Origin of the sequence: Bacterioplanoides sp. (genome assembly GCF_965219715.1) — a bacterium.
In the GTDB taxonomy this organism is placed as follows: Bacteria; Pseudomonadota; Gammaproteobacteria; order Pseudomonadales; family Oceanobacteraceae; genus Bacterioplanoides.
This window is the reverse complement of record NZ_OZ244785.1, coordinates 3,362,501-3,420,171: the sequence shown is the minus strand read 5'-3', so window position 1 is coordinate 3,420,171 and position 57,671 is coordinate 3,362,501. Positions and strand designations below refer to the sequence as shown.

Here is a 57,671-nt window from a genome sequence, read left to right as displayed (position 1 = left end):
CGCCTGTTTTGACGCCGATAAAATTCAGCAGATTCTGATTAACCTGTTGGAAAACGCTGCTGCGTTTGTCGATAAAGACGCAAGCCAAAATCAAGAATCAGGCAAAACAGCAAACGCCAAAGCCGATATTTTACTGGTGGTGAAATACCAGCAGGACGATAAAAAACTGATGCTGGCGGTACATAACCAAGGTCCGGCCATTCCCGAAGACGTGCTGCCCCATTTATTCGAACCTTTTATTACCAAACGCAGCGGTGGCACCGGTCTCGGTTTGTCCATTGTTCGCCGTATTGTGGATGCCCATAACGGCTGGATCGAGCACCGCGACGATCTTGGCTGGCCGGTGTCTTTTATTATCACCCTGCCTATTCCCTGCAGCTGTCCGCCCCACGGAGAATCATAATGAGCGCACGTATTTTATTAATTGATGACGAACGTGCTTTTTGTGAGCTGTGCAGTTTATGGCTGAACCAGAGTGGTTATGAAGTGGTTAGCTGTGGCGATGCTGAATCTGGCCTGACGGCGTTTAACCAAGCCAAACAGGATCAGCCGTTTGATCTGGTGATTCACGATCTGGCGCTACCGCCGAGCTTTCATCCACAAGATGGTCTGCAATCGATTCAGCATTATCAGGATGTGCCATTACTGGTGTTAACTGGACATGATGATCGCTCGCTGGCGGTGCAAGCGATTGAGCTCGGCGCCTGGGATTTTATCGCCAAGCCGGTTGATCCGGATATGTTAAAAATCATTATTGCCCGGGCGCTGGATAAACACAGTTTATTAAAACAGGTTTCTAACCTGGAGCAGCAGTTACAACAACGTCAGCCGGACACACCGGACTTTGGCTTAATCGGTAACAGTGCTTCGGTACAGACCACCCGGGAATTAATTCAGCGTATTTCTGCCACCCAGGTGCCGGTCTTTATTCAGGGCCCCAGCGGTACCGGTAAAGAAATTATTGCCAATGCAATTCACCAGGGCAGCAGCCGCAAAGACAAAGCCTTTATCTCAGTTCATTGTGGCGCTATTCCTGCCGAACTGCTGGAAAGTGAATTATTCGGCTATAAAAAAGGTGCTTTTACCGGCGCCGATAAAGATCGTAAAGGCCTGTTAGCAACTGCCGACGGCGGCACCTTATTCCTCGATGAAATTGGTGAAATGCCACTGGCGATGCAGGTAAAATTACTGCGGGTATTACAGGAAGGCAGTTATTATCCGGTGGGCAGCCGCGAGCTGGAACAGATTGATATTCGCCTAGTCAGCGCCACCAACCGTGATGTACCCAGCGAAGTACAACAAGGGAATTTCCGCGAAGACCTATATTACCGCATCAAGGGTTTAACCATTACCACCACCGGACTGGAACAACGCAAAGAAGATATTACGCCACTGGTGAATCACTTTATTGCTTTGTATAACCAGCAACACAACACCTCCCTCAGTGTTGATAACGATGCCTGTCGCTGGTTTTTATCCACACCCTGGCCGGGTAATGTGCGAGAACTAAAAAACACACTGGAAAGTGCTGCAGCCATTTCGCTGAATAACAGCATCAGCATGCAGGAGATTCAGTTAATTCGTGGTGATTCCGCTGCTGCGGTTACTACAAGCTCCGGACAACACAGCGAAGTAGCATCGGATGCTTCACTGGAAGAACAGGTTTCTGCGCTGGAAATTAAACTGATCCAGCAGGCGCTTGATGCAAATCAGGGGAATAAAACTCACAGCGCCCAAGCGCTGGGAATTACGCGCCAGGGGCTGATTAATAAGATTAAACGGTATGGGTTGTAGGGGTGATACAACTTCGCGTTCATGTGGTGGACGTATAAACAGTCATTGCCAAAAATGCTCGAAACTGAGCTTCTATTACTTATACTTCCATGACAACACAAGTGGTTTCTTATTAGCAGGAGCCCGAAACTTTTTCTTAAAGTGGTCATTGAACAAGTCAACCATCAAATCAAACTTCTTCTCGTCAGGGTTAACCAGCTTATCCTTATCAATATTAAGAACTATTCTTCCGTCAAATTTTTCATTAATACGGCTTCGCCAATCTTCATCCATATTCCCCCAGTGATTATAGGAATATTTCTGAGCAACTAATTTAATTTCAATTTGACCAAATCGAAGAACGTCACCTAGTTCTTCGTATGAAACGTTTATTTCATAGTATTCAGCTTCCCCATCTTCAATTGTTTTATGGCTAACAAAGCCCTTATCTTCAACAACAATTGAATAAGGCACATCTTCTTTTAACTCATCCGCAGATATAATTAACAATCCACCGTAGGCTGTGAACCTCTCTACACCTCCACCACTATCAAGACCCATATAGATGTAATTACCCCTCACAATTGGGTAGGAAGCTGTGCTGATAGTAAATCCAGAGGGAATCTTCAAATCCTGAATGGTTTCACCCGTAGCTTCATTCATTATCCGGAGAGTATCATGCTGAATACGGAGAAATAAGAGTTCACCATTCCCCCACAATCCACCGATTTCATTGAAGCCGTCAGGATTCGTATACTCAACCTGCCCTTCAAGAAGCAGGCTTCCATCAACTGCACTAAGAACTACCCACTGATGGCCTTTTTTACTAGATAAATAGACTCTATTACCAATCAAGTTGCAATTATCGATATAGAAACCAACATCTTTGACCCATTGAGTATCGCCACTCTTCTTGTCCAGCGATACGATCTGTCCATCAATATTTTTTTCTTCCAAGCTCCCTAACCTAATAATGACAGAGTCGTTATAATCAAACAAAGACTCCATCACTAGAACAGAGTCTTTATTGTCGAATTTCCTCGCCCATAAAACTGACATATCAGAATTGATACAAGCTGTTTTATTATCAACATATTTATCATATGTAAAAAGACATTCATTTGATAGGAATGATTCAGATATAACAAAATCCTTAATTACCTGATCTGGGTTTTCATTAAGATCAGAATAAACTTCGACACTTCCTTCACAACCTCTAGATTCAGAACTAACCAAAGCCTTATTCTCAAAAGTGACAATGCCACTGGTATAGTATTCACTAGCTCCTAAAAATTTATATTTTTTTCCACTTAAAGAATAGAAAACTACTTTATTATCGTCAGTCGGAGTCAACCCCTGGTTCCCATCAAAAACTCCCACAAGATCGCCATCAATTTCATTCCATCTACTAAAATACCTATCGGGACAATAGTTTCCATAATCATAAGAAAAAAATTCATCATCAATTATAAGGCAATAAGTATGTCCACCGTATACCAACTTTCCTTGAGGCTCTCCCCTTTCATCACGCCAGTCAGATATGTGTATTACCTTCATTAAATCTCACTTACCTTGAATATATAATTGTTGAAGAGAAGCAGAAACCAACCCTAACACTTTCTCATTAATTAACAATTACAAAGTTATCATCGATTCTTAAAACCATACTGTTTTCGGAGTAACAACTCGTCAAACTTTATGAGGAAAGCTGCACAGCAGTATTGGCTTCAGTCAGGAATCGACTTCGAAGAAGAACGAGCAGGAGAACCCTGGCGCGAGAATTACGTGCCAGGGGCTGATTAATAAAATTAAGCGGTATGGGTTGTAAGACGGCTAACTACCAAACAGCATCCAAACTATTCAACTCAGCCAACATAGTTGCCTGGTGCCCCGCCGTTCTTGGCAGAATCCGTTGCAGATAGAAGTTCGCCAGCTGGATTTTCTGCTGCAGGAATTCAGCGCTGAACTCTGAATCGTCTGCCTTTAATAGCTCGCAGGCTTCAGCAGCAGATTTCAAATGGAAATACCCCAACGTCACATAACCGGAATACATCAGGAAATCGAAACTGGCCGCTCCGGCTTCATCGTGATTCTGCATCGCTTTCATGCCGATCTTCATGCTCAGGTCCGGCCATTCTTTGGCAAAGCCATGTAATTGTTGAGCAAGCTTCGCCAATTTTGGATGCTCCAGATTCTCTTTGCATAACAGATGAATTTTTTTAGTAAATAACCGCAGGCTGGCGCCCTGATTTCCCAGCACTTTACGCCCCAATAAATCCAGCGCCTGAATGCCGGTAGTGCCTTCATACAAGGTAGCAATACGGCCATCGCGATACAGTTGTTCAACGCCATTTTCAGAGATAAAACCATGGCCACCGTATACCTGAATGGCATGGCTGGCACTTTCCAAGCCAGCTTCGGTACAAAAGCCTTTGGCAATTGGCGTTAATAATTCGAGCAATAGTTTTGCGTCTTTATTTTGAGGGTCTTCTGCCAGTTGATCGAGCAACTGCGCGCAATAATTTGCCAGCGCCCTGCCACCATCAGCAAAAGCCTTTTGTGTTAATAACATACGGCGCACATCCGGATGTTCGACAATGGCATCGGCTTCGCCTGCCGGATTTTTCACGCCGGATAAGCTGCGCATCTGTAACCGTTCTTTAGCGTACTCCAGACTTCTCTGATAGCTGTGCTCACTCAGGCCAACACCTTGTAAACAGGTGCCCAACCGCATTTCGTTCATCATGGTGAACATGGCTTTAATACCGCCATTTTCTTCACCGACTAAATAACCGAGCGAGTTTTCGAAACTGATGGAGCAGGTTGGGCTGGCATGAATGCCCATTTTTTCTTCGATGCCGGTACAGACAACAGCATTATCCTGCTGCCATACCTGAAAACCGTCCTGAATTTTTTCCGGAACAAGAAACAGAGATAAACCTTTAATGCCCGCCGGAGCCTGCGGTAAACGGGCTAGCACCAGATGAATAATATTGTCGCTGGCGTTATGACTGCCGTAAGAAATAAAAATCTTACTGCCGGTAATGCGGAAGCCTTCACCATCCGGCAGTGCTTTACTCCGCACCAGTCCCAAATCACTGCCACAATGTGCTTCCGTCATACACATGGTGGCGCTCCAGCGCCCGGCAATAATCGGCGGCAGGTAGGTATCGCGAAGTTCATCGCTGCCGTGGGAAATAATGGCGCGACAAGCCGACATGGTCAGTGCTGGCAACATGGATAACGCATGGTTGGAGGACGTCAGCATTTCACCAACAAAGGAGCCTAATACTTCGCTTTGCTGCTGGCCGCCCCAGCGTTCCGGCATGGCTAACCCCATCCAGCCCGCATCGGCATAGTTTCGGAACGCGGCCCTGATCGGCTCCGCCAGCTGCACTTTACCGTTTTCGAGCACACAGCCTTGCTGGTCACCGCTGCGATTACAGGGCAGCCATTGTTGTTGTGCCAGCTTGGCCGCTTCTTCAAGGATCATACTCGCCTGCTCGCGGCTGTCGCTGCCTTCAGGGCTGGCGTTGCTGCCACTACTCTGCTGCTGACTGCGCGCCAGAAAGGCCATGTCCTGCAGCGGAACCTGATAACTCATCGTGTCGATCTCCATCATTTGTTGTTATGGCAGCTATGCTTGCTGCTTTGCTATTCAGTATGAGCAGGCTCGATTTTGGCTTCCTTAACAAATGATAAGGCGCGCCGGAATCAAAGCTGCAATACTGCTGCTAACTGGCCGCAGAGCCTTATGATGAGAAGAGATAAAAAACGATGACCACACAAGCTGCTAATCCGCATTACCCTAAGCTGTTAGAACCACTGGATTTAGGTTTCACCACGCTGAAGAACCGCGTGTTAATGGGCTCCATGCACACCGGCCTGGAAGAAGAGAAAAACGGCCTGGAACGTATGGCTGCCTTCTTTGCAGAGCGTGCCCGTGGTGGTGTCAGCCTGATCGTTACCGGTGGCTTTGGTCCAAGCGCTCACGCGGCGACCCACCCACAAACCAACATCATCAAAAGCGACGAGCAAGCGAAAGAGCACCGCGTCATTACAGATGCGGTACACGCCGAAGACGGCAAGATCTGTATGCAGATTCTGCACACCGGCCGCTATGCCTTTAACCCTCAGTCGGTTGCACCGTCGGCAGTACAGGCACCGATCAACCCGTTTAAGCCACGCGAGCTGGCAGAAAACGAAATCGACAACGAAATTAACGACATCGTACAGCTGGCCAAATTCGCGCAGGTCGGTGGTTACGACGGTGTCGAGATCATGGGCTCCGAAGGGTATTTTATTAACCAGTTCCTGGCTCAGCGTACCAACCAGCGTGACGACGAATGGGGCGGTGAATACGAAAACCGTATGCGTCTGGCGGTTGAAGTGGTGCGTCGTACCCGTGAAGCGGTGGGCGAAAACTTTATTATTATTTACCGCTTATCCATGCTCGATCTGGTCGAAGGCGGCAGCACTTACGAAGAAGCGCTGGCGTTAGGTAAAGCCATCGAACAGGCCGGTGCCACCATTATTAACACCGGTATCGGCTGGCACGAAGCGCGTATTCCAACCATCGCGACCAAGGTACCCCGTGCGGCATTCACCTGGGTAACGGCGAAATTCCGCGATCACCTGAATATTCCGGTAATCACTTCTAACCGTATTAACACGCCGGAAGTGGCAGAAGAAGTACTCCAGCGTGGTGATGCCGATATGGTATCGATGGCGCGTCCATTCCTGGCCGATCCGTTTTTTGTGCAAAAAGCAGAACAAGGCCGAGGTGATGAAATTAATACCTGTATTGGCTGTAACCAGGCGTGTCTCGACCACGTATTCAGCGGCAAGTTAACCTCTTGTCTGGTGAACCCACGTGCCTGTCATGAAACCGAAATGATCATGACCGATGCCCCGGTGAAGAAAAAGATCGCAGTGATTGGTGCTGGCCCGGCGGGTTTGGGTTTCTCCACCACCGCCGCAGAACGTGGTCACGACGTTACTCTGTTTGATGCTGCCAGCGAAATTGGTGGTCAGTTTAATGTAGCGAAACAGGTTCCGGGCAAAGAAGAATTTTACGAAACCCTGCGTTACTTCAAAAAACAAATTGAATTAACCGGCGTAAAACTGGAATTAAACAGCCCGATCTCGGTTGAACAATTAAATGCCAGCGACTTTGATGAAGTGATTCTGGCCACCGGTATTAACCCACGTACGCCAGAGATCGAAGGCATCGAACACGATAAAGTACTGAGCTACCTGGATGTATTACGCGATAAAAAACCTGTCGGTAAAAACGTCGCTGTAATTGGTGCTGGCGGTATTGGTTTTGATGTTTCTGAATACCTGGCCCACAAAGGTGAAGCCACTTCCCAGAACATCCCGGCCTTTATGAAGGAATGGGGTGTTGATATGAAGCTGGAGGCTCGTGGTGGTATTGAAGGTATCGAAGCTCAGCCAGGTACCGGCGAGCGCAATATCTTCCTGCTGCAACGTAAAACTTCCAAAGTGGGTGGCAAGCTGGGTAAAACCACTGGCTGGATTCACCGTACCGGCCTGAAAAACAAAGGCGTGAATATGATTCCGGGTTGTGAGTACCTGAAGGTCGACGACCAGGGTCTGCATATTCGTGTTGGCGAAGAAGTGAAAGTACTGGAAGTGGATAACGTGGTTATCTGTGCCGGTCAGGATCCTGCCCGTGCATTAACCGAAGGTCTGGAAAAGTCGTATCACTTAATTGGTGGTGCTGACGTCGCAGCCGAACTGGATGCTAAGCGTGCCATCGATCAGGGCACACGTTTAGCGCTGTCGCTGTAAGCAACTCAGGTTGTCCGATAAAAGCTTAGCCGGTTTATGACTGGCTAAGCTTTTTTCGTAAACGGGATAAAGAAACCGGCGTTACGTTTAAATACGAAGCAATCTGATACAGGGGTAATTGCTCTGCCAGCTCCGGGTTTTCTTTTAAAAACCAGCGATATCTTTGCTCTGCCCCACCCAATAACATCTGCGCTTCACGCCGCGCAGTTTTTAAAAACACCGATTTTAAAATAGCATTTTCTGCGGTTAGCCAGGCAATGTTGTCTTTACCGGTTTCGATTAACTGTTGATATTCGGCCACTAATACCTTGCTACCCGTCAGTGCCTGCAAATAAAACGGGCTGGCTTCTTTGGTAGTTAATGAAAACACCGGAGCAATAACTTCACCCGCCTGATAGAACTGCTGGTTTACCTCGTTACCGTTCTGGTCGATGTAATACACCCGGAAAATACCATCAACAAAGAAATACACATCCTTAGCAATCTCTCCCGCTTCGATCAGGTGCTCTTTTTCTGCAATGTTGCGACCAGCAAACTGCTTCGCCAGAAAACGTGCATCACCGGTTTTACACTGGTAGTTGTTTTCCAGAGCGGACAGAAAAAGCTGAATATCCGGATTATCAGGGGTCATAGCTACAGGCTGGCTCAAATGCGTCATCTCATAGGGATAGTAGCAAATCCGCCCGAGCTATTTGAAGACAAGCCGTCTTTTGGCTCAACATCACCTGGCGAAACCGCCGTTGTGATCAAGTCTTAACAGCCTGGAAGTTCGCAGTCTCCGGTACTGTTAATAATAAAAAGGATCACAATATGAACCACACGCCCTTAAGGAATACGGCTCTCCAAACCTTCACGCTACTGGCAACACTGATGGTACTCAGCATTAGTACACACGCCAGTCAGACCTGCCACCCGCTGGCAGTGACCACTTGTGCGATGCCATTCCCCAGTAACTTTTATAGCCGCGCCGATAGTCAGTCCCCCACCGGACTGGTGGTCGATTTAAAAGGCACGTTATTTTCGGCCGAGGCTGAAGCTCAGGTACGAGATCTGGCATCGCCGGATATCTTTGCAGCTAACCACGGCTTCTCGGTCGCCGCGCCCATTATGCTGGAAGTCGGTCAGGACTTTGATAACCAAAGTATCCCGCTGGATGGCGGCAACAGCGTTAAGGTATTTAACCTGAGTACCGGTGCCGAAGTGCCGATTCGCCCGGCACGGTATCAATATGCACTGGATGACCGCTTCGCTGAAAAAGCTCATATTATTGAGATTTTTCCACGCAGCCGTTTTGAATTCTCCCAGAATTATATCGCGCTGGTGACCCGTGATTTAACCGACAATAATGGCAATGCCATCGCGCCGGTTACCGGCATGACTTCGCTACTGCAACAACCTGAAAATTATCCACAACTGGCTGGCTCACTGGATAAAATCCAACAATTGGGTATCGACCCGAATCAGGTAGTAACCTTCACTGAATTTAGCACCCGCAATGAATCAAATAATAACCAGGGCTTGTTTGATCTGGTGGATATTGTGATGGCCGATGACCACCCGGTGCGTAATTTAAAAACCACGCCAATTAATGTCTGGCCTTACGCGGCTTCGGTTAAAGGTCAGATTCGTTTAAGTGATTTTCGCCAGAGCAACGGTAAAGTCGACATTAATGCCAACGACAAAACCGGCGACTATTGGGCCGATTTTATTTTGATGTTGCCGATGGCCAGCCGCCATGGCTCTGCACCCGTGAGTATTTATGGCCACGGCTTAGGCACCAATAAAGAGTCCCTGTTACTGACGGTGGCCTATCCGAATGCTCAGAAAGGCATGGCCAGTCTGGTGATCGACCAGCCGAACCACGGTTCCCGTGCGGATGATGATGACGGCGATATCCGCAGCATTTTAAATCCACAACAACTGAACCGCGTCGCCGGAATGATGACGCAGTCCACACTGGATATGGTTTCCGTCGCCAGGGCGATTCAGACATCGCTGTCAAGTCTCAACGTGGTACCGGGTAAAAATAACTGGTGGAATCGTACCTTTTATTCCGGTGGACTAAATTCTCCGGATATCGACCCTGAGCGGATTCATTACCAAGGCACATCGATGGGGGGTGTATTAGGCACCAGTTTTGTGGCCGTAGCGCCGCAATTAAACAGCGCTTTTTTGCAGGTTACCGGTGTGGGTTTAAGTAATATTCTGACCCATTCAACTCTGTTTGATTCGTTTGGCTTTAAAAATATGATTCCGTCCAAAGCCACCGCTGGTGAAGCCGCATTATTTATGCACGCCCTGCAGCAATATGTGGATCAATCCGATGCGATTAACTTTGCCCACTATATTCGTAATCCAATTCGTGCGCGTGACGCACGGCCGTTAATTGTGCAGTACGGTTTGGGTGACGAAGTGGTGTTTAATCGCTCGACTGAAGTGTTAGCCGAAATTGCCGACCTGCCGTTATTAAATTCACGGATTAAAGACGTCGGGCATTTGCGTAACGTCGATGACTATGAAGACGGTTATGGCCTGGTACAAACCCAGCCGTTAATTCCAACCGGTGGATTACTGGACCGGATTCTAGCCCATGCCAGCTTTATCCGCATTGATTCGATTCAGGCGATGAAACGCTGGATTGATCAGGTAGTAAACGACTGATACATCTCTAAATAAAAAAGCCGGTAGTGATCCGTTTCAGGGTCGCTACCGGCTTTTTCAATTCAGAGAGACTTAAAAATCAGCCAGCATATTACGTAAGCTCGACAAGGTTTCCTGTCCACGTTGCTTCTGTTCTTCTTCCGACGTTTCGGTGCGGCCTTCCCAGGTAATATCATCTGGTGGTAATTCATCAAGGAAGCGTGAGTGAGTGGTTGATACCGCTTCACCGTACTGACGACGTTTACCGGCGTAGGTTAACGCAAGCGTACGTTTTGCCCGGGTAATCCCCACGTACATTAACCGTCGTTCTTCTTCGATGGTGTCGGCTTCGATGCTGTTGCGGTGTGGCATCAGCTCTTCTTCCATACCCATGATATACACATGAGGGAATTCCAGACCTTTGGACGCATGCAAGGTCATTAACTGCACCTGATCAGTTTCGTCTTCCTGTTCCTGCTGTTCCATCATGTCGCGCAGAATTAATTTACCGACGGCATCTTCGATGGTGACTTCATCACCTTCTTCTTCGGCTTTTTCGATCATTTTGGTAATCGAATCAATCAGGAACCAGACGTTTTTCATGCGTCGTTCAGCCTGATTCGGTGTACCGGAATTCTGTAATAAATACCCTTCGTAATCGATGTCAGAAATCATTTCTTTAATTGCCGCCACCGGATCATCGGTGTAAGCATTTTTAGTAATGTTTTCCAGCCAGTGACCAAAACGACGAAGACGATCCATCGCTTTTGGCATCAACACCTGCTCCAGTCCCATCTCGGTGGTGGCTGACATCATGGAAATACCACGCATGGTGGAATATTCACTGAGCTTTTCAATGGTGGTTGGGCCAATTTCACGCCGTGGGGTATTAATAATCCGCAGGAAAGCGGCATCATCACTTGGGTTAATTAATAAGCGTAAATAACCCATGATGTCTTTAATTTCGTTACGGCCAAAAAACGACTGACCGCCGTTTAATTTGTACGGTACCTGGTAGGCCTGCAATTTCATTTCAATCGCACGCGATTGGTGGTTACCGCGATACAACACGGCAAAATCTTTGTAACCACCGCCGTAGCGCAAACGTCGCTCGACAATTTCCGTGGCGATACGTTCGGATTCCACTTCATCGTTGCGACATTTAAGAATACGGATCTGATCGCCATAACCCTGGTCCGACCAGAGTTTTTTCTCAAATTCGTGCGGGTTGTTATCAATTACCTGGTTAGCGGCATTCAGAATCAGGCCGGTGGAACGATAATTCTGCTCCAGTTTCACCAGTTTTAATGTCGGGAAATCTTTTTTCAGTAACGACAGGTTTTCTGGCTTGGCACCGCGCCAGGCATAAATCGACTGATCATCGTCACCTACCACGGTCAGACCAGTACGGTGACCCACCAGCAGTTTTACCAGTTCGTACTGACTGGTGTTGGTATCCTGATATTCGTCCACCAGCAGGTAGCGGATTTTTTTCTGCCAGCGCGCTAACACGTCTTCGTGTTTCATAAACAGCAGAGTGGGCGCCATGATCAGGTCATCGAAGTCGACGGCGTTATACGCCTTCAACATACGCTGATAGACCTCGTAGGTCTGGGCGATCATCATTTCCTGCGGACTGGTGGCCATCTCCAGCGCTTGTTGTGGCTCGTACAGATCGTTTTTCAGATTGGAGATGGCGTTCTGCACCATATCAATCATATCGCCGTCATCACCGTGCTCACGGTGCATCACGTCGCGGATAATGCTTTTACAGTCGTCCTGATCGAGAATCGAAAAACCCGGCTTATAGCCCGCGGTTTTATGCTCAAATCGGATAATATTCAGACCCAGGTTGTGGAAGGTAGAAACGGTTAACCCTTTGGCGCCGCCTTTGCCCACCAGCGAGCCAACCCTCTCTTTCATCTCTCGCGCGGCTTTATTGGTAAAGGTTACCGCTGCGATATGGTGAGGTTTGATACCACAGCTACCAATCAGGTAAGCAATTTTCCGGGTAATTACCGAGGTCTTACCCGAGCCTGCTCCTGCAAGTACCAGCAGTGGGCCATCGATATATTTGGCGGCTTCACGTTGGCGGGGGTTGAGCTGGCTTAAATCGACCACAGGTTTCCTCTGAGCATGTTCAAATTGGCCGGCCATTTTAACAGCAGCGCGGCACGAATAAATCCTTAATTATCAGAGGGTAACTGACTAACCCTAACACCTATTTCGTACGTTTGATCAGCTATCAATGGCAAGTCCTTGTCTGCACTCATTATTTTCTGCATTTAAGGAAGACAGCGGGGATTTTTTGACCTATATATATGAGCACCCTGTGACAATAACTACACAATAAACAGTCATTCAGAATGAGATGGGGTGTCGTTACTGATTGTGAAATCTGCCACGATGGATACTTATGCCTTCAACTGAAAGCAAGAAACAATTACGACTACTACTACTGGGCCGACATACCTCAGAGCTGGCCACCATCAGGCAATGGTTTGCTGCCAGCAGCGAACATCAGCAATGGCAAATTGTGGCGCACTCTTCCGCCCAGGCCTGCCCTCCCTGCGATATCATTGTTCTTCATTTATTCAGTACCGACGCCGATTTCTTATATCAGATGCGCGATGTCCTGAAACAAAAGCCCAGCCTGGTGATTACCCCCGACGCCCTGACCAAACTGATTCCCGAACACAGCCATCAATTACCCGCAGAACACTTTCACGCCGCCAGTCTGATTGAAGCCTGTGAAGCGTTACAACACGATGTTGAATTCAGCCGGCCATTGCCGCTGGAGCGTGATGCTTTTTTTGCCACCCTGCGCCAGCTGATCAGCCAGCAACAGGATGCGGTTTATCTTAAGGTGCTGCAGTGTCGTTGGCTCACGCCGGTTAATAACGACAATATGCCCTGGGCAGTACGTCACCGGATTCAACAGGAATTCGAACAAACCATTCTGGCCCACGCCCCGGCTGATGCCATTACCGGACGCATTCTCGACGACCAGCTGGTTGTGGTCAGCAACGATTATTACGCACTGCAGGCCGATTGGTTCCCGGCCAGTAACGAAAGCCAGGGCAGTGCCTGGATGATCTACAGCAGTGCGGTATTACAGCTGACTGAATTTAAAGCACTGAGCACAGTTCTGCAGGAAGGTGTGCAACAGATTGCCCGCGAGCGTTTGGTGCAGGAAGCCCAGTTTGACTGGAACCAGCAACAACACAGCCTGAGCCTGTATGAAGGTCTGCACCTGGCGTTGCAACGCGATGAATTTTTCCTCGAATTCCAGCCGCAGTTTGATAGCCGCAGTGGCGCCTGGGTGGGTGCCGAGGCCTTATTGCGCTGGCGTCATCCACATCTTGGAGTAATTCCGCCGACGGTGTTTATTCGCGAGGCGGAAAATGCCGGACTGATTCAGGCGTTAGGCCAGTGGGCCCTGCGGGAAACCATTGTTGCCTGGTCTGAAATCAACCAACGCACCGGTAACCCAATCCGTATGGCGGTTAATGTGTCCTTCCCTGAAGTGGCTGATCCGTTTTATTCACAGCAGGTGATTGAGTTATTGCAACAACAACAGATGCCGCCACATTTTCTCGAACTGGAACTGACTGAAACCGCCATGATGCGTGATACCAGTGTTTCTTTGATGAACCTGAAGAATCTGCAGCAGTACGGTATTCATATTGCGCTGGATGATTTTGGTACCGGCTTCTCTTCTCTGTCGCACCTGAGCGATCTGCCAATCACCGGTATTAAACTGGATCGCGCCTTTGTTGCGCCGATGGCGGAAAAGGGTCCACAGGCTCATATCGTATCGACCATGCTGGATCTGGCGAAACGCTTAAGACTGGAAACCACCGCTGAAGGGGTGGAAGACAAACAATGTTTAGAGCTGGTGCAAAAGCTGGGGTGTGACCGCATTCAGGGCTATATCTATTCCCGCCCGCTGAACCTGGAAGCTTTGATTCAACAGGCAGAATCCGGTTTTATCAGTAACGATTTTAATCAACGCAGCTTGTTCTGATCAGGCTGCACGCCAGACAGGTCGGTCGATAGTCGGCGGCGCAGGGACTGACATCACCTCAGCACCAAAGAATGCTTCGGCATCGTAGGGATTGTCGCGATGCTTGTGCCAGACGCTGAGTAAATAAACCACCATCGCCAATAGCACCAGCATCTTGATCAGAGTCTTCTGCTGTTGATCCATTCTGAACCTCCACAACCCTGGCTGCGTGTCAGCCTCACTGTTGTCAGAACCGGGTAGCTAACACTTTACTCCCGGCACACCGATAAATTCATGCATCTGTCATAAAAGTCGACTGTTTTCCTGTTTCGTCCCCGGCACTGGCGGACAAATCACTGATGGTGGCTTCTGCGACCGATTACTTCTGCAAATAGCGATCAATGGTGCGATAGCTGAGGGCTTCCAGCAGATGGGAGCGTTCGATCCATTCTTTGTGTTGCAGGTCGGCAATGGTACGGGCAATTTTCAGCACCCGGTGATAGGCCCGCGCGGACAGCTGCAAACGCTCAATCGCCGTAAGTAACCACTCACGATCGTCTTCGGCCAGAGCACACATCCGGTCCCGTAATTCACCGGTGAGCTCAGCATTGATACATCCCTGACGCTCAAGCTGGCGTTCGCGTGCATCGACAATCCGCTGCTGCACTTGCTCAGAGCTTTCTCCCTCGGGCGCCTGCTGCAACATGGCAGTCGGAATGGGCGGCACCTCCACATGCAGATCAATGCGGTCCAGTAGCGGCCCGGAGGTTTGCCCCTGATATCGCCTTACCTGATCGGAAGTACACTGACAGCGCCCGGACGGGTCACCGAAATAGCCACAGGGACACGGGTTCATGGCGGCGATCAATTGAAAATTGGCCGGATAGGTAATCGAACGGCTGGCACGGCTGATCACAATCCGACCGCTTTCCAGAGGCTCGCGTAATACATCAAGCACTTTGCGGCTGTATTCCGGCAATTCATCGAGAAATAACACGCCACCATGGGCCAGCGAGATCTCGCCGGGTTTCGGTTTGGTACCACCACCCACCAGCGCAACTCCTGACGCGGTGTGGTGAGGAGAGCGAAACGGACGCACACGCCATTGTTGTTGCCAGTCATGATTCTGATTGGAGATGGAGTAAATCGATGCAGAAGTTAGTGCCTCCTCTTCTGACATCGGCGGCAGTATGCCCGGCAAACGGCTGGCCAGCATGGTTTTACCGGTTCCCGGAGGACCAATAAACAGCAGGTTATGTTGCCCGGCCGCCGAGATTTCCAGCGCCCGCTTCGCCTGCGGCTGGCCACGCACGTCGCGTAAATCCGGCATTAATGGTGAGCTGCGGATATCACTGGCGTCGATGGGAATTACATCACTCAGTGATTGTTGTCCGTGTAAGTAGGCGCTTACTTGTTGTAATGATGCTGCCGCAAGGAACTCGCCGCTGCTGCATAACGCCGCTTCTTCGGCATTGGGCTCTGGCAACACCAGCTTCTGTCCGGCCCGTGAAGTTTGTAATGCCGCAGGTAATACACCCGGGATGGGTTGCAACTCACCACTAAGCGCCAGCTCACCAATAAACTCATGACCTTCCAGACCTTTGCCGGGAATCTGTTCCGATGCCACCAGAATACCCAGTGCAATCGCCAGATCATAACGACCGCCATCTTTGGGCAAATCCGCCGGAGCGAGATTGATGGTGATACGTTTCGCCGGGAACTCAAAACCACTGTTAAGGATGGCGGAGCGCACCCGGTCTTTGCTTTCTTTTACTGCGGTTTCCGGCAACCCCACTAACGAAAGGGACGGCAAACCGCTGGATAAGTGAACTTCGACACAAACCCGGGGCGCTTCAATTCCTAGTTGCGCACGGGTGTAGAGGCGAGCGAGTGACATAGGCATTCCTTTGCTTATTTTCGTCTTATAGCTCTGAGACTAAAGCCACAAACTCCAGATGCCCATGGCAACACTTACAAATCCTGAATAGACAAGACTTTTTTATTACCCTTTACTGATGTTTTACTGCTGCTTTTGCCACTTTTTCTCGGTTTTGTGGTCATCATTACTGGCGTATCTGTGTATTGGAGTGAATTGTGCCTTCGTTAAAGTTTTTCCTCGGCTGTTCTGCGGCTTTGTTATTAAGCGCCTGTTCCAGTTCCAACTCCGATAAATCCGGCCCCAGTATTCGTGGCAAACTGAATATCGCCATTGCCACCGCCGTCGACTCAGATATCAACGACATTAAGGCGGCCTACACAACCAATAACGATCCGCAAAATCCACAGGTATTAAACAGCAGCATTCTGACATTGCAGGGGTATGTTACCCGCACAGCTACCAATGGTGACGCCAGCCAGGAACGTTTCGCCAACAGCACGGATACAGTTGATTATTTCCGGGTTAATCTGAAGAAAGGCCAGGTCATTACCGTAACCGCCGGACCGGTAAACATCACGTCACGAATTATTGCGTCATTAATTGAACTGGATGCTGATGGCTCGCCAAAAGATAACGGCCAGAAAAGTATCAGTAATAGCACCCGCGAAGGTGCTCAGTTTATTGCCGAAAGTTCTGCAACCTACCAGATTATTATTACCGCCTCATCCAGCGCCAGCCGTTACGTGTTACAGCTAAATCCGGCATTGCCGGGTAGCAGCGCTTCTGGTCTGGCAGGTGAATTTATCAGCGGTGAACTGCTGGTGAAAAACATCTCATCAGGCAATCAGCGAAGCGCACAACAAGTCAGCGAACAATATCCCCGCCTGGTAAAACTGAATGCATTGTCGGCCTTTACCGCCGGTAAAAGCACCTTGCCCCCGTTGCAGCAATGGTCTCCCGAGGTTTACCAGAAAATTAATACGCTGGAGATGGCCACTCAATACGGCCTCGGCAGTGATGTTGAATACGCCCAGCCGAATTTTGTTTATCGCAGTCAGAGAAATGCCAATGACACCTTCTTTGGCGATCAGTGGCCGTTGACTCAGATTAATGCACCACTTGCCTGGGACATTACTACCGGCGCTAAAGTTGGTGGCGGCGATGTTGTGATCGCGATTCTCGATACCGGTGTTTTGGTAGACCAGCCCGATTTACAGGATAACAAGCTGGTTGCTGGCTATGACTTTGTCCGCAATATACAGAGCAGTGGTGACGGTAATGGCCTCGACAGTAATCCGGATGACCCGGGCAGAACCAATAATTATTCGTTCCATGGCACCCATGTAGCCGGTATTGCCGCAGCCACCAGTAATAACTCGCTGGGAATGGCGGGAGTTTCCTGGGACGCGAAAATAATGCCGGTCAGGGTATTGGATATTAATGGTACCGGCAGCAGTTATTCGATGATTCAGGGGCTGCGTTACGCGGCACGATTAAGTAATGACAGCGGTACACTGCCAGCACAAGCGGCGGACGTTATTAATCTCAGTCTTGGCAGTACCTTTGATGCCCAAAGCGCACCAGCAGAGCAGGAATTATTTAATCAGATTTATTCAGCAGGTATCAGCGTAGTGGCGGCGGCGGGCAACAGCGCCAGCTCGACACCGTTTTATCCGGCATCTTATCCAACCGTTATTTCAGTTAGTGCTACCGATATTGGCGAGCGACTGGCGCCCTATTCTAACTTTGGAAACAACATCGATGTCGCAGCGCCAGGCGGTATTCGTTCAGTATTTCTTGGCAGCGACAATCCGGTATTGAGCTTAGGCGCAAGTTATACAAACGGTTTATTTGATGGCTATAACCTGAATGGCAAACAAGGCACCTCCATGGCATCGCCTCATGTTGCCGGGGTAATTGCATTAATGAAAGCGGTTTACCCACAGCTGACGGCACAGCAGGTTAATAATTTATTGGGAAATGGTTTATTAACAAAAGATCTTGCTCCGGAAGGTAAAGACAGTGCTTTTGGTTACGGACTTATCGATGCATTAAAAGCGGTTAATGAGGCCCAGAAGTTAGCCAATGGTGGCGTGCTGCCACCACAGCCAACCCAGTTAATTGCCGAACCCAGTTCTCTGTTAATTGGTACCAATAGTCAGCAGGAATTTACGCTGCGTAATAATGGTGGAAATGCTCCAACCATCAGTGTCAGCGACGATGCTGATTGGCTTACGGTAACAGCCATTGAAAATGGCACGGCACCATTAACAGGCTCAACGGTTATTCGTTATCGCGCAGAGATTAACCGCACGGATTTAAACCCTGGCTACTACAAGGCAACCATTACGGTTAGCGCAGATGGTGAAAATCCGGCGGCAAACAATATCGATGTGTATATCCAGGTAGGTAATCTGTCGGCACAGGGAACCCTGACCCAGCAATATGTATTGCTGTTATCCAATAACAGCGATTCGGCAGTAAAAACAGCAGCGACCGACAGCAACGGTAATTTTGTATTTAACAACGTTGAAAATGGTCGCTACCGCCTGGTGGGTGGATCGGATATTGATGTGGATAATAATCTGTGTGAAATCGCGGAAACCTGTGGTTTTTACCCACTGCCCGGCGTATCTCTGATTGAAGTGAATAATAATGATATCAGCGGAATCCAAATGCCCGTGGCCATTAAAATGCAATCATCTCTTCAGGGTCGTTCCTCAAAAAATCAGTCTTCAGAAAACCAGTTTATTGAAGGCAAGTTTGTGAAAGGTAATACCGCAGATAATCAGCCGGATAACGATCAAAAAGGAAATACAAGCCCGTCTGATATCAATAAACAGATTGCAGCACCCTAAGACGCCGAGGCGTTAACAAACTAGAATTAAAATTTATCCAATAAAAAACAGGGCCTTGCCCTGTTTTTTATTAACGATAGTTTTCGCTGACTTTCAGAAAGCCAGCTTGCCAATAGCAGGGCCATGCAAAGTACCCAGATAAAGACCGTCTTTCTCTGGCTGAACCGAAGTAATTTCACCAATTGCCACTGCCGCCTGATCATGCAGGCTCTGCAAAACCTTGCCATCTTTATCCAGCTGAACCACAAAGCCATAAGCCGGTGGTATCGGCGCCAAACTTTTGGGTAATTTCGCCAACTGATTTTTCACAAACGGCAATGGATGGATTTTATCAACAAGAGCACTGCGTGGTGCGTACAGAGCCATCCAGAAAGTGCCATCCGTATCAGCAGCGATTCCATCAGGAACGCCGGGTAAGTGGCTGGTAAAAATATCTTTTTGACCTGCTTTATCTCCGCTTAACCAAACACGGGTTGTGCGGTAGGCAAAGGTCTCATTCACCAACACAAAACTCTGATCCGCTGCCACAGCCACGCCATTGGCAAAAAACAGCTGGTCAGCCAACAGTTTTAATTCACCACTATCCGGCGCGTACGAAAATAACCGACCACTTGGCTGGGCGTTTAAACCATCCAGAATATAATCCTTTAAGGGAAATAACGCAGAAGCATCGCTGAAATACATGGTGCCGTCAGCAGCAATGTCCACATCATCAACCACCAGCAATGGCTGCCCCTGAAAACTATCGGCCAGCACTGTCAGTTTCTTTGCCGGAGTCAGCTGCAATAACCCTTTAACACCGTCGGCAATGATCAGGTTTTGTTGTGCATCAAAAGCAAGGCCCAGTGGTCGTCCACCGGTGTTCGCCAATACTTCCCAATCGACATGGGGACACTTACGCAGCACATCACCATTTTCAACGCCAGTATAGATACACCCTAAAGCATCAACTGCGACATCTTCTCCGCCACGACTGGAGTTCGGCAATTGCGTCAGCTGAGTAACCTGAAGTGCATCATTGGCCGTAAAAGCACCATCCAGAGCCAAAGGCTGAGACGGCTGATAGGCCAACGAGTCAATCGGTGATGGGGCTAATAATGCCGCAGCAATCACCACAACTAACGCGATAATAATTTTCATCCTACATTCCCTCGTTTTTATTATTGCTGTGCCACAGTTTCAGGCGGTTGCTCTGCAACCCAGCTGGCACCAATATTCATCGCCTGAAACCGCTGTGGATTAATCTGATTAAATTGTAATGCAGCCGCCAGCGCTCGTGGTGGCTCATCAACTGCTTCCGCCGTTAAAACAAAGGTATTCCAATGAATACCAAAAGCAGATTGGGCATTAATATCTTTAAAGATTTTAACGGCATCATCCGGGTTTACGTGATGGTACTTCATAAACCAACGCGGCTCATACGCACCAATGGGAATCATAGCTAAATCAACGTTACCCAACGCCTCACCAATTTCTTTAAACTGCACGTCGTTATAACCGGTGTCACCACCAAACCAGGCAGTGAAATCATCCCATTTAAATGCCCAGGAAGCCCATAAACTTTTGTTGGTATCGAATAAACCGCGCTTCGACCAATGCTGACTCGGCAGCGCCTGAATTTCTACACCGTTAATCGTATGACTTTGCCACCAGTCCAGCTCGGTGACGTTGGTAACATCAAATTGTGCGAACCAGTCTTTTAATCCCAGCGGTACCAGCCAGTGGGTTTTATTCCCCAGTGCTTTTACAGTAGCGACATCCAGGTGATCATAATGATTGTGTGAAATGACCACGGCATCAATCGGAGGAAGATCTTCGATGGCAAGAGAAGTCTGGGTGTAACGTTTAGGCCCAGCAAAAGAAAACGGCGAAGCACGATCCGAAAAAATCGGATCGGTAAGAATATTCACGCCCTGATATTGTAATAACACCGTCGAGTGGCCAATTAAGGTAGCACGTGGCTCTTCGCCAGGTTGATTAACGCTCTCTGGTGGCGTCTGTTGCCAGTATTTTTTATAGCCATGGGGTTCATCCGGCCATTTCTGATCGCCAAAAAAGCGAGCCTGTAAAAATGCCAGGGTGCTGGGTTGATAATTGTCTGGCAAATATAAATTGCGGAAGGTGCCATCACCGTGATGGGCTGGTTTTTCAGCTTTCAGCTGATCCGGTATTTCGGCTTGCTGATTGGCACTGCACCCTGAAGCAGCCATTAGCATCAAACATCCTGCAACTATCCTGCGCACACACTTATCCTCACAAAAAAACAGCCCGTACTGTTGCACGGGCTGTGGATCAGAACAATGGTCTTTACTGAGCTTTATTCAGCCATACACACCTGATCGCCATAGTAGTCGTTATCGTAGTTACATTCGCCACATTGCGCCCGTACCGCTTTTGTTTTCTCCAACTGCTCTGTTTGCTGGTAATTACGTGCTGCTGCCTGGGCGTTGATATAAGCCTGAACGGATTTCATGGTGTTGTCTCCTATGTGATTACGATTATTAATCTAGCTCTGCACCTTTGATTGTTGAAATTAATTAATTCTAACACCCTGATAGCTAGCTACTGATCACTTACAAATCTATATCGAAATAATTTGATATAGATAAAGAACACCTCTACACTGCGCAGCATGACGCAATCTCTGAGTACTCCGCTATCGCAACAAAATCTCGCCAAAGCCTGCAAAGCAGCCGGTGATCCGTTGCGTATGAGTATTCTGAAATTGCTGGGGCAAGGTGCTTTTGGGGTTTTGGAGTTGTGCCGGGTGTTTGATATCAAACAGTCGAGCATGAGCCATCACCTGAAAATCCTGGCCCAGGCGGGCTTAGCCAGCACCCAGCGCGAAGGCAACAGTATTTTTTATCGCCGCCCGTTGGTTCAGGGCAACGAGCCGTTCGACCTGTGGTTGAACGCAACCTTCACTGCCATTGATAACAGTGAAGATGAATCCCAGACTCAGATTCAGGCTGCAGTAACCGAGGTATTGCAGGAACGCGCCCAGGCCTGCGCCGAGTTTTTTGCCCGCCATGCAGAAGACTTTAAAGAGCAGCAAGATCTAATCGCCTCCCATGATCAATATGGCGTGGCGCTGGATGAGTTGCTTAACTCTGTATCGGGTGAACAAAGTGATCACCGCCAGGCGCTGGAAATAGGTCCGGGCGAAGGTGCGTTTATCCCGGCGTTGGCAGCTACGTTTGAGCAAGTGACCGCGCTGGATATCTCGCCGGATATGCTGGCATTAACGCAACAAGTGGTTGATCAACAATCACTGGTGAACGTGCAGTGCAAACTGGGTGACGCGACAGTACTGAATGACGAGCAAGGTCGTTACCATTTTGCCGTCGCCAATATGGTGTTACACCACGTACCGGCACCTAAAACGATATTTGAGCAAGTTGCTGGCTCGTTAGCCAAAAACGGCAGCTTGTTAATCACAGATTTGTGCCCCCACGAACAAACCTGGGCACGGGAATCCTGTGGTGACCTATGGCTGGGATTTGACCCGGCAGATTTAACCGCTTGGGCCAGGGAAGCGGGTTTAACCGAAGGCCCTAGTCAATTTCTCGGGTTGCGGAACGGGTTTCAGATCCAGTTCCGCTTGTTTCACAAACCGTAGTGATGCAGTTCAACAGTAACGAACAACCCAAATACGATTTAAAAAACGGAGCCTAAAAAGCATGAGTGAATATTCTATTTTTACTTCTGAGTCCGTATCAGAAGGCCACCCGGATAAAGTCGCGGACCAGATTTCTGATGCCGTGCTGGATGCCATTATTGCCCGCGACCCATACGCCCGTGTTGCAGTAGAAACGCTGGTTAAAACCGGTATGGCCGTGGTTGCCGGTGAAGTAACCACTTCCTGCTACGTCGACCTGGAAGACATCGTGCGTGATGTGATTACCGGCATTGGTTACAACAGCTCCGACGTGGGTTTTGACGGCGCGACCTGTGCGGTATTAAACGGTATTGGTAAGCAATCTGTGGATATCAACCAGGGTGTTGACCGCGCCAAGCCTGAAGATCAGGGAGCAGGCGACCAGGGTCTGATGTTCGGTTACGCCACTAACGAAACCGAAACTCTGATGCCTGCGCCGGTTTATTACGCGCACCGCCTGGTAGAGCGTCAGTCAGAACTGCGAACTAACGGCACTCTGCCGTGGTTGCGTCCGGATGCAAAATCTCAGGTAACCATTAACTGGGAAGGCGACAGCCCGAAAGTAGACGCAGTGGTTCTGTCCACCCAACACGATCCGGAAATTTCTCTGGAAGACCTGCGTGAAGCGGTGTTAGAGCACATCATTAAAGCGGTATTACCGGCTGAGTGGCTGCACGAAGATACTCTGTACCACATCAACCCAACCGGCAACTTCGTAATTGGTGGCCCGGTAGGTGATGCTGGTCTGACTGGTCGTAAGATTATTGTTGATACCTACGGTGGTATGGCACGTCATGGTGGTGGTGCTTTCTCGGGTAAAGATCCATCCAAAGTTGACCGCTCTGCCGCTTATATTGGTCGTTATGTGGCGAAAAACATTGTGGCTGCTGAACTGGCTGACAAATGTGAAATCCAGGTTTCTTACGCCATTGGTGTTGCTGAACCAACGTCGATCTCTGTGAATACGTTCGGTACCGGTAAAATTTCGGACATCGAGCTGGCGAAAGTGATTCGCCAAGTATTCGACCTGCGTCCATACGCCATTCAGAACCAGCTGGAACTGCTGAACCCTATGTATCAGCTAACCGCTGCTTATGGTCACTTTGGTCGTGAGCCATTTGAGTACACCTACGAATACGAAGATCAGGGTGAGAAGAAGAGCAAAACCTTCACTGCTTTCACCTGGGAACGTACTGACAAAGTGGATGCATTAAAAGCAGCCGCTGACGTTTAAGCGTTAAGAATTCTAAAACAAATTTAAAAGCACAGAGTACAAGGGAAAGAATATGTCTTTTACCGATTATAAAGTTGCCGCTCAGGACGCTGAGCAATTTGCTAAAGACGCGGCCTGGGGCCGTAAAGAAATTGAAATCGCCGAAGGCGAAATGCCAGCACTGATGGCGCTGCGTCGTAAGTACAAAGCCAGCCAGCCACTGAAAGATGCCAAGATCATGGGTTGTATCCACATGACCATTCAGACTGCCGTTCTGATTGAGACTCTGGTGGATCTGGGCGCTGACGTTCGCTGGTCTTCCTGCAACATCTTCTCAACTCAGGATCACGCTGCTGCAGCTATAGCTGCTGCTGGCATCCCGGTTTTCGCCTGGAAAGGTGAAACCGAAGAAGAGTTCCTGTGGTGTATTAAGCAAACCATTCTGTCTGAAAAAGACGGCGATCAGGTTTGGGATGCAAACATCATTCTGGACGACGGTGGCGACCTTACTGAAATGGTTCACAACGACTTCCCGCAAATGCTGGACAGCATTCACGGTATTTCTGAAGAGACCACTACCGGTGTTCACCGTCTGTTAGACATGCTGAACAAAGGCGAGCTGAAAGTACCTGCCATCAACGTAAACGATGCGGTAACCAAGTCTAAGAACGACAACAAATACGGCTGTCGTCACTCTCTGAATGATGCGATCAAACGTGGTACCGACCATCTACTGTCCGGTAAAAAAGCACTGGTTATCGGCTACGGCGACGTAGGTAAAGGCTCTGCTGCTTCTCTGCGTCAGGAAGGCATGATTGTTAAAGTGACCGAAGTGGATCCGATTTGTGCGATGCAAGCCTGCATGGACGGTTTCGAAGTTGTTTCTCCATACATCGATGGTGTAAACACCGGAGAACTGGACGGTGTTAACAAAACCCTGCTGGGTACTACCGACCTGATCGTAACCACCACGGGGAACGTTAACGTGTGTGATAAGAACATGCTGCAAGCTCTGAAAAGCGGCGCGGTTGTTTGTAACATCGGTCACTTCGATAACGAAATCGACACTGCTTACATGCGTGATAACTGGGAGTGGGACGAAGTTAAGCCACAGGTTCATAAAGTAATCCGTGACAAAGACACCAATGATCACCTGATCCTACTGTCTGAAGGTCGTCTGGTGAACCTGGGTAACGCAACCGGTCACCCAAGCCGTATTATGGATGGCTCTTTCGCCAACCAGGTACTGGCTCAGATCTACCTGTACGAAGCGAAATTTGCTGACCTGAGCGAAGCTGAGAAAAAAGAAGGCATCTACGTTAAGGTTCTGCCGAAGAAGCTGGACGAAGAAGTGGCCAAAGATATGGTTGAAGGCTTCGGCGGTGTGATCACCAAGCTGACTCAGGAACAAGCCGACTATATCGCGGTTGATGTAGATGGTCCTTACAAGCCAGAAGCATACAAATACTAAGCATTTGTCCGCTAGGCGGATATCAGATGAAGTAAACGATGGCGTGCGCAGCAGGGATGCTGCGCTCGAGCTTACAAGGATGTATTCACAGCGTCCGTCTGAACTTTATCTGGTATCAGAGCCTGATTTTAATTTTTCCTACTTCGCAGAAAGTAGTTGAGGGAAAATATGACTACCCTGAGTTTTGAATTCTTCCCAACCAAAACGGAAGAAGGAACTGAAAAGCTGCTGAATGTTCGTGATGAACTGGCTGCTTTTAATCCGGAGTTTTTCTCCGTGACTTATGGTGCCGGCGGCTCAACCCGCGATCGCACCTACGCCATCGTTAAGGCTATTCAGGAACGTGGCATCGCTGCTGCACCTCACCTGGCCTGTATTGGTGGCACTAAAGCAGAGATCCGTGAAATCCTGCAACAATATCAAGATCTGGGCATCAACCGCATCGTGACTCTGCGTGGTGACTTGCCATCCGGCGCCGGTCTTGCCGCCAGCGAACTGCGTTACGCCAACGATCTGGTGGAGTTTATCCGCGAAGAAACCGGCGACCATTTTACCCTCGAAGTTGCAGCCTACCCTGAGATGCATCCTCAGACGGATAACTTTGAAGCGGATTTACAGAACTTCGTTCGTAAAGTGAAAGCTGGCGCCGACAGTGCAATTACTCAGTACTTCTTTAATGCCGACAGCTACTTCTACTTTGTTGATCGTGTGCGTGCGATGGGTGTCGATATCCCGATTATCCCGGGCATTATGCCAATCACCAACTACAGCAAGCTGGCTCGTTTCAGCGATTCTTGTGGCGCAGAGATTCCTCGCTGGATTCGCAAGCAGCTGGAATCTTACGGTGACGACAGCGACAGCATTAAGAAGTTTGGTGAGGAAGTCATCACCAATATGTGTAAACAGCTTCTTGATGGCGGCGCACCGGGTCTGCATTTCTATACCATGAACCAGGCGAAGGCCAGTCTGGACGTATGGAAGAACCTGATCTGAGAGGACTTACCCTTTCTTTGATCCTGCCCGCTTCATCCCCCTGTGTGTTTTCGCTAAAATGCGAGCAACACAGGGGAACCCATGAAAATCGTATTTTTTGCCGCCCGGCAATTACATCAAGAGTATTTTGACAAAGTCCGCCAACAGCTGAATAACAGCTCTGTTGATGCAGAAGTTCTGTGGCATAAAGATTTGTGGAAAACTCTGAGCTGGTTCCTCAGCCTGATTGGCTTTCAGCATCGTAGCTCAGCTAAAGATCTCACAAGCATCGTTGCCGATCATATTCGAGAAAAGCAAAACAGTCGCAAGGGCAGAGAGCGTTCTGCTTCCTACTGGCGCCTGTTTTCCATCATAAAAAATATTGAGTCGCGCATACTGTTTTCAATCTATCGCCAGGCATTAGCTCGCAGTAACGCCAGCTCAATGGTGATCTGGAATGGTTTGAAGTATCGCCAGCTCATCGCAATTTGTGCCGCCGAATCACTGGGCATTCAGGTTATCTACATGGAAAACGGCTTGTTGCCCTGCATGACCACCATTGATGCGCAGGGCATCAATTTCCGTAACTCCGTTTCCCGCGAATTCGATACATTTGAGCAATTGGCACCTATCGATCTGACTCCACTCAATACGGCATTAAAAGAGCAATTTACCGAACGCCCAATTGATTTGCCCGAACATTACGTCTTTGTGCCATTTCAGGTGAATACCGATAGCCAGGTTGTGCTGTTTTCACACTGGATCAAAGACATGTTTGATCTGGTGAAGCAATTCGATATCACTGCAAAGGAGCTGGGCGATAAAATGCCAAACATCGTATTTAAACCGCATCCTGCATGCGATCAGAAATACGACGAGCTTATTGCCAGCTATCAGAATCACAGCAAGCTGCACTTTGATACTCAAACAGCAACGCCGGTTTTAATTCAACATGCAGATGCCATAGCGACCATTAATTCCACCGTTGGTATCGAATCTTTACTGCTGGATAAAAAGCTGATTGTCATGGGCCAGGCCTTTTACAGTTATCCTTCATTGAGCTTAGTTGCAGAAAGCCAGCAGACGTTGCAACAAGCTCTGCTGGAAGTTCCGACCTGGCAGCCGAACCATCAGCATATCCAGCAACTGTTTAATTACCTGTCGACGCATTATCAATTGCCAGGTCGCTGGCAAGAAGCACAACCCGATCATATCGAAGCCTGCAGCAAGCGTTTAATGGAGCTGGCAAAGTAATGGCAACACATCTGTTCTTAGCCTCTACGCCATTTAATATGCTCACTGCTGCCATGGTGGCCTTCGATTTACCGGCACAGGATCAGGCAATTCTGGGGTTAATTGATCAACCATCACAGCAACGTCCATTTGTGGATGCTCTGATGGCATGGCAGGAATCTCCGTTTACTTCTATCCGCTTGTTATCACACCAGGCGAAAGGCAAACAAAAACGTCATATCCGCCAGCAGGCTTTTTCAAATATTGACCAGCTGCTACAGAGTGTTAACCCTGATCAGATTTATACCGGCAATGATCGCCGGATTGAATTTCAATACGCTATGCACAAAAGCGGCAGTAGCCTGGGCGTTTATCTGGATGACGGAACCTATAGTTATCTGGGCGGCAAGAATCACTGGCTGAAAGACCGATTGCTCGACAACCTGGCAAAAAAGCTCGCCTACGGTTTATGGTGGAAACAACCACCAACCATTGGTGGTTCAGACTGGATTCAGCAAACCGTGTTAGCCTTCCCGGATGCTGCGTTTGCTGGGCTTAAAAATAAGCAGTGCCGGGCGTTGCCACAAAATCTGGATCGCCCGGAATTTGTATCACTGGCGCGCATTACCATCAACAATGCCGCCGTTAACGAGCAGGACCTTCAGGCATTGGATGCTCTGCTATTATTGCCACACGAATCCGTGATCAACCCCACTATTCGCCAAAGATTAACCTATTGGTTAGCAGAACGGGGTGGTAGAATCGCGTTCAAACACCATCCCCGCACGCAATTAACATCGGAAGATGGGGATAAAAAAGCCTGGGGGTTGCCAGAAGCAGCAACACAGGTACCGGCCGGCATCCCATTGGAGGTGCTGCTGCCATTATTTAAAAAGGACTGCCAGTTAGCGGGAGACGTATCAACCGCTTTACTCACCGCTAAGTGGCTACGACCAGAGTTAGATGTAACCGCTTATTGTACAGACGACACACCACAAGCCTGGATCAACCTGTTACACCGATTAAAGATTCAGATAGTCTGACAGCGCGGATAGGACAAGTTCATGTTATTAAAACCACTGCAATACTGGTGGCACAGGTTAACCCGCAAGGGTGAACTCCGCTTGGCAATGACCATTTTGGTTAAAAACGAAGCGGATATCATCGAAGACAATGTTCGTTTTCATGCTCGCCAGGGTGTGGACTGCTTTGTCGTGATGGATAATGGCTCCGATGATGGCACTCGCCAAATCCTGGAAAAACTCAAATCTGAGTTTGATCTCCATATTATTGACCAGCCAGCACAAAATTATCAGCAAGCCGCATGGATGACCCAGCTGGCCGAATACGCACGCTCGGTGATGAACGCCGATCTGGTTATCAGCAATGATGCAGATGAGTTCTGGGTAAGTGAAAGTGGTGGCTCTCTGAAACAACACCTGTCTGCCAACGACTCTGTAGTTACTGTAAAGCGCCACAATATGGCGCTGTCTGAAGAAGCTCTGGAACCAGGCTATCACTATATGAATAGCAATCTGGTTGTTAAAAACCCGATTATGTACGACTCCAACGCCCAGATTAATGAATCGGCAGTATCCATGTTACTGGTGAAAATCAGTCCTAAAACCATCGTTAACCCGCATGGGTTGATCAAAATGAAAGGCGGAAATCACAGAGCCAAGCACGGCTGGCGCCTGATCAACAAACGCGATGAAAGTAATATTCACGTTTATCACTATCCGATCCGTAGCTATCAGCAATTTGAAGCGAATATTCAGAATCGTAAACGCCTGCTGGAAACGACCAATGCACGCATGGGTGATCATTACCGCCGCTGGGTGAAATTATTGGATGAAGGGCTGCTGGAGCAAGAGTTCCGGAAGTTTATCTTATCTGATAGTGATATTCAGGTAACAAATCGTCTGGGTATTACCCAGGTCGACAAGCCATTGGAAGAACGCTAATGCTGACACAATCATTAAAAAATGGTCGCGAGTGGTTGCCCAAAGCTTATCTTGGATTAATGATGTTTATGCTGGTTTGGCTGTTCTGGTTAAACCACAGCAACCAAAGCTCTAGTCAAACTCTGGCAACCTTTTTCTTACTATTAAGTCCGGGGTTATTATTATTCCGTCAGCCCACTGTGCCTTTTGGACAAAAGCTGTTTATAACATCCTGTATAGCGATGTTTATTTATTCGCTTCTGTTGTTTTTTCATTATCCACCGTCAGAAGTTGCATTCAGTACGATGAGAGGGCTGAGCTTCTATTTGCTAGCTCCTGTATCGATATTACTGTTGACTAAAATATCTCCATCTCTGAGCGGCTTTTTTCTTCTTTCATTAGTCGCAACATTATTCAGCCTTTTCCCTGTTTTAAAAGAATTTCTTTCGTATGGAATGTCTATCAGAGGAGACTCATCTGCCCACCCAATATTTTGGGGAAATGTATGCCTAACTACAGGCATAGTCACATTTGTGTTGTCTCGTAGCTATAAGTTAAATATAAGATTCAAGACGACTCTGGGACTGATTGCACTCTGCGCAGCCACAACTGCTTCGCTATGGTCGTTAACAAGGGGGGGGTGGCTTAGTATTCCATTCGCTTTATTTCTATTATCCACACTTGGACTAATTCAGAAACGCTCTGTAGTTATTTTGGGTATTCTCCTAACAATTACTTTCTCTCTATCTAATAGGCTGCAGGATCGGGTTACATCCACATTTAACCATTTCGCTCAGGGGTTTTCTCTTGACGGATCAACTAGCGTCAGAATTCAAATGTGGGCCGTTTCACTTGATGCCTTGCAAGAAAGTCCTGTTATAGGCGCAGGCCTAGATGGTTTCTCTAGGCAGAATATCGTGGAGAAAGAAAGAGGCAACGTTTCCTTTTATGTTGATCATGCACACAATGAATACTTTGAGATTTTAGCCAGCAGAGGCTTACTAGGCATGTCTATCTTTCTGCTGATGATTGGTAGCTTGGCATCAACCTACTATAAATATCGGCATTCGATATATGCAAAAGCAGGCTTAATCGCCCTTATGCAGTACCTGATATACAGCTTGAGTGAAACCTTCTTTACGACAAAGTTCACCATTATGTACTTTGTTGTTCTCCATTCATTCCTGTTAGTTGCCATGTACAAGGAGCAACAAAATCAGGCTCAAGAACCCAGAGTGACAGCGGTATGAATACTGTTGAGCGTAAGTTGTTTCATAAGCTTAAAAAGAAGAAGATGTTCGGATCTGCAAAGGCTATTGCCAAAGCGGTGATGACATTAAACTCTTCAATCAGTGAAGAGCAGTTTGATCAATACCACACGTTATTGGGAACACCTGAGACTGCGAAGCGTTTGAAGTCGCCATCGATCAGACAGCAGCGTAAACTTAAAACGTTCGATCAGTTACAGATCAGAACACCAGAAAAGAAACTCAAAATTGCTGTATGTCTGAGTGGTCAGCCACGCAGTCTGATCCATTGCCTGGATTCTCTGCAGCGTTTCTTTTATGGGCATGAAGTCACCTACTTCTGCCATTCCTGGCGTGGTCAGACAGATCCGGCGCTACTGCAACCGCTTGGCAACTTTTTCTTCAGTGAATCAGATTCGCCAAATACCTCTGAATTCGAACGCCAGGCGATTCAACAATATGGTCTGAAGCATTTTGATAGTGGTATGAAAATACCGTTCGTCAGCCCAAATGTTTTTCCGATGTGGAATGGTGTGCAACAAGCTTTTAATACAATTTCTGAACATGGTTTCCAGGCAGATCAGTTTGATCTCGTCTGTCGTATGCGTTACGACAACTTCTGGATTGGTCAGTTTGATCTTGAAGACTTCGCTTTTAAAAACAACACTCTTGTTATCGACCGCAACTACAATGGCTATGGCGGCTATGGCGATCAATTTGCCATCGGTACTCCGGCTGCCATGTCACACTATTTCAATATCTACAACTGGCTGACGTCTGACTTCCTGAAAGGCGGTTACTCCGACAACTGCTTCCCGGAAGTTATGTTAAAAGACTACCTTGATCACTGTGGTATTAAAGTTCATGAAGAGGACTTTGGTCTGCGGCTACTTAGGGACGATTACGTTGGCCTTGCTCCTCAGGATATTCCATTAAGAAACCACGCGGTCAGCAAAGAACGAAACGCTCGCCTGAGTGCTTACGTGAAAGAGAGCTTTCCTGACGAGTGGAACAATAATTAGGCGCCTATATGGAAGAGATTAATCAGAAAATTAATATGTCCTCCCATTCTGGCGCAGTGATCGAAGTTGTAAAGGAAGAGCAAGGTACGTTCGTATACAAATCAATCAATGATGATGTACCCCGAACTGTCCGGTCGCTGGAGAAACAAAAAAACTTTGCTGCCATCGATACCATCGAGTATAAAATCCAGGCAACTCCGATTAACTATTGGCAGGAGCCCGATCGGTTAATCGCCAAGATGCCATACATTGAAGGTATCAGTGGCGCCCAGATTTCCAGTCATGGAAACAAGGCTCTGGCGAAAAATATTCGTTTGTCTCTCAATAACTTTTTTATTGATGCCATCGCAAACTCGAAAGAAATTCAGATATCCAATCGTATTTTTCTCGACAAGATCGACGAAATTCGCTCGCGTCCACACCCTCTGGAAATTAGTGAAAGCCTGACCGCCGCGATTAACTGGATTCAGAGCAATATTCAGGAGACACTGAATATTCCCGTGGGCCGATGCCATGGTGATCTGACGCTGTCCAATATGATCATCACTCAGAGCCATGAGCTGTATCTACTGGACTTCCTCGATTCATACATCGAAACGCCGTTACAGGATGCAGCAAAAATCTTTCAGGATATGATTTATGGTTGGAGTTTCCGCAATGAAACTTCGGCGCTCAGATTACGTAGCCAGCTATTCTGTGAGAACGCATTCCCGGATTATCTGAATATCCTTGAGCGTATTTATCAAAGAGAGATGCCCATCTTTAAGCTGATGACTGTATTGCGTATCGCTCCATACATATCCGATTCGGACCAAAAAACCATAGACTGGTTTAACCGTGCAATTAAGCAGATACTTGGTTCCCTATAAACTAAATCCGTCAGCGACAATTAAAGCTAGGAGAAAAAAATGAGTTACACCCTGATCCTTCCTGTGGCGGGCAGATCTTCTCGCTTCCCTGGAATGCGACCAAAATGGTTACTGACCATGCCTGATGGCAAGCTTATGCTTGAGAAAGCTATTGAAGGTCTGGATCTGGAAGTATTCTCCAGAATTGTTGTTGTGTGCCTGAAAGAGCATATTGAAAAGTATGCCAGTTTGGAAAACCTGCAAGCCAGCTTCCTGAAAGCAACCGGCCGCGAAGCAGACTTTGTTGTACTGGACGAAGCCACCTCATCGCAATCTGAAACCATCTACAAAGCACTGGAGCAAGGTGCCGTTGAAGGCGCATTCTTTATTAAAGATTGCGACAATATTTTCACTTGCACGCCGGAACCAAAGAACTGTGTCGCCACCATCAACCTTAACGATATTGGCCTGGTTGACGCTAAGAACAAAAGCTACGTTGAAGTTGATTCCCTGGGCATTATTTCAAACATTGTTGAAAAGAATGTTATCAGCAATCAGTTCTGCTGTGGCGGTTACGGCTTTGCTTCTGCCTCAGACTTTATCAAGACCTATCAGTCCATCACCTCTTCGGAAGAAGTCTATATCTCGCACATCATCTACAAGATGATTCTGGAAGGGGAAGAGTTTTCCACCATCAATGCCAGCGAATACGAAGACTGGGGCACTCAGCGCGAATACCGCCATTATTGCCGCCAGTTCGTTACCGTTTTCTGTGATGTTGATGGCGTCCTGCTGAAGAACGGCAGTAAGTTCAATGATAAGGGCTGGAAAACAACGGCTATCGAAGAAAATCTTGAGAAGCTGATTGAACTGCAGCGTCAAGGCCATTTATATCTGGTACTCACTTCCTCTCGCCCTAAAAGTGAAATCGAATACACAGTAGGCCATTTGAAAGAAATGGGGCTCGAAGTGGACGACTGCCTGTTTGGCTTACCGCATGCGCGCCGTTTACTTATTAATGATTTCTCGAAAACCAACCCTTATCCGTCTGCGGTCGCAATCAACCTGGAGCGTGACAGTAAAAGTTTGAGTGACTTGCTGGGATAAGCGACCTTGATTAACCGGAGCTGAATAAACCTGCGATAAAAGTGGATATATTGTTTCAGTTTCGGGGCTTTATTTCAGCAATATGACAAGACACAATACAGCCTCCATCAATCTGTATTGTGTCGTCATGCGTCGTATTCCAACCAACCCATTATTCTGGTCCCTTGCTGTATTACTTTTCCCGCTGTTAATCGAAGTCAGCTTCTCTGACTTTGTCCGCGAGGGAGAATATAACTCACGCATCGGCTGGTCATTTATCGCTGCCCTGCTTATCAACCTGGCAAATCGTCGCTGGGTAACGGCTGCCGTACTCTTACCATTCATGATTGGTGGTCTGGCTGATATCGGTTACGCCTATACGTTTGGTGGCGTATTCACAACAGCAACCATTGAAGCAGTTGTTCACACAGATTCTTCCGAAGCAAATGAATTCTTTGCAGCCTACGCGTCTTTGCCACTGTTCAGCCTGTATCTGGTTCATTGGCTCATCTACGCAGCTGCTATTAACTATTCACAAGCTGTCTCTACCAAAGGCTGGCGCCGTACCATTGTCACCATGGGTATATTACTGATGGTTGTGGTAGCTCATCGCACCACCGTCATGGGTAAATTCCACGACACAATCCCGGGAGTGCTGGGAACCATGCCTTCTTACTATCGAGGTGCTATTTCACTGGAAAAAGAAGTCGATTTACGCAAGCAGCTGGTTAATAACACCGAGGTTGTCGCCAACGTAACCACAACCGAACCACAAACCCATATTTTCATCATCGGTGAAAGTTTGACACGTAATCATATGGGGATTTATGGCTATCACCGGGAATCAACGCCTGAGCTGGCCAAGCTGGAAAATCTCATTCTGATGGATGACGTAATCAGCAGCCACGCCCAAACACAGGCTTCGTTGCGAGTTGCGCTGACCGCGGCAGAGTCTGAAGACGGTAACAAATACCGGAACTCCCTGAGTGTCATCGATATCGCAAACCTCGCTGGTTACAAAACCTGGTGGATATCCAATCAACAACCACAGCGCGCGACCATTGCTTCTATTTCACACCAGGCCGATGTGCCTCACTATATTTCGAACGACTACAACGGAGTTGAGGTCGCTCGTTATGACGAATACATGCAACCCGTTATTGAAAAAGCTCTGAATGACCCGGCAGAGAAAAAAGCCATTTTCATTCATATGATGGGAAGCCACGCCCAATATAAAAACCGCTACCCGGATCGGTTTATTCATTTCAACGATGAAAATGTCATTACTTACCGCGATGAGCCATCATCAAAAGAAGTTCAGGCAATTAACGATTATGACAACTCGGTACTCTATAGTGATCACGTTGTTGCGCAGATTATTGACGCTCTGAAAGATTCTGGCGAAGGCAACAAAAGCCTGACGTACTTTTCAGATCATGGTGAAGAAGTTTATCGAACGGCAAAAATTAAAGGCCATGGGCCAGACAATGTCACTGCCAATATGATCGAGATTCCGCTGATCGTGTGGAGTTCAGAGCCGGTTAATGAAACAGTTTTGACTCTGCAGGAAAACAGTACAAAGCCGTTTATGCTCGATAACTTCTATCAGCTGGCAGGGAGTCTGATGCAGATTGAATCGGACGCTTTAAATCCGCAACAAAGCCCGGCAGATAAAGCTTATCAAGCGGATTCAAGTCGCAAAGTGTATCGACTGAATTACGATACCGAATTAAAGAAATAATGACAGCGCTCTCGTGTCAGCTTCATTCTGAAGCTGACACGTCGCCCAGCAATCAACGCTGACTGTAACGACCTCCACCATTTCGGGTTACCGAAGCCGTTTCTAACATCTCAGGTTGGAATACCATAATGCGCTGGACGCAGTGCTTATCAACGTCGGGAAAGTAATTAAACCCACCCCGCTGTTTAGCAGACTTGAGTTCAATCGCAAACGTGTGGCACTCCAGATCATCCGAAGTGGCTTTTGCCAGTTTCATTTCATTGGAAGAAAAACCTGCGGTCGCAGATGAAGCTGCCAGCAAGAAAGCGGAAGCCGTTAATGTTGTTTGAATTTTGCCAAACATCCGTAATACCTCAAAAAGAGAAAACTACAGGTGATTGAGCTGGAATCGGGCAGAAATGCCCAGAAAACATCTGGATTGGAGAGCAGCCAGCCCTCTTCTTCAGAAGCATCATGATTGGTCCAGCAACCCCGCTATCGTATTGGGTAGTTAATACCCGACTTAGACCGGAGGCTTTGCGTCCCGGGCTTTCGCACCGGTTTGCCTTTATTCACCACTCAGTGAACGCAGTCAGAAATGGAAGTATTCCCAACTGCTGAATTCAGTCTAGTGATATGAATCTCAGAAGCCCAGATACAAAGCGATACAGAGTTTGTTTTTTTGTAAATGGGCGTCAGAGATTTATCGTTTTAAACCAGAACTTTTTTAAACTAACAAGTAACCGCCATCAACATTAATGGTAGTCCCTGTTGTATAAGAAGACGCATCAGAAGCCAGATACAGAACCGTACCCGCCATTTCATCTGGCATGGCAACACGTTTCATTGGAATATGCATCATAGCCTGCTTCAGGATGGCATCGTTGCTGGTTAACGCCGAAGCAAATTTGGTGTCGGTTAAACCAGGCAGCAGTGCATTGACGCGAATACCTAACGGCGCACATTCCTTAGCAAAGGTTTTGGTCATAGAAATAACCGCCGCTTTGGTGATGGAATAGATACCCTGGAAGTCGCCCGGTACAACACCATTAACCGACGCCACATTAATAATGCTACCACCGCCATTTTTCTTCATTAACTTGCCGCCCAGAGTCGACATAAAGAAATAACCGCGAATATTTACATCAGCGGTTTTCTGGAAAGCAGCCAGGTCGGTATCTAACACATGGCCGAAATACGGATTTGCTGCCGCGTTATTTACCAGAATATCCAGCTTGCCATGTTGTTCTTCAATGGTTTTAAAACAGGCTTCAATCTGTTCCATTTCACCGATGTGGCAGGCCAACGCTTCGGCACTGCCGCCCGCTTCTGTAATCTCATCAGCGACACGCTGACAGCCATCAATTTTGCGGCTGGAAACAATCACGTGGGCGCCGGCTGACGCTAATAACTTCGCAATACTCTCACCGATACCACGACTGGCACCGGTAACCAGAGCAACACGACCGGAAATATTAAATAATTCTTGTGGATTCATTTTATTGTCCTTGTTTAACGCGCTGCTAATCAGCGATAAGTAAGATAACGCTGACCCGCAGCGGCTAAATGATGATGTTCGTTACAGCTGGCCAGACTTTTTTTGCCAGCACTGTTATATAAAACCTGACTTATTCCGGCATTCCAGAAGGTCCAATTCAGATCAAAAGCTTTTTCATTGCTTAGTCCCAGACATTGCTGAGCAATCGCGGTTACCGGGCCGCCTGAGGTGAATACAACGGCATTTTTACCATCAAGTTGTTCTATCAACTGATCCAGCGCCTGGGTACATCTTGAAGTAAATTCCAGCCAGGACTCCTGATAATCGTCATGCTCACCGGAGGTCCAGCGCTCAACCGCTTCAGCAAATACCTGTTGAAACGCTTTACGGCGGTTTTTCTGAGCTAATAACCAGGCACCAAAAGCGGCTTTGTTTTTAAACTTAGGGAAAGCGCAGGCCACCACATCGTCAGAATCGAACTCATTAAAGCCCGGCATTTCGATTACAGGACCATAACTGTGCCAGTGTTTTTGTGCGGCCTGCATGGTTTCCCGGTGACGTACCATGGCGCCGTGCGCCACCTTGCCTGCTTCGATACCCCGGGCCGTTAATGCCTGGCCCACCAGCTCACCTTGCTGCCAGCCAAGATCGGATAACTGATCGTAATTCAGCTTGCCGAACCCTGCCTGCCCGTGACGGACTAAATAAATACTGGCCATAACTTATCGGGCTTTTGGCAGGTTGCTGGCACGAATAATTTTTTTACAGCGCCAGTTAATGTAATGCACAAATAACCAGAAATTTTTAAACGCCGGGTTATCGGTTTGTTTGTGATGGTAACGAAAGTAAATCTGCTGCACGATTACCGCTAAACGGAACAGACCAAAGACCTCATAGAAAGGCCACATACGGCTGTCGAGATCCATTTTTTCGCAGTAATAATCAACAATTTGTTGGCGTGTCATCATGCCATCCAAATGGCTGGGCTGGCGACGAATAGAACGCATTAAAAAATCATCATCGGCCTGAACCCAATATGCTAAGGCGCCACCCAGATCCATCAGCGGGTCACCTAAAGTGGCCATTTCCCAATCTAATACGCCAATAATATCGCCCGGGTTTTCAGGGTTGAGAACCACGTTATCCATACGGTAGTCGTTATGAATAATGCAGGTTTTAACATCATCCGGCTGATTTTCTGTCAACCATTTCATGGTCTTTTTAAAGCCGGGAACATTCCAGGTTTTTGACTGAACAAAGCGTTTGCTCCAGCCTTCGACCTGACGTTTTACATAACCCTGGCCTTTGCCTAAATCTTCCAGGCCCGCGGCCTGATAATCCACCTGGTGCAGGTCGATTAACTTATCGATAACCGAAGTACACAGAGCCTGAGCCTGTTGTTTATCCAGTTTCATCCCTTTGGGTAAATTACCCCGAGGGATAATGCCGACCAGGCGTTCCATCACATAAAAGTCGCAATCGATCACACTGTGGTCATCACAAAAAGCGATCATTTCCGGTACAAAAGGATAAACCGGTTTCAGCCTTGCCATGACGTTGTATTCACGCTTCATATCGTGAGCACTGGCAGCTTTATGACCGGCCGGTGGACGACGCAGGATATAATCTTTCCCCTTACCTTCTTTTGCCGGATAACTCAGCTGATAGGTCAGGTTAGAAGCTCCACCGGAGAATTGTTTTACTTGTGGTAAGTCTTCACCCAGGTCGAGCCCCTGAGCATTTAACCAATAATGCACCGCAGCAACATCAAAAGAGTCGCTGCTGCGCAGGTCTTTGGGCTTATCGATATATTGTTCGCTCATCTCCCTGCCTCAGCGTCCTTCTGAAATTGCGTTTTTATATTAGGGTCACGAGACTTGAGTGCCTTGGCGAATTTATCCATCTGAATGCGGAATAACCATGGCAGGTATTTTTTAACGAAATAAGCACGGCGCCCGGTTGGATGAGGATTACAAATGACCAGATTTTTTTGCATCGCTTTAAACGCGGCATCGGCAATATCATCAGCATTCAATTCTGAAGCTTCAAAGACTTTATCGACAAATTTATACATCTGAGGATCAGAGGTTTTCATGCCTTTATCAAGATTAGTCCGGAAGAAACCCGGGCATAAAGCCGTGGTACCAATGCCATAAGGTTTTAATTCAAAATGCAGGGTTTCTGATAAAGCGACCACTGCCGCTTTGGTCACATTGTAGGAACCCATTGCCGGTGCCTTCATCAGCCCCGCCAGTGACGCGACATTAATAAAGTAGCCCGAGCCTTGCTGTTTCATCATCGGCGTAAACGTCCGGCAACCCAGAGCTACCCCTTTAACATTAATGTCGATGACCCAATCCCACCAGCTCCATTCACCGGCTTCGATTCGGTCACCAGTCGCAACACCAGCGTTGTTAATAACAACATCGATGCCTTGCCAACGCTGCTCAACCTCAGAGCGCAGTTCGTTCCACTGCTGCTCTGAACGTACATCGAGATTATAAATCCAGCCGCCGCCACCGGCTTTTTCCACCAGTTGCAGGGTTTCCTGAGAACCTTCGTCATTAATATCGGCAATACAAATCTGCGCGCCGGTTTTGGCAAAACGTAACGCTAATGCCCGACCTAAACCGGAAGCTGCGCCTGTAATCAGAACTTTCTGTGTCATGGGTTTGCTCTGTATTAATTCTTTTAATTATTTATCCATACAACAAATGGCTCCTTAAGAGCCATTCGTGCCATACCTCTTCAGGTCGTTATTCCTTCGCCATCAAATGGCGGTATTTGGCCAGCTCAAATTTGGCAACCAGACCACGATGCACCTCGTCCGGACCATCAGCGAGACGAATTGCGCGTGCCGCCATAAAGATACCTGCCAGAGGGAAGTCATCGGATAAACCGCCACCACCGTGAATCTGCATCGCGGCATCAGCAATTTCCTGGGCCATATTCGGCGCAACCACTTTAATCTGCGAGATATCGCTGATAGCGCCCATGCCTCCCACTTTGTCGATCTTCCAGGCCGCCTTCAGTACCAGCAAACGAGCCTGTTCGATGTTCATTCGTGCGTTAGCAATAATGTCGCGGTTGCCGCCCAGATTGGCAATAGGTTTACCAAAGGCCACGCGGGAAACAGCACGCTTACACATCAGCTCCAGTGCTTTTTCCGCACCGCCAATAATGCGCATGCAGTGGTGAATCCGGCCCGGCCCTAAACGACCCTGGGCAATTTCGAAACCACGACCCGGACCTGCGATTACATTACTCAGCGGTACGCGCACATTGGTGAAACTGATTTCGCCGTGACCGAAGGGTTCATCGTAATGACCAAATACCGGCAACATACGTTCGATTTTTACCCCGGGTGCATCCATCGGGAATAACACCATCGAGTGTTGCTGGTGACGGTTAGCATCTGGGTTGGTCAGGCCCATAAAAATACCGACTTTACAGTTCGGATGACCAATACCAGTACTCCACCACTTACGGCCATTCAGTACGATTTCGTCGCCTTCGACCACCGCGGTTGCTGCCATATTGGTAGCATCGGAAGAAGCCACACCCGGCTCCGTCATACAGAAGGCAGAACGAATCTCGCCGGCCATCAATGGCTTTAGCCATTGTTCCTGTTGCTCCGGCGAACCGTACTTTTCCAGTACTTCCATATTGCCGGTGTCTGGTGCATTACAGTTAAATACTTCGGAAGCAATAAAAGAGCGGCCCATCAGTTCAGCCAAAGGTGCGTATTCCAGATTGCTCAGGCCAACACCATGCTCTTCATTCGGGAAAAACAGATTCCACAAACCCGCAGCTTTCGCCTTGGCTTTTAGCTCTTCAATAATGGGCAACACCACCCATTTGTTATCCAGGCTGTGCAGCTCACGCAGGTAATCTTCTTCAACCGGTTCAATCTCGGTTTTCATAAAGTCGCTGACGCGTTTGATGTATTCCTGCGCCTTAGGGGAATGATCGAAATCCATAACTCAGCTCCGCTGGTTTTTAACAATTAAATCCAGTTTAGGGAGTGGTTACACATCAAGGAAGTGCATGTTTTTAATATCAAACCATAAGTATTACGAATAAGTAGTAAGCACACTTACCTATTGAGGTGAATACTTCTATGGCCTGCCTTGTGACAGGCTTGAAGAGTATGAAGAACAGCAGAAAACCTTCCACACGAACAGCGATGCTGCGACTGATCAGCCAGATCCGTGCTGAAATTCCGTTCGATATGCCAGAAGCCACATTATGTCGCGGCCCATGTACAGGCTGCTCCAAAAAACTGATGGAGTTTCTCGATCAGGAACTGGTCAGCCAGCAACAGGATATCGACCTGGGTGAAGTGCCAACTCTGGGACAAATCCACAAGCTGGCACGGTTAGCAAAGAAGGTGCATAAAGTGCTGGTTAAGAATGGTCTGATTGATGGCCCGACTACAAACGCAGAGCCAGCTCCGTCGCCTGTTTGATCGCCCGTTTAGCATCCAGCTCTGCAGCGAACTCCGCACCTCCAATCAGATGCAGGTCAAACGAGGTCGGTACAGCCTGCAGCTTCTGGTGCAGGTCGTTCACCGAGGTCTGGCCGCTACAGAGTACAACCTGATCCACCGCCAGTACTTGTTGCTCCTGCTGTGGATTATTTTTATCACCACGGTTAATGGTGATATGCAGACCGTTATCATCGATTTTGTCGTAACTGACGCCACCAATGGTTTCCACCCCTTTGGCTTTTGCCACCTCACGGTGAACCCAGCCGGTAGTTTTATTCAGGCCTTTGCCAAAACGGGAAGTTTTACGCTGCAGCATATAAACCTTGCGGCTGGACGGCTCAAACTGTTGCTCAACCAAACCACCACGTTGTTGGTTGCTAGCATCCACACCCCACTCTTTCATCCAGAGCTTTTTATCCAGGCTTGGTGAAACACCTTCATGGGTTAAAAATTCACAGATATCGTAACCAATACCACCAGCACCAATCACTGCTACACGCTCGGCGGGAGCAACTTCACCATTTAACATCTGTTGGTAAGTCACCACTTTGGAATGATTAATACCGGGAATTTCCGGGATACGTGGTTCAACGCCGGTAGCCACCACCACTTCATCAAATCCCTGACGATTTAACTGGTCGGCTTCCACCCGGGTATTCAGCAGCAGCTGAACTTTATGCACTTCTATTTGCTTGAGGTAATAACGAATGGTTTCGCGGAATTCTTCTTTACCGGGAATTTTACTGGCGTAATTAAACTGGCCACCGATTTCAGAACGCGCTTCAAATAAGGTCACCCGATGACCACGCTGAGCGGCAACAGTGGCACAGGCTAAACCAGCAGGACCGGCACCAATTACCGCTACTTTTTTCACCTGGGTTGCCGGAGTGTAAATCAACTGAGTTTCATAACCCGCTCTTGGATTCACCAAACAGCTTGAACGCTTCATTTCAAAGGTATGATCAAGGCAAGCCTGATTACAGGCAATACAGGTATTAATTTCATCAGCTCGACCTGTTGCGGCTTTATTAACCCAATCCGGGTCTGCCAGGAATGGACGCGCCATTGAAATCATATCGGCTTCGCCGCCCACCAGCACCTGCTCTGCGGTTTCCGGCATATTAATACGGTTAGACGCCACGACTGGTACATTCACCTTGGCTTTTACCTGAGCGGTAAACCCACTGAAAGCCGCACGCGGAACAGAGGTTACAATGGTTGGTACACGGGCTTCATGCCAGCCGACGCCGGTATTAATAATGGAAACCCCCGCTTGCTCCAGTGCCTGAGCCAGTTGGATAACTTCTTCTGCGGTTGAACCACCATCGACCAGATCCACCATCGACAGGCGAAACATAATAATAAATTTTTCGCCGACGGCTTCACGGATTTTACGTACCACTTCCACCGGGAAACGCATACGATTCTGATAACTACCACCCCATTCATCGTTACGTTTATTGGTTCTGGCATTGAGAATCTGGGTAATAAAATAGCCTTCCGACCCCATTACCTCGACACCATCGTAGTTCGCTTGCTGGGCTAATCTGGCACAGCGAACAAAATCATCGACGGTTTTATAAATCTGCTTACTGCTCATCTCTTTTGGTTTAAACGCCGAAACCGGAGATTTAATTGCCGTGGGTGCCACATTAAACGGTGTAAAACCATAACGTCCGGCATGAATAATCTGTAGCAGAATTTTTCCATCTGCCTGATGCACAGCAGAAGTCACCTTTTTATGGAAAGGCACCTGCCAGCGATTAATCAGTTTTGAACCAAAGGGCAATAAATCACCGCGGCGGTTTACCGCAAAGCCACCAGTTACTAACAGACCGGCACCACCACGGGCACGCTCAGCGAAATATTCGGCCAATTCAGAAAAGTGCCATGGCCTGTCTTCTAAACCAATATGCATAGATCCCATCATGATACGGTTTTTTAACTGAGTAAATCCCAGATCCAGCGGCTGCATTATTTTCGGATAATAAGAATTTTCGACATACGACATAACAGGAACCAACAAAAAAGAAGTATTAACGGTTATAAGAAAAACAGACAGAGAACGACATCACACCTGTTTTAACTCAGGTGTGAAAAATCGTTTTTAAGGTTTTTATCTGGAGTTATAGCTTAAAGATTCGCTCAGCGTTTTTATGCAGAAACAGTTCTTTAACTTCATCGTTCAGTTCCAGTAAATCAAGCTTATCCATACAGGCTTGTGGCGTGATCATTGGGAAGTTGGTGCCAAACATCACCTTATGTTTGCCGTTGGTTTTAATAAACTGCACCAGCTCTTTTGGATAACGGTTTGGTTTATAAGCGGAAGTATCGATGAAGACATTTTCAAACTTAGTTGCACAGGCAATCATTTCAATATGCCACGGATAGCCAATATGACCACAGACAATTTTCAGATCAGGGAAATCCAGCGCAATACGTTCGATATATTCAGGTTTACCAGACTCAGAGCTGCGTAATGGGCCGGTATGGCCAACCTGCAAACAAATCGGTACATCGAGTTCAACACATTCGGTCAGAATCGGATAATACAAAGCATGGGTACAAGGCAACTCCCACAACCATTGCACAATACGAACAGCTTTAAAGTTATGTTCTTTAACGTATTTACGGATAGTGCGAACGGCTTCTACCGGGTTGCGGATATCAACCGATACCACACCTTCAAACAAATCCGGAAATTTGTTTTTAAATTCCAGTACTTCTTCATTGCTAATTAACGCACCTTCCGGGGCATACCAGGCACTTAATAGCGCTTTTTCTACACCGGCTTGCTTCATTGCCCCGGCGGTCAGTTCCAGCGGAATCTGCTGAATGGTATTACCAGACCAGCGCTTTAACGAATCAAAAAAAGGCTGATTAAAAAAGAATTCGGTTGGGTGTTGAGCCCAGACATCAACAACTTTCATGCTAGTTTCCTTCTTCACTTAGCAGCACATACTTAGCTGTGCCGGTTTATTATTATTTTCTGAAGAAGAAACTAAGGTCTGTTCACAAGCCCTGGATCAGAAGCGGTCACGCACCTGATTTAAAAAGCGGGCAATTACCGCAATTTCTTCTTCATTAAAACCATCAGTCAGTTGCTGATTTAATTCAGCAATCAGCGGCAGTGCCAGTTGCGACTTATCTTTGCCTTGTTCAGTAGCAAACAGGTTCACCACCCGGGCGTCATCTTCACTTACCACACGACGAATCAAACCATTGCTTTCGATACGGCTTAATAAACTCGTCACCGCCGACTTTTTTAACCCTAAGCCCTGCACCACATCTTTCTGCATGCAGCCCGGGTTGTTATTCACAAACATCACCGCGGCCATCTGGGTCAGAGTAAATCCCAGCTGTTGCTCACACACCTTCTCGGCGTGATTAAACATATTGCGTTGCGCCATATTCATCAGAAACAGGAGACGCTTATCCACAGGCCTTACCTCATTGTTGTCACTGTCTTGTATCAGCAGGCCATTTTAGCAATATAGTTCGCTATCGAACCATTTTAGTTTGCTATCAAACCTTTTTTATTGCAACACCCTGAAAGGATTATTTTCTGTCGATATATTTCAGGCACAAAAAAAGCCTCGTCCCTGATGGGAGGAGGCTTTTGCACAGCGGTATCAATCAGTCCTGCAAGCGCAGCCTTTCTGTTGCGCTGTCCAGTGAGTCGGCATCGGTTTCTGAACCCAGTTTGATCATCAGGCGCAGGTCGTTTGGCGAGTCAGCATGAGAAATTGCATCCTCATAAGTGATCTCACCCTGCTCATACAGCGCATAAAGCGCCTGGTCGAAGGTTTGCATGCCCACTTCGTTGGACTTTTTCATCAACGGTTTCAGTTCGTGTACTTCACCTTTACGAATCAAATCCGACGCCAGTGGTGTATTTATCAGCACTTCAATAACCGCACGACGACCACGACCATCCGGAGTCGGAATTAATTGCTGAGCAATAATCGACTTCAGGTTCAGCGATAAATCCATCCAAATCTGGCTATGTCGCTCTGGTGGGAAGAAGTGAATCACACGTTCCAGCGCCTGGTTAGCATTGTTCGCGTGTAATGTTGCCAGGCACAAGTGACCGGTTTCTGCGAAGGTAATTGCGTGCTGCATGGTTTCAGCAGAACGCACCTCACCAATCATAATCACATCCGGTGCCTGACGCAGACAGTTCTTCAGACCAATTTCGAACGTTTCAGTATCCAGCCCCACTTCACGCTGGGTCACAATACTGCTTTCATGTTGGTGAATAAATTCGATTGGGTCCTCAATGCTTAGAATATGACCTTTGGAATTTTTATTGCGGTGGCCAATCATCGAAGCCAGCGATGTCGATTTACCGGCACCCGTGGCACCTACGAATAAAATCAGACCCCGCTTGGTCATCGATAAATCTTTGATCACATCCGGCAAACCCAGCTGATCAACCGTTGGAATACGGGTCTCAATCCGCCGCAGCACCATGCCGGCAACGTTGCGCTGATAAAACGCCGATGCCCGGAAACGACCAATACCACTGGCGTTAATCGCAAAGTTGAGTTCCTTTTTGGTCTCGAACTCATCCTGCTGCTTACTGTTCATTAAACCCAGCACAATATCCCGGGTTTGTTCTGCACCTAACGCACTTTTGGTCAGCGGCATCAATGTGCCATTCACCTTCATGGAAGGTGGTACACCGGCGGTGATAAACAGATCCGATGCCCCTTTTTCCACCATCAGGCGCAAAAACTTATCCATTGCCATGGAAAATTACCTTTCTCTTGTCGCCTGTTAGAAGTTTTCCGGGATCTTAGCTTTCTCACGCGCCACATCACGCGTGATTAAACCTTTGCTGACCAGGTTCTGTAATGACTGATCCATGGTAGTCATGCCATAAGCACCACCGGTCTGGATCGCCGAATACATCTGAGCCACTTTATCTTCCCGAATCAGGTTACGAATCGCAGGAGTGCCGACCATGATTTCGTGAGCCGCAACACGACCACCACCACTCTTCTTCAACAGCGTCTGAGAAATTACGCCCTGCAGAGATTCCGACAACATGGAACGCACCATGGCCTGCTCTTCCGATGGGAATACGTCAACGATACGGTCAATGGTTTTTGCAGCAGAGCTGGTGTGTAGCGTGCCGAATACCACGTGACCGGTTTCCGCCGCGGTCAGAGCCAGGCGAATGGTTTCAAGGTCACGCATCTCACCAACAAGGATCACATCCGGGTCTTCACGAAGTGCGGAACGCAATGCTTCGTTAAAACCTAAGGTGTCACGGTGAACTTCCCGTTGGTTAATCAGTGACTTTTTCGATTCGTGTACGAATTCGATCGGGTCTTCGACCGTCAGGATATGGTCGTATTTGCTTTCGTTAATGTAATCGATCATCGCCGCCAGCGTGGTCGACTTACCCGAACCCGTTGGTCCGGTAACCAGCACCATGCCTTTGTTAGTATCTGCCAGATCTTTAAAGACCTGGCCCATACCCAGCTGATCCATGGTTAATACTTTGGAAGGAATGGTACGGAATACCGCACCGGCACCGCGGTTGTGGTTAAAGGCGTTTACCCGGAAACGCGCCACACCCGGTACTTCAAACGAGAAGTCGGTTTCCAGAAACTCTTCGAAATCCTTACGCTGCTTATCGTTCATGATGTCATAAACCAGGCTATGAACTTCTTTGTGGCCCAGTGACGGCAGGTTAATACGACGCACATCACCGTCAACACGAATCATAGGTGGCAAACCCGCAGACAGGTGTAAATCCGATGCCCCTTGTTTCGCGCTGAACGCCAACAGTTCTGTAATATCCATAACTTCTCCTAATAATGCCCGGTTTCAGCCTGATGCTGAACTGCGACAATCATAATATGACCAGTGATGCCCGGAAACGACATTTTGCGATTGGTAGTACTTTCCAGACTATTAACACGCTTTGCGCTTCTATATCATCAGCCTAGCACCACAATTACGTTTTTATATGCTAAAGCAAGCCCTTGTAATGTCTACTCTCGAACAAAACTATCAGTTAGTCTGCGACCGTTTACAGCACGCCTGTGATCAGGCTGGCCGACCGCGCTCAGAAGTAAAGTTATTAGCCGTTAGCAAAACCAAGCCCGCAGATATGGTGGCGACCTGTTACCAACAGGGACAACGCAGTTTTGGTGAGAACTACCTGCAGGACGCCATTGAAAAGATTGAAGCCTTGCAGCATCTGGAAGGCATAGACTGGCACTTTATTGGCCCGATTCAATCGAACAAAACCCGCCCGATTGCCAGCCATTTCCATTGGGTGGAAACCGTTTGCCGCGACAAAATCGCTCAGCGCCTGAACGACCAGCGCCCGGATGACATGCCACCGCTGAATGTGCTGCTGCAAATCAATATCAGTGGTGAAGAACAGAAAGCCGGTATTGAACCCGCCGAGGTCGAAGCGCTGGCTGAGCTGGTGCATGAACTGCCGAATCTCGCTTTGCGTGGTCTGATGTGTATTCCGGAAAATACCGAAGACGAACAAGCCTTGGCTGACCAGTTCGAACGAATGAAAGCCCTGTTCCAGCAACTGCAGCAACAATATCCACAGCTGGATACCTTATCCATGGGCATGTCTGCTGATATGGCGCTGGCGGTTGAACATGGCAGCACAGAAGTGCGTATCGGCACCGATATTTTTGGCGCCCGCTCCTGAACACACAAATTTCAAACTACAATCAGATACAACCCGACTGCGGCCAAGCCGCAGCCTGAGAAAGAATAAGGAAACTCCATGACACAAATCGCATTTATTGGCGGCGGCAATATGGCCACCAGCATTATTGGTGGCTTAGTCAAACAAGGTGAAACCAAGCCAGAGCTGGTGCATGTCAGCGATCCGAATGCCGAGCAGGTCGCTAAACTCAACGACGAATTTGGTATTCAGGGCCACACCGATAACGCAGCCGCCATTGCCAATGCTGATGTGGTGATCATGGCAGTGAAACCCCAGGTGATGAAACAGGTGCTGGAGCCTATCAAGGCGACTCTGACAGAACGCCAACCGATGCTGATCTCCATCGCCGCAGGCATCAACCTGCCATCATTAAAAGCCTGGAGTGGCTGCGAAGCGATTGTTCGTTGTATGCCCAACACCCCTTCTTTATTAGGCCTGGGCGCAACCGGTTTGTTCGCGTCTGAACAGGTCACCATCGACCAACGCAACATCGCCGATGCGTTATTACGGGCTGTGGGTATAAGTGTCTGGGTACAGAACGAAGCAGAAATTGACGCTGTTACCGCCGTATCCGGCAGTGGCCCGGCGTATTATTTCCTGCTGATGGAGGCCATGATTGCTGCCGGGAAAAAGCTGGGATTGAGTGAAGAAACCGCCACTCAGCTGACCCTGCAAACCGCCGTTGGTGCGGGTCAGATGGCACAGAACGCTGACGTTGATCCGGCGGAACTGCGCCGTCGGGTAACCTCCCCGGGAGGCACCACAGAACGTGCAATTCAGACCTTTGAAGCGGCTCACCTGCGCGATATCGTTGAAGCAGCGCTACAGGCTGCCAATGACCGTGGTGCCGAACTCAGTGAACAATTGGGCGACTGATTCGCGCAATCACTGAGCTATATTTACACTTCATTAATACTAAGGCGGATTGCAAAACCACAATCCGCCCACAGATAATCACCTGTAGACAAACAACCGTGGAGCACTCATGTCCCCTGTCTCACAAGTTGGCATGTTATTAATCAATACCATTGGCAGCATCGTTCTCTTAATTGTGCTGCTGCGCTTTTTGCTGCAACTGGTACGCGCCGATTTTTATAACCCGATTTCCCAGTTTATTGTAAAAGCCACCAATCCGGTGCTGATCCCACTGCGTCGTGTGATTCCGGGTTTTGGCGGCCTTGACGTCGCGTCTCTGGTGCTGGCTTACGGTGTCCAGGTCCTCTTTATGGCCGGTGCCTTACTGGTCATGGGCTACGGTCTGCCATGGGCCAACATTATTATCTGGAGCCTGGTGGCAATCTTTGCGCTGATTATTAAAGTGTACTTCTGGGGAATGCTGATTACCGTGATCGCTTCCTGGATTGCACCTAACTCTTATAACCCGGCGCTGATCCTGATTAATCAGATTCTGGAACCGGTTGTCCGCCCGATTCGCCAGAAAATGCCGGACATGGGTGGGTTAGATTTGTCACCCATTATCATCTTACTGGGCATCCAGATTGTAGAAATTGTGGCGCTTTACCCACTGGTAAAAATGACCCAGTTCCCGGGCGTTCTCGGCTTTATGATCTAAGCGACGCGATCAAATATTAAGACGGCGTGCTGCGACCTGACTTCTGGGTTGCACCACGCCGTTTTCGTTTATAGCTGGCTTTACTTTTCGTCCCTGCTGATTTTTTACCGCGAAAGTTGGTCTTCTCAATCTTGATTCCTGATAAGCCCTGAATATCCAATCCACGAGCTTCGTTCACCAGGCTGTATAGTTCCTGTTCCAGTGGCTGCATAAAGCCCTGATAATTCAGCTGACGCTCACTGATACCATTCAGCTGTTGTTCCCACAGCGCGGTTCTGTCCGGCAATGTGGTAGATTGTGGCAACACCCGTATCAGGGCTTTACCCAGTTCCGTCGCCCGAATTTGTTTGCCTTCCCGGCGCAAAAACTGCCGGGTAAATAACAACTCAATAATGCTGGCCCGGGTTGCTTCAGTGCCTAAACCGTCGGTTTCTTTTAACACCTTCTGTAATTCTTTGTCCGAGACAAAGCGATTAATCCCCGTCATCGCTGCTAACAAAGTAGCATCGGTAAAATGTGCTGGCGGCTGGGTTTGTTTATGCGCTATTTGCCCTTCATGGCACCACAACTGCTGGCCCTGTGTGAGTGGCGGCAGCTGGGCCTGACTATGGGAGTCATCATCAGACGTGTTTTGTTTATCCGACGCTTTTTGTGGCATCGCCTGTTTCCAACCAGGCCTTAATGTTTCACGCGCATTAGCCCGGAATAAACCGCCAGCAATACGAATATCCACCTTGGTATCGGCGTACTCAAAAGCCGGATAAAACTGCAATAAATACTGGCGGGCAATTAAGCGATAAACACCCTGTTCCCATTTGCCGAGCTTTTCCAGCGAGGTCTGTTTCGCCGTAGGGATAATGGCATGGTGCGCATCAACCTTGGCGTCATTCCAGGCTTTGCTACGTAACGAAAAATCAGCATTAGCAACAACCGCAGCCAGCTCGCTGGAGTTATTCTGAATCGCAGATGATACCGCCGGAATGTCACTCAGATGTTCTTTCGGCAAATAACGGCAGTCGGATCTTGGATAGGTGATCAGCTGGTGTTTTTCATACAAGGCCTGACATACATCCAGCACCTGTTTAGCGCTCATGCCCAGCGCTTTGGCCGCATCGATTTGTAGAGCGGATAAATTATACGGCAGCGGCGCAAACTGCTTTTTCTCTTTACGCTGAATAGTCTCAGCCACGGCGGGTTGTTGCTGAATACGCTGGGCGACGTTCTCAGCCAGTTTCAGATTTAATACCCGGCCTTCTTCATCCTGATGTGGCGCACAGGCATCGCTGGGAATCCACTTGGCCTGAAAAGCCACGGCCTGATCAGCTGCCAGTGCAAGCTGGGCAAACACTTCATAAAAAGGTTTTGAAACAAAGTTGGCGATTTCTTCATCGCGGCGCACGACTAAACCCAGAATCGGCGTTTGTACACGGCCCACCGACAACACCGAATTCACACCCGCCTGACGGCCTTTAATACTGAATGCGCGGGTGAGATTAATGCCGTACAACCAGTCCGCCCGGGAACGGGCTAAAGCCGATACCGATAACGCGGTAAAGTCACTGTTAGGCCGTAAACTATTGAGCGCTTTTTTTACCGCATTGGGGTTGAGGTCAGAAATCAAACAACGCTGAATTTGTTGTTTACGGGTTTTAGAAACCTTGAGGAAATCGAAAACTTCATCAACCAGCAGCTGACCTTCCCGATCCGGATCACCAGCATGTACCAACTGATCCGCTTCTTTGACCAGTTTGCGTAATACCGACAGCTGTTTTCGGGTTTTCGGTTTGGCTTGTAACTGCCATTGCTCAGGTACGATCGGCAGATGATCAAGGCGCCATTGTTTATATACAGGGTCATACGCATCCGGCTCAGCCTGCTCTAACAAATGACCAATACACCAGCTCACCACATCGCCATTGGCTGCACGAATAAAACCTTCACCTTTTTGCTGAGGTTTCGGCAGGACAGCAGCAATCGCACGTCCAAGGCTGGGTTTTTCGGCAACAAATAATCTCATAACACTGGCTTGTTTTCAGACACCGATACTGTATATAAAAACAGTAATAGATAGCAAGCCAAGAAAGCGCTAGACCCTTACCTTAATATGGGTATAGATTATTAGACTTCAGTCACTGGAAAAGGAGTTCGCCGTGTCAAATTTTGCCGGTAAAGCCTATGGAATGAACGTGATCACGCCATTGCGGTGGTGGACAGCCATCTGGCAGAAGATCATTTTCTGGGTGGTGGTTAAAACCTTCCCCTATTTTGTTAAAGGTCTGCTGACCTTATCCCTGATTCATTATGCCCGCTGGACCATTATTAACCGCTGGTCGTTTCCACATCTGGATAAATCTCAGCCAAAAGAAAAGCTGAGCTACAGCTATATGCTGTTTGAGAGCAACTTCAATGGCAGCTGGGATCAGTATATCGATTCCTTTTCGTTCGCTATTCCCTCGGGCCTGGATATGTTCTGGCGCTGGAATATAAAATACCCCAAATCAATTCCGCTGCACGATTTCTACAACTACATTCGTTTTAACCAGGTAGAAACCGATCACTACTACAACGCTTACCCATTGGCGTCTTCCAATGATGTGAAAAGCGCACAGACGTTATCAGAAGGCCTGAATGAACTGGCGAGTCAGGTAGACCAATTGTCAGATGACGAATTCCTGCAAACCTACAACAACTTCCTGTCAGAACATCAGGAGGCATTAGGCACCATGGATGTTGGCCCGGTAATGACGATTAATCCACAACCGGAGCAACCAACCACTACCCGTCTGCAATCAACTGCCAGGGAGGAGGCATAACATGGCTAACGAATTCGGAGAATCCTACGGCTTAACCTGCCTGTGCCCGATTATTAACGGTCAGGCCGATCCTGAAGCCGACGCGGTTATCGACCTGGCGTCTTACGATAAAATCACCCGCCGTCGTATTCAGACGTTACCGCTGAATGAGCAAAGTCCGTTTGCTCAGGTGCCGAACACTTACTTTGCCCGTTTGTTTATTTTAAACGACGTGTTTTTTGAACAAGGTAATGACATTAAACGCGACCATCTGAAATCCAAATATCTGGTGTTCACTTCCAATTTTCACGGAACGCTGGAACCGTATCTGGAAGGCATGTGGGATAACACCGAGCAGGATATTCGCAATATCTGGCAATACGCCGTGGGTTTCGACAAGGTGAATGATGCCGCTTCGTTTATCGAGTACATTAAAAAATGTCAGCTCACCACCACTCTGTTTTTTAATGGTTCAACCGATAAGAGCCTGAAGCAGCAATTAAAGTCGCTGTATCTAAAGCAGGCTTTCAGTGAGTTTGTTTTATTAAATCAGGGCAAAAATGCCGCTGACCTGAAAGCTGAATTTAAGCAGTTTTTGCAAAAAGTTGAGCTGGATAATCTCGATAGTCCAAGCTGGATTCCCGGGCAAACTCAACTTCAGGAAGAACACTAAAATTAAGGGATTGCTTGATGACTAACAACAGACCACTCGATTTATACGATATTCAGGGCAACATCTGTAAAGGTTACGGCCGCTATGGTTTCCCTAAAGCACGTTATTTCTTTCTCGAATTTCACCAGGCTGATTTGGCGAAGGCATTCCTGAAACAACTGACGCCGCTAATTACCACCGCAGAACGCTGGGCCCATAAAGACCATCCTGAGCCTGAAGAAAAGCCAACGGTAACCACGAATATTGGTTTTACCTTCTCGGGGTTAAAAGCGCTGCAGATTCCGGATCGTTCTCTATTAGGCTTCCCACTGGAATTTCAGATGGGCATGCGTGATCGCAAAGAGATTCTTGGTGATGACGGCCCAAGTGATCCACAGAACTGGGATCCGGTTTGGCAAGGCGAGCACTTACACGCCTGGGTATCGATTAACGCCCAGAGCGATGCTTATCTCAACCAGCGTTATCAACAGATCGAACAGCTGATTGCAGAGAGCCAGAACGGCGTTTCTATTCGTCCTGGCCACAAAGGGCCGAATGGTAGCTTGTTGCCTTACCAGGACGCTTCTGCGGTGTTTGAGAACGGTAAACCAACGCCTAAAGAGCACTTCGGTTTTGTTGATGGCATTGGCAACCCATATTTTGAAGGCTGCGGTAATGATCCGAGCCGTATTGCTGGTCGCGGTAAGTTAACCCGGGAAGGTACCTGGGAGCCATTGGCTACCGGCGAGTTTATTCTCGGCCATATCGACGAAGCAAAAGAATATCCACCGGCTCCGGCACCTAAGCTGTTAGCCCGCAACGGCACCTTTATGGTGTACCGCAAGCTGCACGAAAACGTAAAAACCTTTAACGACTATGTGGATAACATGGCGAAGGATTTTGACGGCAGCAAAGAATTATTAATGGCAAAGTTTGCTGGCCGCTGGCCGGACAATGGTGCGCCACTGGTTCTAGCTCCGGATGATCAGGCGAAAGCAGAACTGGATCAGAAGCTCGCTGAATTAAAAACCAAAGCGGAAGGTGGCGATCAGTGTGCGGCTGGTCAGCTGGCTGCACTAAAGAAGAAGTGGATCGACTTCACTTACGACGAAGATATGTCAGGCTCTAAATGCCCGGTTGGTGCACATATTCGTCGTACCAACACCCGAGGCTCTCTGGAGACCGAGAAGGATGCCTTTAACAGCAAAGGTGCCCTGGTTGATCGTCGTCGCTTAATGCGCCGTGGTTTACCATATGGCGGCCATGACGAGCTGACAGACAACGACAGCGAGCAAGGCATCATCTTTATGTGTATCGGCGCTAGTATTGAACGCCAGTTCGAATTTGTGCAGCAGCAATGGGTGAACTATTCCAACGACTTTAAGCTGAGCAACGATAAGGATGTGTTCCTGGGTAATCACAACGGTAAGCTAACCGACAAAGCGATTATTCAGGCGGAGCCGGGTGGCGGTAAAGCGCCGTTCTTTTGTACGCATCTGCCTCGTATGGTCGAGACTCGTGGTGGGGATTATTTCTTTATCCCGAGTATCACGGCATTAGAGATGATCGCTCAGGGGATTGTGGACCCGGCTTAGCGGTTAACCCCAGAACCAAACTTACTGTGTTTATCATAAATCACCTTCTATGGCATGGATGCCATAGCAGAGCCTCCAAGGATGGATGCACGGCGTGTGATGTTGATGAATACAGTGAGGTTGGTTTTCTTCCGCTCCTCTCACCTTCACCATCCGGTATTCCCTCACAACACGCAGCCAGTACGTCCCTGTATGCTCGGCTGCTGCGTCCCTGCGTTAGACGGTCGCTCCAGATAACAGTGGAGCTCTATCTCTTTCATTCTTTAAATACACTTCTGGCTCAGAACATTTTTTCCAAGCAAAGAAAAACCCCTGACCACGTAAGTGATCAGGGGTTTTAGAATAAGAGCTTGACGATGACCTACTCTCACATGGGGAAGCCCCACACTACCATCGGCGATGCTGCGTTTCACTTCTGAGTTCGGAATGGATTCAGGTGGTTCCACAGCTCTATTGTCGTCAAGCAAACTTGTATGCATTGTGGTCGTCTTACGATGTCTGCGACTACGTTGCAAATAAGGTTGGATACATGAGTTTTTTTAAGTTGTTCACCTAAAAAGAGATTCTCTAACGAACCGGCGGCTGCCGATTGTTCTTTACTCTGTTTTATTCAGAGTTGGCTTGTTAACACAACCAGTTTGGGTGTTATATGGTCAAGCCTCACGGGCAATTAGTACAAGTTAGCTCAACGCCTCACAACGCTTACACACCTTGCCTATCAACCAGGTAGTCTTCCTGGGCCCTACAGGGAACTCGAAGTTCCAGTGAGATCTCATCTTGAAGGGGGCTTCCCGCTTAGATGCTTTCAGCGGTTATCCTGTCCGAACGTAGCTACCGGGCAATGCCATTGGCATGACAACCCGAACACCAGAGGTTCGTCCACTCCGGTCCTCTCGTACTAGGAGCAGCTCTTCTCAAATCTCAAACGCCCACGGCAGATAGGGACCGAACTGTCTCACGACGTTCTAAACCCAGCTCGCGTACCACTTTAAATGGCGAACAGCCATACCCTTGGGACCGGCTTCAGCCCCAGGATGTGATGAGCCGACATCGAGGTGCCAAACACCGCCGTCGATGTGAACTCTTGGGCGGTATCAGCCTGTTATCCCCGGAGTACCTTTTATCCGTTGAGCGATGGCCCTTCCATACAGAACCACCGGATCACTATGACCTACTTTCGTACCTGCTCGACGTGTCTGTCTCGCAGTTAAGCCGGCTTATGCCATTGCACTAACCTCCTGATGTCCGACCAGGATTAGCCGACCTTCGTGCTCCTCCGTTACTCTTTGGGAGGAGACCGCCCCAGTCAAACTACCCACCACACAGTGTCCTCGATCCAGATAATGGACCTGAGTTAGAACCCCAAATTGACCAGGCTGGTATTTCAAGATTGGCTCCACCGAATCTGGCGATCCGGCTTCAAAGCCTCCCAGCTATCCTACACAAGCCAATTCAAAGTTCACTGTGAAGCTATAGTAAAGGTTCACGGGGTCTTTCCGTCTAGCCGCGGGAACGCAGCATCTTAACTGCGAATTCAATTTCACTGAGTCTCGGGTGGAGACAGTGTGGCCGTCGTTACGCCATTCGTGCAGGTCGGAACTTACCCGACAAGGAATTTCGCTACCTTAGGACCGTTATAGTTACGGCCGCCGTTTACCGGGGCTTCGATCAAGAGCTTCGCAGATGCTAACCCCATCAATTAACCTTCCGGCACCGGGCAGGCGTCACACCCTATACGTCCACTTTCGTGTTTGCAGAGTGCTGTGTTTTTAATAAACAGTCGCAGCCACCTGGTATCTTCGACCGGCCAGAGCTTACGGAGCAAGTCCTTCACCCTAGCCGGCGCACCTTCTCCCGAAGTTACGGTGCCATTTTGCCTAGTTCCTTCACCCGAGTTCTCTCAAGCGCCTTGGTATTCTCTACCTACCCACCTGTGTCGGTTTAGAGTACGGTTTCTTTGTAGCTGAAGCTTAGAGGATTTTCCTGGAAGCATGGCATCGACCACTTCGGACTCCGTAGAGTCACCGTCATCACGTCTCGGCATTGAAGACCCGGATTTGCCTAAGTCTTCTGCCTACCAGCTTAAACACGGACAACCAACGCCGTGCTGGCCTAGCCTTCTCCGTCCCCCCATCGCACTACAAACAAGTACAGGAATATTAACCTGTTTCCCATCGACTACGCTTCTCAGCCTCGCCTTAGGGTCCGACTAACCCTGCCCCGATTAACGTTGGACAGGAACCCTTGGGTTTCCGGCGAGGGAGTTTTTCACTCCCTTTATCGTTACTCATGTCAGCATTCGCACTTCTGATACCTCCAGCCTGGTTCACACCTTGACCTTCAACGGCTTACAGAACGCTCCTCTACCATGCACAAAGTGCATCCGTAGCTTCGGTGTACAGTTTGAGCCCCGTTATATCTTCCGCGCAGGCCGACTCGACTAGTGAGCTATTACGCTTTCTTTAAAGGGTGGCTGCTTCTAAGCCAACCTCCTAGCTGTTTTAGCCTTCCCACATCGTTTCCCACTTAACTGTAACTTTGGGACCTTAGCTGACGGTCTGGGTTGTTTCCCTTTCCACGACGGACGTTAGCACCCGCCGTGTGTCTCCCGTGATTGAACTCATGGGTATTCGGAGTTTGCAAAGGGTTGGTAAGTCGGGATGACCCCCTAGCCTTAACAGTGCTCTACCCCCCATGGTTAGACACGAGGCACTACCTAAATAGTTTTCGAGGAGAACCAGCTATCTCCGGGCTTGATTAGCCTTTCACTCCTATCCACAGGTCATCCCCTGGCTTTTCAACGACAGTGGGTTCGGTCCTCCAGTTGATGTTACTCAACCTTCAACCTGCCCATGGATAGATCGCCCGGTTTCGGGTCTAATGCTAGCGACTGGACGCGCAGTTAACACTCGGTTTCCCTACGGCTCCGCTATAAGCTTAACCTTGCCACTAACATTAAGTCGCTGACCCATTATACAAA

Annotated in this window: 46 protein-coding genes, 2 rRNA genes and 1 riboswitch (2 of these 49 running past the window's edge); of the genes, 25 read left to right on the top strand and 23 right to left on the bottom strand. The window is 48.2% G+C overall.

The window, feature by feature from the left end; genetic code table 11:
• A protein-coding gene (locus tag ACOQOZ_RS15945) for a sensor histidine kinase (RefSeq protein ID WP_420589141.1) crosses the window boundary here: on the top strand, positions 1 to 403 show its 3' end. Its footprint begins 1,568 nt before the window's first position; only the last 403 of its 1,971 coding nucleotides appear in the window; its start codon lies beyond the left edge, outside the window; its stop codon occupies positions 401 to 403.
• Complete coding sequence (locus tag ACOQOZ_RS15940) at positions 403 to 1,794, top strand: sigma-54-dependent transcriptional regulator (RefSeq protein ID WP_420589140.1); 1,392 nt, start codon at positions 403 to 405, stop codon at positions 1,792 to 1,794. Before ACOQOZ_RS15945 ends, ACOQOZ_RS15940 begins: the two co-directional genes overlap by 1 nt.
• A 75-nt stretch (positions 1,795 to 1,869) precedes the next feature.
• Here the strand turns inward: ACOQOZ_RS15940 and ACOQOZ_RS15935 are convergent, their stop codons facing one another.
• Positions 1,870 to 3,330 carry a hypothetical protein gene (locus ACOQOZ_RS15935; protein WP_420589139.1) on the bottom strand — a complete coding sequence of 487 codons (1,461 nt, stop codon included), beginning with the start codon at positions 3,328 to 3,330 and terminating at the stop codon, positions 1,870 to 1,872.
• 280 nt (positions 3,331 to 3,610) lie between these two features.
• Positions 3,611 to 5,377 carry an acyl-CoA dehydrogenase C-terminal domain-containing protein gene (locus ACOQOZ_RS15930; protein WP_420589138.1) on the bottom strand — a complete coding sequence of 589 codons (1,767 nt, stop codon included), beginning with the start codon at positions 5,375 to 5,377 and terminating at the stop codon, positions 3,611 to 3,613.
• Positions 5,378 to 5,550: 173 nt separating this feature from the next.
• Between ACOQOZ_RS15930 and ACOQOZ_RS15925 the strand changes: the two genes are divergently transcribed.
• Positions 5,551 to 7,587: an FAD-dependent oxidoreductase gene (locus tag ACOQOZ_RS15925; protein WP_420589137.1), complete on the top strand. Its 2,037-nt coding sequence runs from the start codon at positions 5,551 to 5,553 to the stop codon at positions 7,585 to 7,587.
• A gap of 34 nt (positions 7,588 to 7,621) precedes the next feature.
• On the opposite strand, the gene ACOQOZ_RS15920 is transcribed toward ACOQOZ_RS15925, so the two are convergent.
• Positions 7,622 to 8,218, bottom strand: coding sequence for a Crp/Fnr family transcriptional regulator (locus ACOQOZ_RS15920; RefSeq protein ID WP_420589136.1), 597 nt, complete (start codon positions 8,216 to 8,218; stop codon positions 7,622 to 7,624).
• A 179-nt stretch (positions 8,219 to 8,397) separates the two neighbouring features.
• On the opposite strand from ACOQOZ_RS15920, the gene ACOQOZ_RS15915 reads away from it, so the two are divergent.
• Positions 8,398 to 10,248 (top strand): alpha/beta hydrolase family protein, encoded by a 1,851-nt coding sequence (locus tag ACOQOZ_RS15915; protein WP_420589135.1) that lies wholly within the window; start codon positions 8,398 to 8,400, stop codon positions 10,246 to 10,248.
• Positions 10,249 to 10,320: 72 nt separating this feature from the next.
• Here the strand turns inward: ACOQOZ_RS15915 and rep are convergent, their stop codons facing one another.
• The gene (gene rep / locus ACOQOZ_RS15910) at positions 10,321 to 12,384 is read right to left on the bottom strand and encodes a DNA helicase Rep (RefSeq protein ID WP_420589134.1); all 2,064 of its coding nucleotides are present in this window, start codon (positions 12,382 to 12,384) and stop codon (positions 10,321 to 10,323) included.
• A gap of 259 nt (positions 12,385 to 12,643) precedes the next feature.
• On the opposite strand from rep, the gene ACOQOZ_RS15905 reads away from it, so the two are divergent.
• Positions 12,644 to 14,254 (top strand): EAL domain-containing protein, encoded by a 1,611-nt coding sequence (locus tag ACOQOZ_RS15905; protein WP_420589133.1) that lies wholly within the window; start codon positions 12,644 to 12,646, stop codon positions 14,252 to 14,254.
• Here ACOQOZ_RS15905 and ACOQOZ_RS15900 read toward each other — a convergent pair whose 3' ends face one another.
• On the bottom strand, positions 14,255 to 14,437 hold the full coding sequence (locus tag ACOQOZ_RS15900) for a hypothetical protein (RefSeq protein ID WP_420589132.1): 183 nt from the start codon (positions 14,435 to 14,437) through the stop codon (positions 14,255 to 14,257).
• Between the two features lie 175 nt (positions 14,438 to 14,612).
• On the bottom strand, positions 14,613 to 16,130 hold the full coding sequence (locus tag ACOQOZ_RS15895; RefSeq protein WP_420589131.1) for a YifB family Mg chelatase-like AAA ATPase: 1,518 nt from the start codon (positions 16,128 to 16,130) through the stop codon (positions 14,613 to 14,615).
• 197 nt (positions 16,131 to 16,327) lie between these two features.
• Between ACOQOZ_RS15895 and ACOQOZ_RS15890 the strand changes: the two genes are divergently transcribed.
• Positions 16,328 to 18,970, top strand: coding sequence for a S8 family serine peptidase (locus tag ACOQOZ_RS15890; RefSeq protein ID WP_420589130.1), 2,643 nt, complete (start codon positions 16,328 to 16,330; stop codon positions 18,968 to 18,970).
• Between the two features lie 93 nt (positions 18,971 to 19,063).
• Here the strand turns inward: ACOQOZ_RS15890 and ACOQOZ_RS15885 are convergent, their stop codons facing one another.
• From ACOQOZ_RS15885 to ACOQOZ_RS15875, 3 genes are all read right to left on the bottom strand, one after another.
• The gene (locus tag ACOQOZ_RS15885) at positions 19,064 to 20,110 is read right to left on the bottom strand and encodes an SMP-30/gluconolactonase/LRE family protein (RefSeq protein WP_420589129.1); all 1,047 of its coding nucleotides are present in this window, start codon (positions 20,108 to 20,110) and stop codon (positions 19,064 to 19,066) included.
• 20 nt (positions 20,111 to 20,130) lie between these two features.
• Positions 20,131 to 21,180 carry an MBL fold metallo-hydrolase gene (locus ACOQOZ_RS15880; RefSeq protein ID WP_420589128.1) on the bottom strand — a complete coding sequence of 350 codons (1,050 nt, stop codon included), beginning with the start codon at positions 21,178 to 21,180 and terminating at the stop codon, positions 20,131 to 20,133.
• Between the two features lie 107 nt (positions 21,181 to 21,287).
• Positions 21,288 to 21,443, bottom strand: coding sequence for a hypothetical protein (locus ACOQOZ_RS15875; RefSeq protein ID WP_420589127.1), 156 nt, complete (start codon positions 21,441 to 21,443; stop codon positions 21,288 to 21,290).
• A 159-nt stretch (positions 21,444 to 21,602) separates the two neighbouring features.
• On the opposite strand from ACOQOZ_RS15875, the gene ACOQOZ_RS15870 reads away from it, so the two are divergent.
• The 12 genes from ACOQOZ_RS15870 (at position 21,603) to ACOQOZ_RS15815 (ending at position 35,404) form a co-directional block, all read left to right on the top strand.
• A complete protein-coding gene (locus ACOQOZ_RS15870; RefSeq protein ID WP_420589126.1) occupies positions 21,603 to 22,589 on the top strand; it encodes an ArsR/SmtB family transcription factor in 987 nt (328 codons plus the stop codon).
• Between the two features lie 61 nt (positions 22,590 to 22,650).
• Entirely contained in the window at positions 22,651 to 23,862 is a 1,212-nt protein-coding gene (gene metK / locus ACOQOZ_RS15865; RefSeq protein ID WP_420589125.1) for a methionine adenosyltransferase, read from the top strand.
• Between the two features lie 52 nt (positions 23,863 to 23,914).
• Positions 23,915 to 25,312: an adenosylhomocysteinase gene (gene ahcY / locus ACOQOZ_RS15860; RefSeq protein ID WP_420589124.1), complete on the top strand. Its 1,398-nt coding sequence runs from the start codon at positions 23,915 to 23,917 to the stop codon at positions 25,310 to 25,312.
• Between the two features lie 168 nt (positions 25,313 to 25,480).
• Positions 25,481 to 26,305: a methylenetetrahydrofolate reductase [NAD(P)H] gene (gene metF / locus ACOQOZ_RS15855; protein ID WP_420589123.1), complete on the top strand. Its 825-nt coding sequence runs from the start codon at positions 25,481 to 25,483 to the stop codon at positions 26,303 to 26,305.
• Positions 26,306 to 26,386: 81 nt separating this feature from the next.
• A complete protein-coding gene (locus ACOQOZ_RS15850) occupies positions 26,387 to 27,538 on the top strand; it encodes a hypothetical protein (RefSeq protein WP_420589122.1) in 1,152 nt (383 codons plus the stop codon).
• Positions 27,538 to 28,560 (top strand): polysialyltransferase family glycosyltransferase, encoded by a 1,023-nt coding sequence (locus ACOQOZ_RS15845; RefSeq protein ID WP_420589121.1) that lies wholly within the window; start codon positions 27,538 to 27,540, stop codon positions 28,558 to 28,560. Before ACOQOZ_RS15850 ends, ACOQOZ_RS15845 begins: the two co-directional genes overlap by 1 nt.
• A 21-nt stretch (positions 28,561 to 28,581) precedes the next feature.
• Complete coding sequence (locus ACOQOZ_RS15840; RefSeq protein WP_420589120.1) at positions 28,582 to 29,481, top strand: glycosyltransferase family 2 protein; 900 nt, start codon at positions 28,582 to 28,584, stop codon at positions 29,479 to 29,481.
• Complete coding sequence (locus ACOQOZ_RS15835) at positions 29,481 to 30,710, top strand: O-antigen ligase family protein (RefSeq protein ID WP_420589119.1); 1,230 nt, start codon at positions 29,481 to 29,483, stop codon at positions 30,708 to 30,710. Before ACOQOZ_RS15840 ends, ACOQOZ_RS15835 begins: the two co-directional genes overlap by 1 nt.
• Positions 30,707 to 31,729, top strand: a complete 1,023-nt coding sequence (locus tag ACOQOZ_RS15830) for a hypothetical protein (protein ID WP_420589118.1) — start codon at positions 30,707 to 30,709, stop codon at positions 31,727 to 31,729. The genes ACOQOZ_RS15835 and ACOQOZ_RS15830 overlap by 4 nt, the downstream gene beginning before the upstream one ends.
• A gap of 35 nt (positions 31,730 to 31,764) precedes the next feature.
• Positions 31,765 to 32,598, top strand: a complete 834-nt coding sequence (locus ACOQOZ_RS15825) for a phosphotransferase (protein WP_420589117.1) — start codon at positions 31,765 to 31,767, stop codon at positions 32,596 to 32,598.
• A gap of 39 nt (positions 32,599 to 32,637) precedes the next feature.
• Positions 32,638 to 33,684, top strand: coding sequence for an NTP transferase domain-containing protein (locus tag ACOQOZ_RS15820; protein WP_420589116.1), 1,047 nt, complete (start codon positions 32,638 to 32,640; stop codon positions 33,682 to 33,684).
• 82 nt (positions 33,685 to 33,766) lie between these two features.
• Positions 33,767 to 35,404: a sulfatase-like hydrolase/transferase gene (locus tag ACOQOZ_RS15815; protein WP_420589115.1), complete on the top strand. Its 1,638-nt coding sequence runs from the start codon at positions 33,767 to 33,769 to the stop codon at positions 35,402 to 35,404.
• 52 nt (positions 35,405 to 35,456) lie between these two features.
• On the opposite strand, the gene ACOQOZ_RS15810 is transcribed toward ACOQOZ_RS15815, so the two are convergent.
• The 6 genes from ACOQOZ_RS15810 to ACOQOZ_RS15785 all read right to left on the bottom strand — a co-directional run bounded on the left by ACOQOZ_RS15810 (position 35,457) and on the right by ACOQOZ_RS15785 (position 40,861).
• On the bottom strand, positions 35,457 to 35,747 hold the full coding sequence (locus tag ACOQOZ_RS15810; protein WP_420589114.1) for a hypothetical protein: 291 nt from the start codon (positions 35,745 to 35,747) through the stop codon (positions 35,457 to 35,459).
• A gap of 118 nt (positions 35,748 to 35,865) precedes the next feature.
• Positions 35,866 to 35,960, bottom strand: a riboswitch (cyclic di-GMP riboswitch).
• A gap of 150 nt (positions 35,961 to 36,110) precedes the next feature.
• On the bottom strand, positions 36,111 to 36,881 hold the full coding sequence (locus ACOQOZ_RS15805; protein ID WP_420589113.1) for an SDR family oxidoreductase: 771 nt from the start codon (positions 36,879 to 36,881) through the stop codon (positions 36,111 to 36,113).
• A 29-nt stretch (positions 36,882 to 36,910) separates the two neighbouring features.
• Positions 36,911 to 37,600 (bottom strand): histidine phosphatase family protein, encoded by a 690-nt coding sequence (locus tag ACOQOZ_RS15800; protein ID WP_420589112.1) that lies wholly within the window; start codon positions 37,598 to 37,600, stop codon positions 36,911 to 36,913.
• Between the two features lie 3 nt (positions 37,601 to 37,603).
• Positions 37,604 to 38,704: a phosphotransferase family protein gene (locus ACOQOZ_RS15795; protein WP_420589111.1), complete on the bottom strand. Its 1,101-nt coding sequence runs from the start codon at positions 38,702 to 38,704 to the stop codon at positions 37,604 to 37,606.
• Complete coding sequence (locus ACOQOZ_RS15790) at positions 38,701 to 39,549, bottom strand: SDR family oxidoreductase (protein ID WP_420589110.1); 849 nt, start codon at positions 39,547 to 39,549, stop codon at positions 38,701 to 38,703. Before ACOQOZ_RS15790 ends, ACOQOZ_RS15795 begins: the two co-directional genes overlap by 4 nt.
• Before the next feature lie 88 nt (positions 39,550 to 39,637).
• Entirely contained in the window at positions 39,638 to 40,861 is a 1,224-nt protein-coding gene (locus ACOQOZ_RS15785; RefSeq protein ID WP_420589109.1) for an acyl-CoA dehydrogenase family protein, read from the bottom strand.
• 170 nt (positions 40,862 to 41,031) lie between these two features.
• Here ACOQOZ_RS15785 and ACOQOZ_RS15780 point away from each other — a divergent pair, with 170 nt between their 5' ends.
• A complete protein-coding gene (locus ACOQOZ_RS15780; RefSeq protein ID WP_420589108.1) occupies positions 41,032 to 41,349 on the top strand; it encodes a hypothetical protein in 318 nt (105 codons plus the stop codon).
• Here ACOQOZ_RS15780 and ACOQOZ_RS15775 read toward each other — a convergent pair.
• From ACOQOZ_RS15775 to ACOQOZ_RS15755, 5 genes are all read right to left on the bottom strand, one after another.
• On the bottom strand, positions 41,315 to 43,381 hold the full coding sequence (locus tag ACOQOZ_RS15775; protein WP_420589107.1) for an FAD-dependent oxidoreductase: 2,067 nt from the start codon (positions 43,379 to 43,381) through the stop codon (positions 41,315 to 41,317). The genes ACOQOZ_RS15780 and ACOQOZ_RS15775 overlap by 35 nt on opposite strands.
• Before the next feature lie 115 nt (positions 43,382 to 43,496).
• Positions 43,497 to 44,300 carry an amidohydrolase family protein gene (locus ACOQOZ_RS15770; RefSeq protein WP_420589106.1) on the bottom strand — a complete coding sequence of 268 codons (804 nt, stop codon included), beginning with the start codon at positions 44,298 to 44,300 and terminating at the stop codon, positions 43,497 to 43,499.
• Positions 44,301 to 44,396: 96 nt separating this feature from the next.
• The gene (locus ACOQOZ_RS15765) at positions 44,397 to 44,810 is read right to left on the bottom strand and encodes a MarR family winged helix-turn-helix transcriptional regulator (protein WP_420589105.1); all 414 of its coding nucleotides are present in this window, start codon (positions 44,808 to 44,810) and stop codon (positions 44,397 to 44,399) included.
• A 196-nt stretch (positions 44,811 to 45,006) separates the two neighbouring features.
• On the bottom strand, positions 45,007 to 46,122 hold the full coding sequence (locus ACOQOZ_RS15760) for a PilT/PilU family type 4a pilus ATPase (protein WP_420589104.1): 1,116 nt from the start codon (positions 46,120 to 46,122) through the stop codon (positions 45,007 to 45,009).
• Positions 46,123 to 46,149: 27 nt separating this feature from the next.
• Positions 46,150 to 47,184 (bottom strand): type IV pilus twitching motility protein PilT, encoded by a 1,035-nt coding sequence (locus ACOQOZ_RS15755; RefSeq protein ID WP_420589103.1) that lies wholly within the window; start codon positions 47,182 to 47,184, stop codon positions 46,150 to 46,152.
• 187 nt (positions 47,185 to 47,371) lie between these two features.
• Between ACOQOZ_RS15755 and ACOQOZ_RS15750 the strand changes: the two genes are divergently transcribed.
• The 3 genes from ACOQOZ_RS15750 to ACOQOZ_RS15740 all read left to right on the top strand — a co-directional run bounded on the left by ACOQOZ_RS15750 (position 47,372) and on the right by ACOQOZ_RS15740 (position 49,652).
• Positions 47,372 to 48,058, top strand: a complete 687-nt coding sequence (locus ACOQOZ_RS15750; protein ID WP_420589102.1) for a YggS family pyridoxal phosphate-dependent enzyme — start codon at positions 47,372 to 47,374, stop codon at positions 48,056 to 48,058.
• Positions 48,059 to 48,136: 78 nt separating this feature from the next.
• On the top strand, positions 48,137 to 48,955 hold the full coding sequence (proC, locus tag ACOQOZ_RS15745) for a pyrroline-5-carboxylate reductase (RefSeq protein ID WP_420589101.1): 819 nt from the start codon (positions 48,137 to 48,139) through the stop codon (positions 48,953 to 48,955).
• A gap of 109 nt (positions 48,956 to 49,064) precedes the next feature.
• Entirely contained in the window at positions 49,065 to 49,652 is a 588-nt protein-coding gene (locus ACOQOZ_RS15740) for a YggT family protein (RefSeq protein WP_420589100.1), read from the top strand.
• Between the two features lie 16 nt (positions 49,653 to 49,668).
• Here the strand turns inward: ACOQOZ_RS15740 and ACOQOZ_RS15735 are convergent, their stop codons facing one another.
• Complete coding sequence (locus tag ACOQOZ_RS15735) at positions 49,669 to 51,669, bottom strand: DNA topoisomerase III (protein WP_420589099.1); 2,001 nt, start codon at positions 51,667 to 51,669, stop codon at positions 49,669 to 49,671.
• Between the two features lie 133 nt (positions 51,670 to 51,802).
• Between ACOQOZ_RS15735 and ACOQOZ_RS15730 the strand changes: the two genes are divergently transcribed.
• Genes ACOQOZ_RS15730 through ACOQOZ_RS15720 form a run of 3 tightly spaced genes read left to right on the top strand, consistent with a single transcriptional unit; the run spans position 51,803 to position 54,691 of the window.
• Positions 51,803 to 52,465, top strand: coding sequence for a hypothetical protein (locus ACOQOZ_RS15730; protein ID WP_420589098.1), 663 nt, complete (start codon positions 51,803 to 51,805; stop codon positions 52,463 to 52,465).
• Between the two features lies 1 nt (position 52,466).
• Positions 52,467 to 53,117, top strand: coding sequence for a hypothetical protein (locus ACOQOZ_RS15725; RefSeq protein WP_420589097.1), 651 nt, complete (start codon positions 52,467 to 52,469; stop codon positions 53,115 to 53,117).
• A 17-nt stretch (positions 53,118 to 53,134) separates the two neighbouring features.
• Entirely contained in the window at positions 53,135 to 54,691 is a 1,557-nt protein-coding gene (locus tag ACOQOZ_RS15720; protein ID WP_420589096.1) for a Dyp-type peroxidase, read from the top strand.
• A gap of 348 nt (positions 54,692 to 55,039) precedes the next feature.
• On the opposite strand, the gene rrf is transcribed toward ACOQOZ_RS15720, so the two are convergent.
• Together rrf and ACOQOZ_RS15710 are read right to left on the bottom strand one after the other, a co-directional pair.
• A 5S ribosomal RNA gene (rrf, locus tag ACOQOZ_RS15715) occupies positions 55,040 to 55,155 on the bottom strand.
• A gap of 185 nt (positions 55,156 to 55,340) precedes the next feature.
• Positions 55,341 to 57,671 (bottom strand): 23S ribosomal RNA (locus tag ACOQOZ_RS15710); it runs 557 nt beyond the window's last position.

Excerpts from the sequence above, each read along its gene's own strand:
- metF (WP_420589123.1), top strand. The coding sequence starts at position 25,481 with ATGACTACCCTGAGTTTTGAATTCTTCCCAACCAAAACGGAAGAAGGA.
- proC (WP_420589101.1), top strand. The coding sequence starts at position 48,137 with ATGACACAAATCGCATTTATTGGCGGCGGCAATATGGCCACCAGCATT.
- ACOQOZ_RS15810 (WP_420589114.1), bottom strand. The coding sequence starts at position 35,747 with ATGTTTGGCAAAATTCAAACAACATTAACGGCTTCCGCTTTCTTGCTG.
- ACOQOZ_RS15820 (WP_420589116.1), top strand. The coding sequence starts at position 32,638 with ATGAGTTACACCCTGATCCTTCCTGTGGCGGGCAGATCTTCTCGCTTC.
- ACOQOZ_RS15835 (WP_420589119.1), top strand. The coding sequence starts at position 29,481 with ATGCTGACACAATCATTAAAAAATGGTCGCGAGTGGTTGCCCAAAGCT.
- ACOQOZ_RS15795 (WP_420589111.1), bottom strand. The coding sequence starts at position 38,704 with ATGAGCGAACAATATATCGATAAGCCCAAAGACCTGCGCAGCAGCGAC.
- ACOQOZ_RS15920 (WP_420589136.1), bottom strand. The coding sequence starts at position 8,218 with ATGACCCCTGATAATCCGGATATTCAGCTTTTTCTGTCCGCTCTGGAA.
- ACOQOZ_RS15925 (WP_420589137.1), top strand. The coding sequence starts at position 5,551 with ATGACCACACAAGCTGCTAATCCGCATTACCCTAAGCTGTTAGAACCA.
- ACOQOZ_RS15815 (WP_420589115.1), top strand. The coding sequence starts at position 33,767 with ATGACAAGACACAATACAGCCTCCATCAATCTGTATTGTGTCGTCATG.
- ACOQOZ_RS15780 (WP_420589108.1), top strand. The coding sequence starts at position 41,032 with ATGAAGAACAGCAGAAAACCTTCCACACGAACAGCGATGCTGCGACTG.
- ACOQOZ_RS15940 (WP_420589140.1), top strand. The coding sequence starts at position 403 with ATGAGCGCACGTATTTTATTAATTGATGACGAACGTGCTTTTTGTGAG.
- ACOQOZ_RS15740 (WP_420589100.1), top strand. The coding sequence starts at position 49,065 with ATGTCCCCTGTCTCACAAGTTGGCATGTTATTAATCAATACCATTGGC.
- ACOQOZ_RS15760 (WP_420589104.1), bottom strand. The coding sequence starts at position 46,122 with ATGGCAATGGATAAGTTTTTGCGCCTGATGGTGGAAAAAGGGGCATCG.
- ACOQOZ_RS15905 (WP_420589133.1), top strand. The coding sequence starts at position 12,644 with ATGCCTTCAACTGAAAGCAAGAAACAATTACGACTACTACTACTGGGC.
- ACOQOZ_RS15725 (WP_420589097.1), top strand. The coding sequence starts at position 52,467 with ATGGCTAACGAATTCGGAGAATCCTACGGCTTAACCTGCCTGTGCCCG.
- ACOQOZ_RS15755 (WP_420589103.1), bottom strand. The coding sequence starts at position 47,184 with ATGGATATTACAGAACTGTTGGCGTTCAGCGCGAAACAAGGGGCATCG.
- ACOQOZ_RS15770 (WP_420589106.1), bottom strand. The coding sequence starts at position 44,300 with ATGAAAGTTGTTGATGTCTGGGCTCAACACCCAACCGAATTCTTTTTT.
- ACOQOZ_RS15750 (WP_420589102.1), top strand. The coding sequence starts at position 47,372 with ATGTCTACTCTCGAACAAAACTATCAGTTAGTCTGCGACCGTTTACAG.
- ACOQOZ_RS15800 (WP_420589112.1), bottom strand. The coding sequence starts at position 37,600 with ATGGCCAGTATTTATTTAGTCCGTCACGGGCAGGCAGGGTTCGGCAAG.
- ACOQOZ_RS15900 (WP_420589132.1), bottom strand. The coding sequence starts at position 14,437 with ATGGATCAACAGCAGAAGACTCTGATCAAGATGCTGGTGCTATTGGCG.
- ACOQOZ_RS15880 (WP_420589128.1), bottom strand. The coding sequence starts at position 21,180 with ATGGCTGCTTCAGGGTGCAGTGCCAATCAGCAAGCCGAAATACCGGAT.
- ACOQOZ_RS15895 (WP_420589131.1), bottom strand. The coding sequence starts at position 16,130 with ATGTCACTCGCTCGCCTCTACACCCGTGCGCAACTAGGAATTGAAGCG.
- ACOQOZ_RS15785 (WP_420589109.1), bottom strand. The coding sequence starts at position 40,861 with ATGGATTTCGATCATTCCCCTAAGGCGCAGGAATACATCAAACGCGTC.
- ACOQOZ_RS15875 (WP_420589127.1), bottom strand. The coding sequence starts at position 21,443 with ATGAAATCCGTTCAGGCTTATATCAACGCCCAGGCAGCAGCACGTAAT.
- ACOQOZ_RS15935 (WP_420589139.1), bottom strand. The coding sequence starts at position 3,330 with ATGAAGGTAATACACATATCTGACTGGCGTGATGAAAGGGGAGAGCCT.
- ACOQOZ_RS15735 (WP_420589099.1), bottom strand. The coding sequence starts at position 51,669 with ATGAGATTATTTGTTGCCGAAAAACCCAGCCTTGGACGTGCGATTGCT.
- ACOQOZ_RS15930 (WP_420589138.1), bottom strand. The coding sequence starts at position 5,377 with ATGAGTTATCAGGTTCCGCTGCAGGACATGGCCTTTCTGGCGCGCAGT.
- metK (WP_420589125.1), top strand. The coding sequence starts at position 22,651 with ATGAGTGAATATTCTATTTTTACTTCTGAGTCCGTATCAGAAGGCCAC.
- ACOQOZ_RS15790 (WP_420589110.1), bottom strand. The coding sequence starts at position 39,549 with ATGACACAGAAAGTTCTGATTACAGGCGCAGCTTCCGGTTTAGGTCGG.
- ACOQOZ_RS15775 (WP_420589107.1), bottom strand. The coding sequence starts at position 43,381 with ATGTCGTATGTCGAAAATTCTTATTATCCGAAAATAATGCAGCCGCTG.
- ahcY (WP_420589124.1), top strand. The coding sequence starts at position 23,915 with ATGTCTTTTACCGATTATAAAGTTGCCGCTCAGGACGCTGAGCAATTT.
- ACOQOZ_RS15850 (WP_420589122.1), top strand. The coding sequence starts at position 26,387 with ATGAAAATCGTATTTTTTGCCGCCCGGCAATTACATCAAGAGTATTTT.
- ACOQOZ_RS15870 (WP_420589126.1), top strand. The coding sequence starts at position 21,603 with ATGACGCAATCTCTGAGTACTCCGCTATCGCAACAAAATCTCGCCAAA.
- ACOQOZ_RS15845 (WP_420589121.1), top strand. The coding sequence starts at position 27,538 with ATGGCAACACATCTGTTCTTAGCCTCTACGCCATTTAATATGCTCACT.
- ACOQOZ_RS15885 (WP_420589129.1), bottom strand. The coding sequence starts at position 20,110 with ATGAAAATTATTATCGCGTTAGTTGTGGTGATTGCTGCGGCATTATTA.
- ACOQOZ_RS15805 (WP_420589113.1), bottom strand. The coding sequence starts at position 36,881 with ATGAATCCACAAGAATTATTTAATATTTCCGGTCGTGTTGCTCTGGTT.
- ACOQOZ_RS15840 (WP_420589120.1), top strand. The coding sequence starts at position 28,582 with ATGTTATTAAAACCACTGCAATACTGGTGGCACAGGTTAACCCGCAAG.
- ACOQOZ_RS15915 (WP_420589135.1), top strand. The coding sequence starts at position 8,398 with ATGAACCACACGCCCTTAAGGAATACGGCTCTCCAAACCTTCACGCTA.
- ACOQOZ_RS15825 (WP_420589117.1), top strand. The coding sequence starts at position 31,765 with ATGTCCTCCCATTCTGGCGCAGTGATCGAAGTTGTAAAGGAAGAGCAA.
- rep (WP_420589134.1), bottom strand. The coding sequence starts at position 12,384 with ATGGCCGGCCAATTTGAACATGCTCAGAGGAAACCTGTGGTCGATTTA.
- ACOQOZ_RS15830 (WP_420589118.1), top strand. The coding sequence starts at position 30,707 with ATGAATACTGTTGAGCGTAAGTTGTTTCATAAGCTTAAAAAGAAGAAG.
- ACOQOZ_RS15720 (WP_420589096.1), top strand. The coding sequence starts at position 53,135 with ATGACTAACAACAGACCACTCGATTTATACGATATTCAGGGCAACATC.